Here is a 57,466-nt window from a genome sequence, read left to right as displayed (position 1 = left end):
CGCCGCGCTGCGCACGTTGTCCCAGATCGTCTTGCCGTTCACCGTCAGCGCTTCGCGGTGCAGCAGGCCTTGCTCGCCGAGTTGCTTGAGCACGGCCGGCAAACCGCCCGCGTAGTAAAAGTCTTCCATCAGGTATTCGCCCGACGGTTGCAGATTCACCAGGCACGGCACGTCCGAGCCCAGCTCCCAATCCTCCAGCGACAACTCGACGCCAATGCGCTTGGCCAGCGCGATCAGATGCACCACCGCGTTGGTCGAGCCGCCGATCGCCGCATTGGTGCGGATCGCGTTTTCGAACGCCTGGCGCGTGAGAATCTTGTCCATCGTCAGATCCTCGCGAACCATATCGACGATGCGCCGGCCCGCCAGATGCGCGAGCACCTGCCGGCGCGCATCGACCGCGGGAATCGCCGCGTTGTGCGGCAAGCCCATGCCGAGCGACTCGACCATCGAGGCCATCGTCGACGCCGTGCCCATCGTCATGCAGTGGCCGCGCGAGCGGTTCATGCACGACTCGGCTTCGGTGAATTCTTCCTGCGTCATCGTACCGGCGCGCACTTCCTCGGACATCTGCCAGACGCCCGTTCCGGAGCCGATGTTCTTGCCGCGGAACCGTCCGTTGAGCATCGGGCCGCCCGATACGGCGAGCGCCGGCAGATTGCACGACGCCGCACCCATCAACAGAGCCGGCGTGGTCTTGTCGCAGCCGACCAGCAGAATCACGCCGTCCATCGGATTGCCGCGAATCGACTCCTCGACATCCATTGAAGCGAGATTGCGAAACAGCATCGCGGTAGGCCGCAAATTGGTTTCGCCAAGCGACATCACCGGAAACTCGAGCGGCAAACCGCCGGCTTCGTGCACGCCTTTTTTCACGTACTCGGCGAGCTCGCGAAAATGCGCGTTGCACGGCGTCAGTTCGGACCACGTATTGCAGATGCCGATCACCGGGCGTCCGTCGAATTCGTCGTGTGGGATCCCCTGATTTTTCATCCACGAACGATGCAAAAAGCCGTCGCGGTCCTTGAGGCCAAACCACGCCTGGCTGCGCAGCGGCTTTTTAGTCTGGTTGGAATCAGCCATGAAATCTCCTGTTGGCAAGCATGTAGGGCGGGGCGCGCGTCAGTGCACGCGCTTGCTACGGCGGTACTGATCGAACAGCACCGCGAGCAGCAGAATCCCGCCGCGAATCAGGTATTGATAGAAGGTCGGCACATTCATCAGGCTCATGGCGTCCTGCACGGAGCCCATGATCAGCACGCCGACCAGCACACCGGAAATCGTCGCGACGCCGCCCGTTAGCGAAACGCCACCGAGCACGCACGCGGAGATCACGCCAAGTTCGAGACCGACCGACGTTTTCGGGTCGCCGAGACTCATGCGCGATGCCAGCATCACGCCTGCAAAACCCGTTACGAGGCCCTGCAATACGAATACTGTGATCTTGATTCGGGTGACCGGCAAGCCCGCGAGCAGGGCCGCCTCGCTATTGCCGCCGACGGCCAGCACGTTCTTGCCGAACACGGTTTTCTTCAGCAGAAAACCGAACAGCACGAAGCCGACGATGTTGCTCCAGATCGGATAAGAAATGCCGAGGAACGCGCCGCCGCCGAGGTCGAAGAAGCGCTCCTCCGAGATCATCACCGCGTCGCCGTTCGACGTGATGTAGGCGAGGCCGCGCACGACCTCCATCATCGCGAGCGTGACGATCAGCGAGTTGATCCTGTAGCGCGCGACCAGCACGCCGTTGACCAATCCGACCGCGCCCCCCGCGAGCACACCGGCGGCGATACCGAGCGTCACGCTATGGGTCGCGGTGATCAAGGTGGACGCCACCACGCCGGCAAACGCAACGATCGACGCCACCGACAGATCCACTTCGCCGAGCGCGAGCACGAACATCATCGTCACGGAGATCGAACCGATCAGCGTGACGGAAAGCAGCAGCCCCTGGATGTTTCGCGAGCTTAAAAAGTCCGGCACGGTGAACGACAACACCGCGAACAGGATGACGAACACCATCACGATGCCGGACTTGTTGAGCAGGTCCCAGGTGCGTGCGGCGCGCGCGCTCAAGGCCGACGAAGCGACGGCTGGAGTAGGGGAGTCGGTTGAGGGTGTGTGCATAGTGTCTATTCCGTTTTCAATGGCGCAATCCGGTTCGGTTGCCTTGGGTTGCCATCCGTTGCCCGATACGTGTGGCGTTCCTAACGAGGCAGCGCAAGCTTGATCAGCGCATCAGGCGTGGCCTGCGCTTTCGGCAGGTTGCCGACGATGCAGCCTTCCTTCATCACGATCACGCGATCCGCCACGCCGATCACCTCGGCCAGATCGCTCGACACAACGATGACCGTGCGGCCGGCTTCAGCGAGTCCGTACAAAAGTCCATAGATTTCGCTGCGCGCGCCGACGTCGATGCCGCGCGTGGGTTCATCCATCAGGAATACGTCGATCTCTTCGGCGAGCCAACGCGACAGAATCACCTTCTGCTGATTGCCGCCGGACAGGGTGCCGATCGGTGTTTCGCCGTTACGCGTTTTGATCGAGAGCTTGCCGATGAACTCTTTCGCGGTCTGCGCTTCCTTGCGGCCGTTGAGCACGTTGAAGCGGCTGAAATGGCGGCGGCAACTGATGTTGAGGTTGTCCGATACCGAGGCAATCGAAACGATGCCTTCCTGCTTGCGATCTTCCGGACACAGCGCGACACCCGCACGCACCGCATCGCGCGGCGTGGCGAAGCGCACGCGCCGGCCTTTGAGCGCAATCTCGCCGGCCTCCGGTTTCACGGCCCCGTAGATAAGCTTCATCAACTCGGAACGTCCCGCTCCGACCAGCCCGAAGAAGCCGAGGATTTCGCCTTTGCGTGCGCTAAACGAAGCCGGTTCGCGCAGGCCACGCCCCATCAATTCCCTGACCTCGAGTTGCACACCGCCGAGTTCGCGTGAGCGATAGCCGTATACGTCGGCGATCGAGCGGCCCACCATGCAACTGATCAGGCGATCGCGATCGAGCCCTTCGCCGGCTTCGAACGTATCGATGCGGCGGCCATCGCGAAACACCGTCACGCGATCGCACAGTTCGTAGACTTCGTCCATCCGATGCGTGACGTAGATAATCGCGCGGCCCTCAGCCTTCAATGCGCGAATAATCCGGAACAGCTGCGTGGTTTCGCGCGACGATAACGAACTCGTCGGTTCGTCGAACGCGATCACGCGCGCATCGCGCATCAGCGCTTTACCGATCTCGATCATCTGGCGCTGACCGATCGAGAGATTTTTCACCTGCTGCGCAGGGTCGATCTTTTCGCCGAGTCTTTCCAGTTCGCGCACTGCGCGTGCAAGCAGCGCTTTTTCATCAAGCACGCCGAAGCGGTTGGGCAGCGCACCGAGCATCAGGTTTTCCGCCACCGTCAACTCCGGCACCAGATGCAGTTCCTGGTAGATGATCGCAACGCCCGCCGCGATAGCCGCTTTCGTGGTGATGAACTGCTGCTCGACGCCATCGAGCGACAACGTGCCCGCCACCGGCTGATTCACGCCGGACAGCACTTTGAGCAGCGTCGATTTGCCGGCGCCGTTTTCGCCCATCAAGCCGTGTACTTCGCCGCGCCGTACGTCGAGCGACACCTGGTCGAGCGCGAGCACGCCGGGAAAGCGCACGGTGATGCCGTCGAGCCGCAGATACGGGTCAGCCGACGTAAGCGCAGGTGAGTGCGCCTCTGCGGGCAGCGCCGTTTCGCCAATATGAGAAACCGTCATCAAAAAGCCTCTAGCGGGGTGGACCAGCTATGCGGGCCGCTGTCGCGTCAGTGTTAGCGTCGACGTGAAAGAAGCCCGCTTCGCGCAAACTCGACTACCGGTTAAATACCGAGTTCTTTACGCACGTCCTGCCAGTTGCTGCGCACCATCAGCTTGCCGGTGGTTTGCGTATCGGCCGGCGGCTGCTTGCCGTCCTTGATCCATTCGACGAGGTTTTCCGTGCTCTCCCTGCCGTGCATCGTCGAGCTCACGGCGATCGTGCCGTAGAAGCCCGTCGGTTCCTTCTTCTGGAACTCGGCGAATGCTTCGCCCGCACCGTTGATGCCGACGCCGATCACATCGGCCGCCGGAATGTGCAGTTGTTCGGTCGCACGAACGCCGCCCAGCACGCTTTCCTCATTGAGCGCGAAGATCACCCACTTCTTGATGTTCGGATGCTGCGCGAGCACCGGCGACGATGCGTTGAAACCGCCTTCGTCGTCGGTGGTCTTCTGCGGCGCGTCGAAGATGTTTTCCTTCTTGAAGCCGCCGGCCAACAACGTTTCCGTCGCGCCGTCGGTGCGCAGTTTGGCGGTCGGCAGTTCGTAGTTCGTGATGCGCAGCGCGCCGACTTCTTCCGGCTTCCAGCCGCGGCGCTTCATCTCTTCGGAGATCGCCGTGCCGACCTGATTGCCGATCTTGAACGCCGACATGCCCAGGTGCGGCACGTTCGGCAGCGGCTTGCCGGTGGAGTCGACCAGTTGATCGTCGACGGTGACGAACTTCATGTTGTAGCGCTTCGCACGCGCCTGAATCGCCGGTCCGAGCCGCACGTCGGGCGCGCAGATCACGAAACCTTTGGCGCCTTGTGCGCCGAGATTGTCGATCGCAGCGAGCACCTTCTCGCCGTCCGGCGTGCCGATGTTGACCACCGAGAAGCCGTCCTTCTGACCAAGCGCGGTGGCAGCCTTCTGTTCATTGATGAACCAGGCCTGCTCCGGCATCTTCACGAGGAAGCCGACTTTGAGCGGTTGATCGGCGTGCGCGGAGAATTGTGCGGCAAAGGGTGCGGCGAGGGCCGCGGCGGCGATCGCGGATAGCGTCAAACGGCGAAGCTTGCTGGTCATACCTGTCTCCTGAGGTTGAAAAGCTGCATTGATTTCGTTTATTTGCAGCGAGGGTGCACGGCGGCGTCAGCCGGAACGTGGATAAGGGTTCGGGTGAAGCGCGCAATGCGTGGCCGTGGCCGCCGTGCGGCAAGTCGTGCATCGAGAGATGGATTGACCCGTGGTCCGAGTTGCTCTCATGGCCATCAACTCGCAACGTAGGCCGTTTTCACGGCCGTCCAGAACGCTGCATCGGTTGCGCCGTAGGCCGACGCCTTGCGACCCCCACCAGGCGCGTGATGCTCAACGACGGTGGTCGGCAGATTGATCGTGACGAGGCCGCACTGCACGTGACGGCGGAAATGCCGCGCGCGGCTCAGCGAGCGCGTGCAGACGCCGGCGCATAACCCGTAGGCGGTGTCGTTCGCGAGATGCAGGGCGTGGTCGTAATCGTCGGCGTTCAGCACCACGGCAAGCGGGCCGAAAAGCTCTTCTCGCGCGATGCGGTGTTCCGGTTCGCCGACGAATAGCGCCGGTTCGAAAAAGTAACCCCGGGTCGTGCGTTCAGCGCGTTCGAGTTGACGGCCGCCGCATAGCAATTCCGCGCCTTCCTGCTGACCGATGCGCACGTAGTCGAGATTGCGCTCCAACTGCGCGGCGTTGGCGAGGGGACCAATATCCGTGCCGTGCTTCAGTGCGTGATCGACGCTGAGTTTTGCGAGCCTCGTCTGCAACGCGTCGACGAACGGCTCGAACACCGCGCGTTCGACGATCAGCCGCGACGCGGCTGTGCTGCGTTGGCCGGCGCAGCCGTAGGCGCCGCTGAGTGCTGCGTCGACAGCGCCGTCGAGATCGGCATCGGCGAGCACCACGAACGGATTCTTGCCGCCCATTTCCAGTTGCACGCGCGCCTGTCTCGCCGCTGCAACCTGTAGGACACGCGTGCCGGTTTCCGCCGAACCGGTGAAGCTGATCGCCGCCACCAGCGGATGCGCGGCGATCCGCGCGCCGACCTGCCGCCCGCTGCCCATCACCAGGTTGAATACCCCGGCCGGCAAGCCGGCCCGGCTCACGATCGATGCCAGCGCCGCCGCGCAAGCCGGCACGGATTCGGCCGGTTTGAAGACCACGCAATTGCCATAGGCGAGGGCGGCGCCGATCTTCGCGGCAGCGATCGCCAGCGGCGCGCTCCACGGCGCGATGATGCCGACCACGCCAAGCGGTTCACGCGTCACGTCGATTTCGACACCGGTGCGTGCCGATACCCCTGATTCAGCGGACACGCGAAGAGCTTCGGCGGCGAAGAACCTGAAAATCTGGCCGGCTCGCGTGGCTTCGGCCAGCGCTTCCGGCAGCGTCTGGCCGACTTCGCGCGCGAGCAGCCGGCCCAGTTCGTCACGGCGCGCCAGCATCTCGCCGCCGATCGCATCGAGCGCGTCCGCGCGGCGCTGTGCCGAACCCAGCGACCATTCGCGGAACGCCGCGCTGGCTGCTTCGATCGCGGTATCGGTCTGCCTCGCGTCGGCCCGCACGTACTCACCGACCGGCTCGTCCAGATCCGACGGATTGAGCGACACGCCCGTGGTCGCGCCCGTCTCCCAGCCGCCATTGATGTAATGGCGGAACGGACTGGCAACAAGCGGGATGAGCGGATCGCGATTCATCGACGGGAAGGCATTACCTAAGGAAAACTTGTGAGGACGCTCACAAAGTCCACGAATGGTATGAGCCGTCCCAATAACTTTCCAATCCCTTTTTCGGCTATCTCGATATCAATTTCGATATGGCATCATGGAGGCTTCACGACGACAAATCGTCCAACAGACGGCCTCAAGCCGCAGAAGGAGACAGGCCATGACGACTCGTAGCTACTCGAACTGGTTCGTGCGGGCGCGGCTCAAGACACGGCAGTTGCTGCTGCTCGCGGCAATGGAAGAGGAGGGCAACGTCCGGCGCGCCGCCGACGTGCTCGGCATGACCCAGCCCGCCGCGTCGCGGCTCCTGAAAGAGCTCGAGGACATGCTGGAGGTAAGTCTGTTCGACCGTACGCCGCACGGCATGCACGCCACGCTGTACGGCGAGGTGATGATCCGTCACGCGCGCATGGTGCTCTCGAATCTCAGCCACGCGCATGACGAAATCTCCGCACTACGCGCCGGCCTGGCCGGCCAGGTGCGGATCGGCGTGATCGCCGCGGCCGCCGCGACGATGGTGCCGCGCGCCATCGCGAGCGTGAAAGAACGTTATCCCCAGTTGCAGATCTGGGCGGAAGTGGAAACCTCGGACGTGATGCTGCCGAGACTTGCCGAGGGCGAACTGGACATCATGATCGGCCGGGTATTGGAGCGGCAAAACCAGCTCAAGGCGGAAATCCGCTACGAACCGCTCGCCGACGAGCCGCTATGTGTGGTGGCGCGTCCCGGCCATCCTCTCGAAAATGAAACAGGTTTGACACTGCGCGGAATCGTCAACGCGAGCTGGGTTTTGCACCCGCCGGGCAGTGTGTTGCGCCATCGCTTTGATCTGATGTTTTCGCAGATTGGACTGAATCCGCCCCAAAACGTAGTCAATACCAACAATTTTCTGGCAATTTCGAGCTTATTGCTTCAAAGCGACATGTTGGCGGTTTTGCCCGACGAAGTGGCGCGCCAGTACCAACAGTACGGTGTTCTCAAGCGTATACCGCTCGATTTACCGTGCAGAATGGATACATTCGGTATCATCACGCGCCAGTCGCACCTGCTTTCGCCGGCGGCCTCCATCGTGCTCGAAGCCTTGCGGGAAGCCGCAGGCGAGGTCTACGGCAGCAGCTTCGAACCGGCAGTGGCGCGATAAATGCTTCTCCCGTTGCAATAGTCGCAAATGCAGCCGGCTTTCGGCTCGGGAGGAACACGCGATGTACACCAAACACCGAACACGGCAACGCGCCGTCGACGATTCTTTTTCTGTTCGCTCCGGCTCCGGTGGGGCGAGCGCCTGGTTTAGCAACGGCATGGCTCTCAAATCGACGATTTACAAAGCAGAACTCCAGATCGCCAACATGGACCGGCACTACTACGCCGACCATTCGCTGACGATCGCCCGTCATCCCTCCGAAACCGACGAACGGATGATGGTGCGCGTCGCCGCATTTGCGCTGTTCGCGCAGGAACGGCTCGAATTCTGTAAAGGTTTGTCGGATGTCGACGAACCGGACCTCTGGCAAAAAGACCTGACGGGCGCGATCGAAACCTGGATCGAAGTCGGGCAGCCGGACGAACGGCGCATTGCCAAGGCAAGCGGCCGCTCGAACGAAGTGATCGTGATCGCTTATGGCGGCCGCACCTCGGACATCTGGTGGCAAGGAGTGCGCAGCAAGGTCGAACGCATGCGCAATGTGACGGTCTGGACGCTTGGCGAAGACGTTGCCGCCGCGTTGGGCTCGCTCGCCGAACGGACCATGCGTCTGCAATGTACGGTGCAGGATGGCGAAGCGTGGCTCGGCAGCGCCGACGCCGATGCGGTGAAGATCGAATGGACGGTGTTGAAGGCGCCTGCCAACGTCTGATGACGCGGGTAAGCGCTAGCTACCGCCGACCGCGCATGCCGCACTAACTTCGTCTACGGCTGCGCACGCCTGAATCGTTTGACAGCCGTCGGTCGCACCGGCCGGAACGTGGCCGCTACGCCCGTCATAGAGACGTCGCACGTGCTGCTTCGGGCGGCCCTTTGAGTTCGACCATATTGCCTTCCGGGTCGAATAGATACAGCGACTGCCCAAACCCATCCGCGCCGTAGCGCAAAGCCGCCTCGCCTGGCCGCGCGCCATGTTCGGCCAGATGCACCTTGAGCGCCTCAGCGTCGAACGGCTCGACACGCAAACACACGTGGTCCATATTCCGCCCCGCGCCCGGCACCCCATTCTCGGGATGATCGAGCTTCGCGCCAACCTTTAACAGATCGATCAGCGAACGGCCCGCACGTAATTGCGTCAGGCCCAGATCGGGCTGCTCCTTCTCGATGCTGCAACCGAGCACTTCGCAATAAAAACGCGTCATCTCCGGAACATTCGATGCCCGTATGACGATGTGATCGATCTCGCGAATATGGATTTTCATGTCGAACGCCCCTTGGCCGGTACGCAGAACGGATGAACAGCCACCAGTGTAGGAGATAGCCGAGGCAGCGAGAATGGGCGATGAGCCGTGCGCGAGGGTCAGATCAGAAAACATCAGACGAAAAAAAGCCCGCTCTATGTGGAGCGGGCTGAATCCATATCAGGAGGAGACATGGAGGAGACAGGTACTAATATACACATGGGGTTGGTGCGACGCAATAACTTTTTAAGGGAAAACCCGATATCGTGCCAAATTGTCGCAGTTTGGGGCGAAACGAGCGCCTGGCGGGCGCCCGGAGCCTACGAGGAAGCGCAATGACAGAGCAAGAACCGGAGCGTAGTGTGTTGGCATGCGGCCTACATTGGTGAGCATCGACAGCGCTTTTTCGGGACCATCATGAACCGCACCGACCGTACTTTCCATACCGAAACCGGCAGCGAAACCGCCATTCGCGACACCCACTGGACCACCGACGCCGAGCGTTGGGACGCCGTCACCCGCCGCGAGCCGCAGGCCGACGGCGCGTTCTTCTACGCCGTCAAAACGACGGGCGTGTTCTGCCGCCCGTCATGTGCATCGCGCCAGCCACGCCGCGAAAATGTCGCATTCTTCACCGACGTCGACACCGCGCGCGCCGCGGGCTATCGCGATTGCAAGCGCTGCCAGCCCGGCGGCCTGCCGCGCGAGCTGGAGATCGTCAATCGCGCGTGCGCCGCGCTGGACGCCGATCCGCAACAGCGCCTCACGCTCGCGCAATTGAGCGACGCCGTGCATGTCAGCCCATTTCACTTGCAGCGCCTGTTCAAGCGCGTGGTGGGGGTGTCGCCGCGTCAGTACCAGGCCGCGCACCGCGGCGCTGCGTTGCGCGATGCGCTGCAGAGCGGCTCGGACGTGACCCGCGCCACGCTCGACGCCGGCTTCGGCTCGCCATCGCGCATGTACGACAGCGCGTCGGCGGAATTGGGCATGGCGCCGTCCGCGTTCCGCCGCAAGGGTGCGGGGCTTACCGTGCGTTACGCCAGCGCACCGACCTCGCTCGGCTTCGTGCTGGTCGCTGCCACCGACAAAGGTATTTGCAAGATCGGGTTTGGCGACGATGCCGCGATACTCGCCGACGATTTACGCGGCGAATTCGCCAACGCCGAGCTGGTTGAAGATGCGACGCGGCTGGCGCCGTTCATCGCGCAGATCGATGCCTATCTGCGCGGCACGCGACAGGACTTCGATCTACCTCTGGATATCGCCGCCACCGCCTTCCGGCAGCGTGTGTGGGACGCACTACGCCGCATTCCCTACGGCGAGACGCGCAGCTATTCGCAGATCGCAGAAGCCGTCGGTTCACCTCGCGCCGTGCGCGCGGTGGCGAGCGCGTGTGCGACGAATCCGGTCGCGTTGGCGATTCCGTGTCATCGCGTCGTGCAAAAGGGTGGGGCGCTCGCGGGGTATCGTTGGGGGCTGCCGCGCAAGGCCGCGCTGCTCGACAACGAAGCCCGTCACGCCGGCGACGTTTCGCCGGACAAACCTGAGCGCCGCGAACCTGCGGCCGTTACCGCCACCACTAAACTGGACCACGCCGCGTGAGCACGCTTGACGACGTTGCAACACTCGAATTGCCCTTCAAACCACCCTTCGACTGGCCGCGTCTGCTGCGCTTTTTCGGTGGACGCGCGACGCCCGGCGTCGAAGCGGTCGAAGACGGCGCCTATCGCCGCGCGATCGATTGGGCCGGCGACAGCGGCACGCTGACCGTACGCCTGCATCCGCGCAAGCGCTGCCTCGTCGCGAGCATCGAAGGCCCGGCGAGCCGTCACGCCGACGCGCTCGCCACGCCGATCGCGAGAATGTTCGACCTGCACGCCGATCCCAGGAAAATCGGCCGTGAACTGGCCGCCGACCCATGGCTCGCACCGTTGATCGAGGCCGTGCCAGGTTTGCGTGTGCCGGGCGCGTGGTCGGGCTTCGAACTGGTGGTGCGCGCGATCGTCGGCCAGCAGGTGAGCGTGAAAGCGGCCACTACGATCATCGGACGATTGGTGCAGCGTGCCGGCGAGCGCATCGAAGGTCATCCGCATGAGCACACAGCGTGGCGCTTTCCGACACCCGCCGCGCTCGCCGCAGTGGATCTGGAAAAGATCGGCATGCCGGGTAAACGCGTAGCAGCCTTGCAGGGCTTCGCGCACGCCGTGGCGACGGGCGACGTGCCGCTCGACAGCAAGGCCGCCGACGCCGACAGCCTGCGCGCGGCGTTGCTCGCACTGCCTGGCATCGGTCCATGGACGGTGGAGTATGTGGCGATGCGCGCATGGCGTGATGCCGACGCGTGGCCCGCATGGGATCTGGTGCTGATGCAATCGATCTGCGCCCGCGACCCATCGCTCGTGAGACCCACGCAGCAGCGCGCGCGCACGGACGCATGGCGGCCGTGGCGCGCGTATGCGGCGATGCATCTATGGAACGAGGTGGCGGACCGGGCAGGGGCCGCGCGCGGCGGCTGACGTCGTGCGGCCATTGGCGCATGAGGGGAGTGGGTTGCGGGGCAAGCCATTTGTCCTGAAATTAGGCCGGGCGGTGTCGCCTGAAGCCCTGCCGAAGCGGCCTCAAGCAGCCGTTCTGGCGAGATGTTAAAGTGCCCGCTACCCGAAAATTCCGCCGAACGTTGTCAACCGCGCAGTGCTGCACGTGAGCAGTGAAGCGGTACATGGCGGCCGACAACGCCCGACACGCATCAATGCCAAACACGACACCTTCCCGCACGAACGACGCGCTGTTGCACCGCCTCTCGGTGCTGAGCTCAGGCCCACAGCGCGACGCGCTGATACGCGGCCTGCGCGGCATCGAAAAGGAAAGCCTGCGCGTAACGCACGACGGCCGGCTTGCCTTGACGCCGCATCCGCTCACGCTTGGTTCGGCGCTCACGCATCCGTCGCTGACCACCGACTATTCCGAGGCGTTGCTCGAACTGATTACGCCGGCCGAGCACGACGTCGCGCTCACGCTCGAGAAGCTCGATACGCTGCATCGTTTCGTCTACGCCGAACTGGGCGACGAGATCTTGTGGAACAACTCGATGCCTGGCCTGTTGCCCGATACGGACGAGGGCATTCCGATCGCGCATTACGGCACGTCGAATATCGGCAAACTGAAGTACGTGTACCGCATAGGCCTCGCGCTCCGTTACGGCCGCACGATGCAATGCATTGCGGGCATCCACTACAACTATTCGCTGAACGAAGAAGTGTGGCGGGCATGGCATGCGGACCAGCAATCCACCGCCAATGCCGTCGATTTCCAGTCCGACCGCTACCTCGCGCTGATCCGCAATTTCCGCCGCACCAACTGGCTGCTGATGTACCTGTTCGGCGCGTCGCCGGCACTGGATCGCCGCTTCCTGCGCGATCGCAAGCACACGCTCGAGACCTTCGACGCCGACACGCTGTATCGCCCATACGCGACCAGTTTGCGCATGAGCGATCTCGGCTACTCGAACACCACGGCGCAGGCCGCGCTGCACGCCGACTACGACACGCTGCCGGGCTACCTCGACGCGCTCGCGAAGGCCGTGAGCCAGCCGTACCCCGCGTACGAGGCAATCGGCACGCAACGCGACGGCGAGTGGGTGCAGATCAACACGAACGTGTTGCAAATCGAAAACGAGTTCTACTCGACGATCCGTCCGAAGCGCGTCACGTACCCGGGCGAGCGTCCGCTGCATGCGTTGGCTGCACGCGGCGTGCAGTATGTCGAAGTGCGCTGCATGGACATCGACCCATTCGAGCCGACCGGCATTTCGCTCGAGACGTCACGCTTCCTCGATGCTTACCTGCTGGTCTGCGCGCTTGACGACAGCGCGCCACTGCCGCCGGACGCCTATGCCGAGGCGAACCAGAACTTCGGCCGCGTGACGATGGAGGGCCGCAAACCGGGCCTCGAACTGACGCGCGACGGCAAGCCGATTGCGATGACGGATTGGGCGAACGAACTGTTCATCCAGATTGACGCAGCCGCCGCGAAGCTCGACGCATTGCACGGCGGCGACGCCCACGCCCGTGCCGTGGCGGTTCAACGCGCGAAACTGGCGGATGCGTCGCTGACACCGTCCGCACGCGTGTTGCAGACCATGCGCGACAAACAGCAGAGCTTTCTCGAATTTGGCCTTGAGCAAAGCGAAGCGCACGCCGCTTATTTCCGCTCGCGTCCGCTGGATGCCGCGCAGACCAAAGAATTCACCGACCTTGCTGCGCAATCGCTTGCCGAGCAGGCCAAACTTGAACGGGAAGAGGTCGGTTCATTCGACGCATTTGTCGCGGCTTACCGGGCGTTCACACTGAACCGATTCAGCGTGTAAACAACGCATCAGACGAACCCGGAAAAACGCCTTCAGAGCAAATGCCGTTCAGTGAATACTGAACGGCATTTTCATTTGCCGAACCGCAAGCGGTTTGATGGCCGCTTTTCCATTGCGCACAGGTAACGTCTACGCCAGGCGACCTTCGATACCCGGCCATACCGGCAAAATCTCCCCGCGCCTCGGCTATTCGTAAGCGCGCATGAAACACCTTGTCGGGGATGCGGTCCAACGTGTATGACACGTTCCGGAGCGGGAGGCTTTAACGCGATGAAAAAAGGTCTGTTGGCCGTACTGTGCCTGGCGGCGGCGGGGTGTTCGACACAGGGGCAGGTCGATCCGGGCGTGATGCAGATCGCGACCACGCCGTTGACGTGTTCGACGAAGGCTGAGTGTGACGTTTGGTGGCAGCGTGCGCAGACGTGGGTAGCGGGGCATTCGAAGTACAAGATCGAGTCTTCGACGGACACGTTGATCCAGACGGCGGGTCCGGACGGCGGCAAGCGTGCGCTCGCGTACCAGATAACGCGCACAGCGAATCCGGACGGCACGGCGACGATTGGTTTCGCTGCGCATTGCGACGGAGCGCTAGGTTGCAAACCGAACCCATGGGAAGCGGGCGCCGACTTCAAGGAATACGTACGAAGTGGCACGCCAACGGGCGCGCCGCAGAGCGGCGAGAAGCCATCGCAAGGTGCACCCACGGCGATGCACCCGGACGCATCGGGCCAATCGATCCCGGGCGAACCTGTAATGCAGTGAGGTAAAGAGGGGAAAGCGCTCCCAGAAAAAGCGAGTAGGCGCAAAGAACTCGCCGCATAAAACCCGGCGGGCGGTTCCAAGAACGAGGCATCGGCGCGCGCAGCGCCGCCGGAGGTATGACTGCCTTGTCACCAGGGCGGAATGTGCGAGGCGACAGATTCCAGATGCACCACTACCGCTACTGTGCGGGGGACTCGCTTATGAGCTGGCGGTGTAAAGCCGCTTTCTTTTGCCTACTTTTCTTTGCGGCATGCAAAGAAAAGTAGGTGCCGCCCCGCACAGGGGCAACGCTAATCGACCACTACCAAAGCAAGGAAAGGCCAACACCATAAGCAAACAGCCAAGGCGCCGCACAAGCACAAGAAACAGTCAATGCCCCATAGAAGGCCCAACCCCCTTACGGGGTTTAGTAACCCAAACAAGCACAGCCAACACCAAAAACGCCGCACAAGAAATGCGAAAAAAGTCATTAGTGGCCATCATATAAGCCTGCGCCGTAACAACCTGATTCAACTGAGCGGTGAGACCATCCCCAGAAAGCCCGATCCCGGCGAGCGCATTGGTATAAGCATTGGTATTAGCCGAATAAACATTAACCGAATCGGTCAGCATCGCATGATGATAGATCGTGTCATTTTCCCAGTAAGTCGTACTAACAGCCGTCCCAATCGCCCCCGACAGTGTCCGAAAAAAGTTAGACAAACCGGAAGCACTAGCAAGCCGCTCATCCGACACGCTGGACAGCGTAATAGTAGTCATCGGCACAAAGAAGCAGGCAACGCCGATACCCTGCACCAACCTCGGCCAGATCACATGATTGAATGGCACATCGAGCGTAAAAGTCGAGTTCCAGAACGACACCAGCGCAAACACGATGAACGCAAAACTCGCCACCACACGCAGATTCAACCGATGCATATTCTTGCCGATCATCGGCGACAGAAACAGCGCAAGAATGCCGACTGGCGCCGTCGCCAGACCGGCGATCCCGGCGGTATATCCCATCACCGTCTGCAGCCACAGCGGGAAAATCACCACAGACCCGAAGAACGCCATAAACCCGAACGAAATAATCACTACCCCGAGCGCGAAGTTGCGGTCCTTGAATAGCGAAAGATCGACAACGGGTTCCTTATCCGTCATCTCCCAAACCAGCAGGAACGCAATCGACACCACCGCGATAATCGCCAGCGTGACGATAAAGGTCGAGTTGAACCAGTCGCGATCCTTGCCCAGATCGAGCACCATCTGCAGACAAGACACGCCGATCACGAGCAACGCGAGACCGACCGCATCGATACGCTGTTTGGTGACCTTGGTCTCACGGCCGCGCAACAGCAGGAACGCGCACACCGCCGAGAACAAGCCGATCGGCACGTTGATATAGAAAATCCACGGCCACGTGTAGTTGTCGGTGATATAGCCGCCCATCACGGGCCCGAAAATCGGCGCGCAGATCACCGTCATCGCCCAGAGCCCAAGCGCGAGTCCGCGTTTTTCCGGTGGATACGAGCGCATCAGAATCGTCTGCGAGAGCGGGACCATCGGCCCGGAAACAAGCCCCTGCAGAAGCCGGAACGCAATCAGCGACTCGAAATTGTGCGCGAAGCCGCACAGTGCCGAGGCGATCGTAAAAAGCAGAACAGACAGCGTGAACAGCCGCACCTCGCCGACACGCCGCGCGAGCCAGCCGGTCAGCGGGACCGCGATCGCTGATGCGACGGAATAGGACGAGATGACCCAGGTGCCCTGACTGGTCGCCACGCCGAGGCTGCCGGAAATGGTCGGCACGGCGACGTTCGCGATCGACGTATCGAGCACTTCCATGAACGTGCCCAGCGCGAGGCCGACGGTAAGCAACGCCAGCGCCCCGCCTTTCAGCGGCGCGGGTTCGGCGGCGGGTAGGGCATCGGCGGAAGCCGTAGCAGCCATGTGTGATTCTCCTCAACCGGGAAAGCTTGTCGCGGCAGCTTTATCGCACCCGTCTAACGGTGTGCTTACATGCCGGATCACCCTCTGCCCAGACAGACATTTTCAAACAACGGCGCGTTCAAAAGCGCCTCCTGGTTACCGCTCGCCGTGCTTTGCCGACGGCTCTTCGGGTGAGTCTTCCAGCGCTTCCTGCGTTGATTCCAGTCCACAGCAGCCGCCCGCGCCCTCACCGATGCCGTTCGCAATGAAACGGCCGAGCAGGTCGAGCAGGGTGGCATGCTCCGCGGCGGAAAACCCGCGCAGCTGCTCGTTCAGCACGGCGGCGCCCAGACTGGGCAATTGCCGCGCGGCTTCATGGCCTTGCGGCGTCAGCTCCAGCTTGACCATCCGGCGGTCGGCGTCGCTGCGCGTGCGCACGATAAAGCCTTTCTTTTCAAGGCGATCGAGCAAACGCGTCATCGATCCGCTGTCGTATGACATGACACGCGACAACTCAAACGGCGTGTTCGCGCGCTGCGCGGACAACATCAGAATCACACCGATCTGCTGAGCGGTCAGTCCTAACGGTTTGACTGCGCGGTCGGTTCGTTCGACGAGCACGTTTCGCGCTTTCGTCAGGTAATAGCCAAGACTCGATTCGAGTCGAATCTCATCCGCTTTGTAGGGGCCGTCAGTCATCGTGTATCCGGGAACATCGCCAAGCAGAACGAATTCTAGCTGCCTAAGCAGACAAGTCAAATTGGATTTCGCACGACGCGAGCAGCACAAAAAACAACACCACTCTTGCGACCGAGCAAAGTATCTTGAAATTTAATTGCATAGTCAATATTATGATAGGCAACGAGTTACGCGCAACCTGCGCCACCCGAGACCATGTTCTGACCGATTGTCTGCACGCCGCACCGGCGCCGTGCGTAAAGGATTTCCCCCATGCTGTACCTCAAAAACACCCTCGGCGGCCTAAGCCGCTCCCTGACCGATTCCGCAATGAGCAGCTTTCAAGGGCCGCATCGCTGGTGGAAACTGGCGTTGCTCGCTGTGCTGTTTGTGCTGCCCGGTGGATCGGTAGGCGTCGCGGTGCTTGCGTGGTTCGAGCATCGGCGGGTACAGAAGGGGGTTCAGGCCGCCGCAGCAGCGAAACCAGCGGAATTGCCGGCTGTGAGCGTTGCCGTCGTCGGAGCGGTCAATGGCGTTCCGGCCATCTCAGTGAGTCCTGCTGGCGCCTGCCAGGCGAGAGGTGATGCACCGTGCCGGGCTGCGGCGGGCAAGCTGGCCCGGCAGACGACGTCGTCGGATTCGCGGGTTTAAAGCGTCGCTGTTTAATTCTCTTCTACGCGCAAGGCCGGCGCTGGTTCCACGTGCAGCGCTTCGCGTCGCCAAAGGCAACCAGGCCGGTAACAGCACGTAACCATCCCGATACCGTCAGTAACACACCTTCGCCTTCCCTCGCATTACCCTTTCAGTTTGCCGCGCTCGTGCGGCCCCATACGCTAACATTCCGGCAGAGCCATGATCTCGCCCGGCTGGCAGTGCCGCCATTGGCCGCACCGCGGCGTCCTGAAGGAATCCATTGCATGCAGTTTGATCGAATCTCGCGCGCGCGGACGCTTGCGCCCCGAGCCCTGACTATCGCGGTAGCCGCAGGCCTCGCCGCCTCGCTGGCCGGTTGTGCAGTCGGCCCCGACTACAAGCGGCCCGCGGCCGAGATCCCCGCTTCCTACAAAGAAGCCGCACCCGGCTGGAAGGTCGCCCAGCCTGCCGATCGGCAGGACCGCGGCGACTGGTGGACCATTTACGAAGACCCGCAACTCAACGCGCTCGAAGACAAGCTGAACACGTCGAATCAGACCATTGCCCAATATGCCGCCGCCTACCGGCAGGCACGTGCGCTGGTCGGCGAGGCACGCGCGGCGTATTTTCCGACCGTCGGCGCATCGGCGGGCGTGACGCGCTCCGGCTACGGTTCGTCGTCCAGCGGCGGCGCGACGACCTCGAGCCGCTCCGGCATCAACAACAGCTACAACGTACAACTCGACGCAAGCTGGGAACCGGACCTGTGGGGTTCGGTCACGCGCTCGGTGAATTCGCAAAAGGCCGGCCAGCAGGGCGCCGCCGCCAATCTGGCGAATGCGCGGCTGTCCGCGCAGGCCACACTCGCGCAGACCTATTTCTCCCTGCGCGCGCTCGACTCCACCCAGAAGCTGCTCGACGACACCGTAGCGGCCTATCAGCGCTCGCTGCAACTCACGCAGAACCAGTACGCGGCAGGCGTGGCCGCCCGCTCGGACGTCATTCAGGCGCAAACGCAGCTACAGTCGGCGCAAGCAGCCGCGATCGACAACGGCGTGGCGCGCGCACAAGACGAGCACGCGATCGCCGTTCTGGTCGGCGAGCCGGCCTCGACCTTCTCGATTCCGCCCATGCCGCTCACCGCTACGCCGCCTGCCGTGCCCGCGCAGATGCCATCCGCGCTGCTCGAGCGGCGTCCGGATATCGCGGCGGCCGAGCGCACGGCGGCGGCGGCGAACGAACAGATCGGTGTCGAGATCGCCGCGTTCTTCCCGTCGCTCACGCTGTCGGCTACCGGCGGTTTCCAGAGTTCGGCGTTCTCGCAGTTGTTGACCTTGCCGTCGCGCTTCTGGACGCTTGGTCCGCAGCTCGCCGCCACGATCTTCGACGCGGGCCTGCGCCAGGCAAAAACCGAAGCCGCCCGCGCGGTCTACGATCAGGACGTCGCCACCTATCGTCAAACGATCCTGGCGGCATTCCAGGACGTCGAAGACAACCTCGCCTCGCAGCGCATCCTCGAGCAGGAAATCGTCGTGCAGCGGCAGGCCGTGGATTCCGCGCGTCAGGCGCTCGCCATCGTCACGAACGAGTACAAGGCGGGGACGGTCGGCTATGTCAACGTGCTGACCGCGCAGACCACCGCCTTCACGGCGGAGCAGAAGCTGGAGAGCCTCGCCGGGCAGCGTATGGTGTCGTCGGTGGGGCTCGTGAAAGCGCTCGGCGGTGGCTGGGATGTGTCGCAAATGAACCGCGAAACGGGCGATGTGGCGGCACCCGCGCCGTTGCCGGCAGCGTCGGCCACGCCTGTGGCGCAAAGCGGCGCTACCACGCCGGCAGCGCGAAGCGACTAGGCGCGCGGCGCAAAGGAAATGCAAAAGAGGCAGGGCCGCGATAGGCGGCCCTGCCTCTTTTTTTGTACCCGGCGCGTCAGTGCACGAACGTCAGGGCGACGCTATCCGGCCCGTTCGGCCGTCCCAGCAGATTCAGCAGTCCGGCAAGATTGTCGCGAGCTTCCGGCGCGGAGCTGGCCGTTCCCTGAAACGATGTTGAGGCTGCCGACACAGTGCCATTGCCGGTCAGCATCAGCGGCCCCTTGAGGGTCGTCAGATCCAGCGTGGACGAGGCGCCTTGCGCCTGGAACAGCAGCCGGTAAGAGCCCAGCGGCTTGACCAGCGAGACGCGCGAACTGACGTCGTTCAGCGTCACCGTCAATTGGCCGAACGCTTCCTGATTGAAGCTGCGCCAATCTGACCAGGCGAGGCGCACGTCGCCTTGCAGATCGAGCGTATTGAACGGCGCGCCGAGCCCACTCAGCAGCGAAGCCGGCACAGCCATCGCGCCGGACGTGACGGTGGCGGTGCGCGGCGTGATGTCGACGGTGATGGGGTCGGGCATCGCCTCGCTGTGCCGCATGGTCATGCGCACGTGGCCGGTGAAGAGCGGCCAGAAGGCAGTGCGCCATTCGATCCGCCCCGGCAGCAGGGTCGCGGCGCTCATGTCGGAACCGGCAGCCAGCATGAGCGTCGCCGAACCGTGCCACAGCGAGCCGGCGGGATCGACGAGATTGACGTGGCCACGGGTTTGCTTGGCGAACTGCGGCGTGATCCAGGCGGCCGGCAACAGCGTCAGCATCACGGCCGCGCTGGCCAGCACTGCGACCGCCAGCCAAGGTAGCGCGGCGCGCAGACGCCGCATCCAGTAAGTCATGCGAGATCCTGTAACGGCGCGGTCATTTGGCGGTAGACGGCTGCAACGATGCCGTCAGATCCACCTGGCCGTCTTCCTTGAGAGCGGTCACGTGCGCTTCGGCGACCTGCACCTTGAACTGCTTGCGCGCGTCGTCGACCCAGCTCGTCCACGCCGGGAACGACACGTTCTTCATCTGGATCTGCACCGCATTGCCGACCACCTGCACCTGGGTCGCGGCCAGTCCATGATCGCCGAGCGAGGCGGTGAGCGCATCCTTCAGTGCCGCGCCGGTCGGCGCGACGCCTTGCGCCGCGGCGGAGAGCTGGCGCGCTTCATTCGCTTGCGCGGTCATCTGCGCCAACTGACGCTGCAGCGCAGGCAGCGATTCACGCAAGTGAGCGCGGCCTTCCTGCGCGGGCGCCCACAGCACCGACCATGCGATCACCACGGCGAGCACCCCGCCGCCCCACGCCAGCAGCGTTTTTTCGCGCTCGGTGCGTTGGTCCCAGAATCCAGCCCAGCTTTGGGCGAGTTCAGCTTTCATTGTCCGTTCCTGATAGTCCACTTGCCGGTGTTGCTGTCGATCGCACCGCTCAGACCGTTGCGCGACAGACGCTTGGCGAAATCGGCATCGAGTTTCACCTCGGGCTTGAAAGTCACGTCGAGCCGCCGGTCGTGATAGTCGAGCGCGGCGATGCCGTTGACCGGCACTGGCGCCAACGAACGCGCAAGGCCATCGGCGAGCGACAGAAAATCGTCCGGCGACAGCTCACCCGCCGCCACCCGCAACTGCTGCAACTGGCGCGACATCTGATCGGGCGCGTCGAGCACGACCGTCGTCTTGGGGAAGGTGTTCAGAAGCAGCTCGGTCATCTGCGTGTTGATCGCGTCGCGCTGACGCGCGAGCATCATCCACTGCACGTTCGCGCCGATAATCGCGATTAGCAGCGAGCCGACCGCCAGCAGGACCGGCAGGCGCAGGCGCCGCAGCGTCGCGCGATCGAGCCGCCACGGTTGCGAGGCAAACTCGAACTGGCACAGATCGAAACGGCACGCCAGCGCGCGGCGCGCGAGCTGCTCGAACGGCAGCGGGCTGGCCCCGTGCACATAGGCGGCAAGCCTGGCCGGACTGGTTGCTGCGAGACTCGGCTCGTTGCCGGGCACTTCCGTCAGCATATACAGCGAGACTGGCGCCGCGCCGGCGAGCGCGCTGAGCGTCGCGTTCACCGCGCTCGCCGGCACCGCCAGCCCTTCGCCTTGCACGCCGCGCGCGATAGCCAGTTCGACACGCGGTGCGCCGTTGTCCACCGCACGTTCGACCGCGCCTTCGAGCAGCAAGGCGGGCGCGGTCTGAACGACGGCGCCGAGCACGGCCGCCACCATCGGCGTGACCGACGCGACTTCTGGCGCCACGACCGGCGCGACACCCGGCAGCGATGTCGCCACGCTGGCCGTACCGGCCAGCACCGGCTCGCCGGCGTTGACCATTTCCGCGACTTCGGCGGGGGTGTCGAGCGCGACGGCTTGCGGCAGACAGCGCGTAACCGGCACTGCGCGCACGCTGCGGTGGCCCGCTGCGGCAAAGCCCTCGCAGATGAAGCGGAACCAGCCGCGGTCGATGATCGCGAGCAACTGCCGGCCGCCTGCGAGCGGTTGCGGATCGACGGCGATGTGGCAGGTTTGCGGGTCCTGGATCAGTTGATCCTCGACGATATTCGGCAATGCCTGGCGCAGCCGCGGACCGCGCAACGGCGGCAGCTTGGCGGGCATCATCAGCAGGTCGCGGGCGGCGACCATCAACACCGTCGACGAGGCGCGCGGCAGCAGCGCGAGCGCCGAGCGGCCCGCGCGCTGGGTGCGGCCCGATTTGTCGAGCAGCACGAACGGCAGGTCCGGCAGTTGCCATTCCTGCGACGGCACCGCCGGATCACGCGGCGGCAATAGAACGATCAGCGTGCTCAAAGGCCACTCTCTCTGGGAAAGGCGTTATTCATAATTGGTCTTGTACCCGCACGATACGCGTAGTGTGAGTCAAAGCATCGCGATAGACGAGGGTGGTGCGATCGACTTCCGCGCGTTCGTGCTGCACGCGGCCGTGGATCAGAAAGTAGCTCGTGTTGACGTCCATCTCATTCGGATCGATCGAGACCGACTGTACGCCGGCGCCGCGCAAGGCCAGTTGCACGTCGGCGACGTTATGGAAGAACACGGTCTGCCGGCGCGCGACGAAGGCTTGTGCGGCGGACAGGTTCATTCCCGGCACGATTGCGGCGACGACTTCGGCGGAGGCCGTATTCATGTTGACCGCCGATACGGTCGGCAGCACGGTGACGAAAGGCCGCAAACGCGCGACCATTTCCGGCGTATAGCCGGGGATATCGAGCAGCGAATCGACGCTGGTCATCTGCAGCGGCGCGACCGCGGCGTTGTCGTCGCCGTCCTCGATACCGGGCTTATCGGTGAAGCTGCCGCCTATGGCGCTGCCACCTGCGGTGAGCGGGGTCGACGTCGTGCCTGCGGGGGACGTGACCGTCTGGAAACGTGTCGCCGATTGCGCGAGGCTCGAGCGCACCTGCAAGGCGGTGGCTTTCGCCAGTTGGCTGTTCACACCGAGAGACACGAGCAGGCGCTGATAGGCGCCGACCTGTTCCATGTTCACTTGCATGACGCCGGGCGCCGGGCTCGAGACCAGATTGCGGAGGTTGAATTTCGCCTGGGCGTCTTCGATGGAACCTGACAGGTAGGTTGCCTGGCCTTGCTCGGCTCTGACTTCGCCGATTTGTCCAAGGAAATCCGACAGACGTGTTTTGGCGATGGGGACGCCCCACAGGCCGCCCAGATAGGTGATGCCTGCCGAGGTGTCGCCCTCCGAGCGGAGAATCAGGCGCGTCCAGTCGAGCGCGCCGCGGGCGACCCATTGTGCCTGGGATAGGAGACGCTGGTTTTCTATCCTGCGGATCTGGACTTGCTGGCGCCAGAGCATGCCCGATACCAATATCGCTGAGAGCGCGACTACCAGTAGGGCGCTGATGATGGCTGCGCCGCGTTGGGCTTTGGGCTGTGCGGCTGCTTTGTTGGCCTTTCCTGCTTTGTTGGCCTTTCCTTGTTTTGCTATCGGTCTATTAGCGTTCCCCCTGTGCGGGGGGGCACCTACTTTTCTTTGCCTGCTGCAAAGAAAAGTAGGCAAAAGAAAGCAGCTCAAACCGCTAGCTCTTAAGCGGGTCCCCTGGCTTGGAGGGGGTAGTGGTGCATCTGGAATCCGTGCCCCCATGTCCCCAACCGGAAGTGACAAGGCCGTCATACCTCCCGCCTCGCGCTGCGCGCTCACCGGAACGGTCCACTTCGAAAACCCCCGGCCCTGGCCGGGGTAGGCGGGAGCCGTCGGCTTCGCCTCGGCGAAATGCCCAACCCATTTTCCCGGCAATGCCGGTGTGTCGGAACTGGGGAGGGCGGCTGAAAAGGGCGTCACGCCCGAGAGCCCGATTGTTTGAGGTGTACCGTTCGGCGCGCGGAGCGCCGCCGGAGCTAATGACTGCTTTGTCACTGAGGCGGAGTGTGCGATGGGACAGATTCCAGATGCACCACTACCGATGGCTGTGCGGGGGACCCGCTTAGCATTAGCGGTTTGAGCCGCTTTCTTTTGCCTACTTTTCTTTGCGGCAGGCAAAGAAAAGTAGGTGCCCCCCCGCACAGGGGGAACGCTAATAGACCGACAACAAAACAAGGAAAGGCCAAAACGGGAAGAACGCAAACAAGCCCGCCGCAAAAGGCGAACAAACAGCACAACTACAAACCGTCGCGGAGACAACACCAAACCCCTCATCTCATTCTCCGACGAGAAAAACCCGCGTGACAGGCCGCGCCAGCGACTTAGCCCCGACACTCACTTCCAGCCCCGTCACCGACCGCGGCAGCGGCGCATTCCCTAACTGGGGCACCTTCAAATTATTATCGTTCTCCGTAATAGCGCTCTGCACATCCTTCATCTGCGTGGTCCAGCCCACCTTGGGCACATAAAGACGAGCAGAAATAGCCGCGACACCGCCCATCAAAGGCACCGCCGTCCAGCCATCACCCTCGCCGCCGCGCAGCGCACCACGCAACTCGCCCACATTCGCCAGCGGCGGCGACGCATACCGAATCACCCGCCCCTCGGACACGCGATACCTCACCACCTGCAAGCGCGGCGCCGTCCCCGGCAGCAAAATCTGCCGCACGATCTGCAGCACACTGCCGCTAATCGACACAGCGGCCTGCCCGGACTCATCGTCCGACGCGGCCTGGCGTGCGTCGATCCGCATCTGGTCGAATACCTGCGCAAAGACGCGCTCGTCCTCCATCGCATTCGTAATCGTCTGCCGGCCACGAATGATCTGGTCCAATCCGCGCCACGACAACACGGCAATCACCGCCATGATCGCAATCGCGACCAGCAGCTCGATCAGCGTGAAGCCACGCGCGCCCGATCGGCCGCGGCGCTCAGAGCGAACGGTTGTTTTCATTCGCGACCACCGTGACCATCTGGGCAAGATTGCCGGAACGCCCAGGCATCGTCACCATGACTTCCACTCGACGAAACACCGGATTCGGCGTCGCCGTCACATGCTCGGTACAAATCAACTGCAAATTGCCCTGCGAACAGTCAAAACTCGTCGAGCCGACATTCGGCCAGCCATGTGTCAAATGCAATTGCGCCAACGTATTGTCCGCGCTCCATCCCGCCAGCAGCCGTCGATGCAAATCGGCCTCGCCGTTCGCGAGACTCCCCACCGCGCGCAACGACGCGGCCAACGCAATCGCAATGATCGCCAGCGCCACCAGCACTTCGATCATCGTAAAACCGCGCTGCGCGCCGTGGACCCTCTCGCGCACGCCCATGTTCCTGCAACGACGCATCTCAGTGCACCTCATAGCGGCCGTTGCCGGTACTGACAATCGTCGCGCGTCCCGCCGCCGAGAACAGCGTGATCTGCACGGGCACGTCGATCGCTTCGGTACCGAACACGACCCGGCTCGGGTGCGAATCCGACCCGGGATAATTGATCGTGACGCCAGTCACGCCACCCTCCCAGTTACGCGGCCCAAGCAGATCGTCGCGCAGCGGACGCCAGCCGTCTTCGGTACGCACGTCGAAACGAAATCCGCCGTCGAGCGGTTGCCAGGCGATCGGCCGTGCGCGCACCTGGGCTTCGTCGCCAGCCGATTCGAATAGCAGCGCGAGACGCTGCGCCTCTTCGTTCAGATCGGTGCGCGGATTGCGCGTCATGGTCAGCGCGGTCAGCGATACCAGAATGCCCGCGATCACCAGCACCACCATCATTTCCAGCAGCGTGAAACCCGCCGCGCGCTTCGGGCCAGTGGCGCGAAAACCATCTGCGCCACGCCCGCCGCGCACGCGCGCGCCAGCGCACGCCGTGCCCGGCAGCGTCGCCGTACACGGAGTGTCCACAGGGGACTTGCAAGCGGACAGTCGCATAGTGCCGGCCACAAACGATCAACCAAAGATCAAGCAAAAATCAGAGAAACAATGAGTCGACAAGACGCGCGGTGGATCGCCAGAGAACTGGGAGCGATCCGCGCGCCTGACGCTCGACTGCGCTCAATGAATTATCAAACTACCCAACTACGAAACCACCGCGACTACTGCCACGAACCGACGTCCGCATCGTTGCCCTCGCCGCCGGGCTTGCCGTCCGCGCCATAACTGAACACATCGATCTCGCCATGCACGCCCGGATTCAGATACTGGTAGGTATTGCCCCACGGATCGTTCGGCAGACGTTCGAGGTAGCCGCCGTCCTTCCAGTTGCTCGGCACCGGGTCGGTGGTCGGCTTTTCGATCAAGGCGCGCAGGCCTTGCTCCTGAGTCGGATAGCGGCCGTTATCGAGACGATAGAGTTTCAACGCCTGCATCACCGTGCCGATGTCCTGCTTGGCGGCCACGCGGCGCGCTTCGTCCGGACGGCTCATGATTTTCGGCACGATCAACGCGGCCAGGATGCCCAGGATCGCGATCACGACCATGATTTCAATCAGCGTGAAACCGCGCTGACGACGGCTGCGCAGGTTCGCGATTCCAATTCGTCGAGTGGTCGACAGTTGCATAGCTTGCTACCTCTTTTCAGGTGAAGTTTTCGATCGGGCGGGATTCGCGTGTCAGCCAATCGGGGCTGCCATTGAACACGCCCGGCCGGTCATTTTAATGTCATGCAGTTGAAGGGTTGCGAGAAAACGCCACGCACCCTCCAGTTTCTTGCGTCCCCTCGGGGATCCCGCGTTTCGCGCGAGATTAGGAGTACTTTCCCCCAACGCAATTTTCACAATAGTCCGTACAATATGCGCATGAACGCCATTCAAATCCGCCTTCTGTCGCTCGCACTGTTCGCCGTGTTTTGCGCGACCTTGACCTACTGGGTCATTACGCTCGCCACCACGTCCGGTGCGCCGTTGCCCGCTGCCGCCGCGCACGCGCAGGTCTCGACCGACCAGGCCGCCACGCTGTTCGGCGGCCAGCTCACCCGCAGCGCCAACCAGGACGTGCATCTGTTCGGCATCCTCGCTTTGCGGGAAGGCGCCGCGGCCATCGTCAGCGTTGGCGGTGAACCGCCCCATGCGGTGTCGATCGGCAGCGCGCTCATGCAAGGCGCCAAACTCTCTGAAGTCCGCCCCCGCTCGATCATCATCGACCGCAATGGCGCGCATTCCGAAGTATTCCTGCCGGCCAATCCGGCAGGTCCTACTATCTACGTGCGCTAGTCCAGACGTTCCACCGCGCTTCAGCGGATTGCGCGGCGGCTGCCCCAAGGCGGCCGCCCCCGCATGCAATTGTCACAACGGCTGCTACATCCCTCGTTGCAGCCACGCGCAACTGAAGCACGTCTGCGTCTCTTGCCGCACCGCTTACTGCACCAGATTGTTCAACTCGATGATCGGCAGCATCACCGCCAGCACGATCACCAGCACCACCCCCCCCATCGCCAGAATCAGCAACGGCTCGAGCAGGCTCGTCAGGAACATCGTGCGCCGCTCCAGTTCACGTGCTTCGCCGTCGGCCGCGCGGTCGAGCATGGTCGTCACGTCGCCGGTCGCCTCACCCGAGCGGATCAGGTGCACCAGCACCGGCGGAAACGTCTTCGTGTTGCCGAGTGCGCGCGATAGGGACGTACCCTCGCGCACCCGCACGATCGCATCGTCGATGTTCTCGCGCATTGCATTGTTGCTGAGCGTTTCGGCGGCGGCCTGCAATGCGCGCAGAATCGGCACGCCCGCCGCGGTCAGAATGCCTAACGTGCTGGCAAACCGCACCGTGTTGTAGCCGCGCACGAGCTTGCCGAGCAGCGGCGCCGTCAACAGCCACCGGTCGAACGCAAGGCGTGGGCCCGGCTGCTTCAGCACCGAGCGCACCAGATACACCAGGACGATCACGCCAATCAGCATCGCCCACCACCAGTGCCGCACGAAGCCGGACAAGGCCATCATCATGATGGTGAGAATCGGCAGTTGCTGTTTGGTGCTGGCGAACACATTCACCACTTGCGGCACCACGTAGCTCAACAGAAACGTGACGATGCCGAAGGCGATCAGCGTGACGATCGCGGGGTAGGTGAACGCGAGTACGATCTTCTGCTTGAGCGCATTGCGTTGCTCGATGTAGTCGGCGAGACGCGACAGCACGAGACCGAGCTTGCCGGTATGCTCGCCGGCCGCCACCAGCGCGCGATAGATCTCGGGAAAGTCTTTGGGATGCTGCGTCAGCGCATTCGCGAGCGAATGGCCGCCGAGCACTTCCGCGCGAATCGACGCCATCAGCTCGCGAATGTAGTCGCGCTCCGATTGCTCGGTCAGCACCGCGAGCGCTTCGTCGAGCGGCAAGCCGGCGATCAGCAGACTGGCCAGTTGGCGCGTAAGAATCGCCTGCTCGCGCTGGGATAAACGCCGTCCCAGCGACAAGCGTTGATTGCGCTCGCCACGTGTGCGCGTCGCGGCCGGTTCAACGACGAGTGGCGTCAGTCCTTGCGAACGCAAATTGGTCCGGGCACCGCGCGCGCTGTCCGCGTCGAGTACGCCCTTTTGCGCTTTGCCCGCCGCATCGATCGCTTCGAAACGAAATGCCGGCATGCGCTTATGCTCCGCCCGTCACGCGAATCACTTCTTCGAGCGACGTCAGCCCCGATGCGAGCCAGCGGTCCGCATCCTCGCGCAGCGTACGCATGCCCTGCGCACGGCCCGCCGCCAGAATTTCCGCATCGGAGGCGTTGCGGTGAACCAGCGTGCGGATCTCGTCGTCGATCAGCAGCAGTTCGTAGACACCGCGCCGTCCCGCATAGCCCGACTGGCCGCACTTGTCGCAGCCGACCGGATGCCAGCGCACGCTGCCGTCTTCCTCGACGCGCTCTTCGCGGCACACCGGGCACAAACGCCGCACCAGCCGCTGCGCCAGCACGCCAAGCAGCGACGACGCCAGCAGATACGGCTCCACACCCATGTCGGTCAAACGGGTCACGGCGGAGGCCGCGTCGTTGGTGTGCAAGGTGGCCAGCACCAGGTGACCCGTCAGCGACGCCTGCACCGCGATCTGCGCGGTTTCCAGGTCGCGGATTTCACCGATCATGATGACGTCCGGGTCCTGCCGCAGAATCGAGCGCAGCGCCCGCGCGAAGGTCATGCCGATCCGCTCGTTGACCTGCGTCTGGCCGATGCCGGAGAGGTCGTATTCGATCGGGTCTTCGACCGTCATGATGTTGGTGGTCGCCGTTTCGAGCCGCGACATCGACGCGTACAGCGTGGTCGTCTTGCCCGAGCCGGTCGGCCCGGTCACCAGCACGATGCCGTGCGGCTTGCCGATCAGCTTGTCGAACTTGACGAGCGTGTCCGGCGCCATGCCGAGCGCTTCGAGATTCAGCCGCGAGGCGTCCTTTTCCAGCAGACGCAGCACCGCGCGTTCGCCGTGACCGGTAGGCAGGGTCGAGACCCGCACGTCGACCGGACGGCCGCCGACACGCAGCGTGATCCGGCCGTCCTGCGGCAGACGTTTCTCGGCAATGTCGAGCTGCGCCATGATCTTGATCCGCGAGATCAGCGCGCCATGCAAGGCCTTCTTCGGTCGCACGACATCGCGCAACGTCCCGTCGACCCGGAAGCGCACCACCGAAGAAGTCTCGAACGGCTCGATGTGAATATCCGAGGCCTGTTCGCGCGCGGCCTGCGTGAGCAGCGCGTTGATCATGCGGATGATCGGCGCGTCGTCTTCCGATTCGAGCAGATCCTCGACCTCGGGAATGTCCTGCATCAGACGCGACAGATCGACTTCGCCTTCCACTTCACCGACCACCTGGGCCGCACTGCCGTCCTGACGCGCGTAAGCCTGGTTGATCGCCTGAGCCAGTTCGTCAGCCGGCACACGCACCACGGACAACGCGCCGAAGTTGCGCGCGACTTCAGCAAGCGCCGCATCGCTGGTGCGTTCGCTGATCCAGACTTCGAGGCCGTCGGCGTGCTGATGCGCGACCAGAATCTGGCCGCCGCGGGCGAAGCCATAGGGCACGAGACGCGCGGCCACCGCCGACGGCGCGATGCGTTCGGCATGCTCCGCCAGAACTGCGGGCGCAGTCGCCGAAGCTCGGGCTGCTGCCGACGTTCGCGAAGCTGACGGCGGCGTGGACGGCGTGCTCACGGCTTCACTCCAGGCGATGCGGTGGACGGTCCCACGGTTACCGGATTTGTCTGTACAGCGGGGTTCGTCTGCACGGCGCCGCCGTTGGTAACAGGGTTCGTCTGCACAGCGGGGTTGGCCGGCACAGCGCCGCCGTTCATGACGGGAGCCGACTGCGGCACCATCTGCTGGCGACGCATCTGATCGAGATTGAACAGGTTCATCGCCGGCGAGCCACCCTGGCTCGGGCCGAGCGGCATCGGCGGCACCACCGGATCGTCCTTATCCTTCATCAGGTTGTTGTCCGACTTATACGCGCCCGTCACGCCCTGCACGTAGTCGTAACGGTTCGCCGTCACGGCCTGCGCGGTATCGCGATCGGTGATGATCACCGGGCGCAGAAACACCATCAGGTTGGTCTTCTGGCGAGTCTTCTGTTCCGAGCGGAACAACTGGCCGAGCCAGGGAATATCGCCCAGCAGCGGCACCTTGCTGTTGCTGACCTGATAGTTGTCCTGCATCAGGCCGCCCAGCACGATGATTTCGCCGTTATCGGCGAGCACCGTCGACTGGATCGAACGCTTGGTGAACTGCGGACCGGCCGGGTTGGTCGACACGTTGGTCGTGCCGTTCACGATCGCCGAATCTTCCGTGTAGAGCTGCAGCTTGAGAATCCCACCGTCGGTGATCTGCGGTTTGATGTGCAGCGTCAGACCCACGTCGACACGGTCATACGTGTTGAACGCCGAACCCGGGCTGGTGCCGCTCGTGAGATTCGAATACGAACCCGTCTGGATCGGCACGTTCGTACCGACCACGATCTTCGCTTCTTCGTTGTCGAGCGTGATGAGGTTAGGCGTGGACAGCACGTTCGCATCGGCGGTTTGCGACAGCGCCTGCAACAGCGCGCCAAGTCCCTGCACGCCGAAAATATTGTGCACCCAGCCGACGTTGAGCCCCTGCTGAAGACCCGAGCCACTGGCGAGCGCTGCACCGAGACCACCGGTAGCGGCGCCTGCCGCGGCGGCGGCCGTCAGATTGATAATACTGTTGCCGGTGCCGGCCGCCAGATTGGTGCCGGCAAAAACCGAACTGTTCGCGACCTGCCATTGAATGCCGAGGTTGGCGTTCGTGGTCGAGTTCAGTTCGACGATCAGCGCCTCGATATAAACCTGCGCGCGCCGCGCGTCGAGCTGGTCGATCACCGCCCGCAGATTGCGGTACACCGGCTCGGCCGCCGTGATGATCAGCGAGTTGGTTGCCGCGTCCGCCTGGATCATGCCACCCGGCTGATTGTCGTCGCTCTTGTCCTTGTCATTGCCGAGCAGGCCGCCGGAACCGCTGTTCGAACCGTATCCGCCGCCGCTGCCACCCATCGGCGACGCTCCCGAGCTGCTGTTAAGCCCGCCCGAGGGCAGCGGCGGGGTACCCGACGTGCCTGTCGAATTGCTGCCGCCCAAGCCGCCACCGCCGTTCTGGTTGAACGAATTCGCTTCGTTCGAGCCGCCTGACGAGCCGGTGTCGCCACTGCCTTTGCCGAGCATCCCGCGCAAGGTCTTCGCGAGCTTCGTCGCGTCCGCGTTGCGCAGCGGCACGACGTGGATGTTGCCGGGCATGGTCGTGGGCGTGTCGAGTTCCCTGGCCAACTGCTTCGCGGCCGCGAGCCGGGCGCCGTTCGACGCGCGAATCAGCAATGAGTTGGTGCGCGGGTCCGCGGTGATCGATACCTTCAGCGTCGCGTCGGTGCTGCCGATCGCGCCGGGGTCGAGCATCTTGGTCAGCTGCGCGGCGATATCGATCGCATTCGCGTTCTTCAGCGGCACCACCGACACCGACTGGCCGGCGGCCGTATCGACACCCGCGATGATCTGCGCGATGCGCCGCACGTTGTCGGCGTAATCGGTCACCACAATCGTGTTGTTGGCCGGGTAAGCAGCGACGGTATTGTTCGGCGAGATCAGCGGACGCAAGATCGGCAGCAGGTTGTTGGCCGACTCGTTCTTCAGCGTGAACACCTGCGTGATGACCTGATCGCCCCGCGCCACCGGCGCATTGCCGACATAGGTCGGCACGCCTTGCAGCTTGGCATCGGCCTCCGGAACCACCTTCAGTACGCCGTGATCCTGCACCAGCGCAAAACCCTGCATCCGCAAGGCGGATTGCAGGGTCTTCAGCGCCTCGTCTTCAGGCACTGCATTTTCTGACACGAGGTTCAACTGACCCTTCACGCGCGGGTCGACGATGATCGTTTTGCCGGTCGCCGCCCCGATCGCCTTGGCCACCTGGTCGATATCGGCGTTCACGAAGTTGAGTGTCACCTGTGCCTGTGCTGTCTGCGCGGTGATCAATCCAGCCACCAGCAGCGCCGTTGCGACGCGACGCAATGCCATACGATTTCTTCTCATGGAATGTGGGTTCGAAGCCGACGGCGCGAGCCGTCGACGGTCATGCAGTGCGAACATTTGAGCAGGCCGCCGCCCTGTCGGTCTGCCAGCCGGCCTCATCAGGGGTCAATCCCCGGGATGCCAGACATCCAAAGTCCGAAAAAAATGAACAGTAACAGTTTTTCATGTCGGATTTGTCACAAAACAAGCGACCCGGTGTGATTACTCTAAAGACCGCCTCCAATCGTCAAGCAATTGAAAGCAAACGTGCTTGTGTGCGCCGACCCGCAGACGCGCTTCGTTTTACGCTCGACTATGTCGGTTAGCCAGCTTGACGGGTATCTGCCTGCCGGTATGATACGAGCCGTTCGAGGTGCTGGCAGCGACTTGCCGAGGCGGGTTTTCCCCGATGCCCGGCAAACGCCCGGCCAGCGAGCCTCACCGGCTTCCAGCGGCTGAAGTATGGCCGGTGCAATGCCTTGTCAAACCCTATTCTTGCGATTTGCTTAGTCGTATTTATTGACTGATGAAACGAACCTTCGTCACTGCCGCCGCAGGACTTGCCGTGCTGATCGCAGCAGGGTCCGCGCGTGCCGATTGCTTTGACGAGGCCGCAGGATATCAGAAGGTGAACCCCCTGATTCTGCGCGCAATTGCGTGGCAGGAGTCACACAATCGACCGGATGCGTTGCATAAGAACGCCAACGGCTCCACCGACTACGGCGTCATGCAGATCAACTCGGTTCATCTGCCCACGCTCGCCCAGTATGGCATCTCGCAAGGCACGCTGATGGAGCCGTGCAAGAACGTCTACATCGCGGCGTGGCATCTGCGCCGTCAGATGAACAAGTACGGCAATACCTGGCAGGCGGTCGGCGCGTATCACTCCGAGACGCCGGCATTGCGCGACAAGTATGCGCAGCAGATCGCCGCCATCCTGCGCAAGTGGAATCTGATGCCGGCTGCGCACTGAGCCGTTCTCGCCGCGCGGCCCTTTTCCGTTTTGATGCACAATGCGGCTTCGTGCTGCCGCCGGTGTTCGGCCGTCTTCTGGCCCCGGAGTCATGCGACCCCACCCGGCACGCCCTCCAATCCTCTTGTCTTTCCGTACTGCGATGAACCAGCCGCTATTGCCCGTCACCGTCCTCTCCGGTTTTCTGGGCGCGGGCAAGACCACGCTCCTGAACCACATCCTTGCGAACCGCGCAGGGTTGCGCGTTGCCGTGATCGTCAACGATCTGGCGGCCGTCAACATCGACGCAACGCTGGTGCGCGACGCCGCCGCGCTTTCGCATGTCGAAGAACAACTCGTCGAACTGTCGAACGGCTGCATCTGCTGTACGTTGCGCGACGACTTGCTGGTTGAGATCAAGCGGCTGGCCGGCGAAAAGCGCTTCGATGCAATTCTGATCGAGTCGACCGGCGTGGCCGAGCCGATGCCGATCGCCGAAACCTTCGCCTTCGTCGACGACGACGGCGTGTCGCTATCCGACATCGCGCGGCTCGATACGATGGTGACGGTGGTCGACGCGTTCAACTTTCTGCGCGACTACGGCTCCGCCGACGCGCTCTCCGAACGGGGCATCGCCGCGACTGAAGAGGACGATCGCACGCTGGTCGAATTGCTGATCGAGCAGATTGAGTTCTGCGACGTGCTAGTGGTGAACAAGGCCGATCTGGTGAGCGCCGACGAACTCACGCGTTTGCAACGCATCCTTGCGCGCATCAATCCGCGTGCCGTGCAGGTAGTGAGCCGTTTCGGCGAGGTGCCGCTTGCCGACGTGCTGAACACCGGACGTTTCGATTTCGACGAGGCGTCGAGCGCACCGGGCTGGCTGGCGTCGCTCAATCAGGAACATGAACACGGCCATGCTCATCACGGTGAAGCGGACGAATTCGGCATCGGCAATTTCATTTACCGCGCGCGGCGGCCGTTTCATCCGGAGCGCCTGTGGGCGCTGCTGCATCAGGAGTGGCAGGGCGTCTTGCGCAGCAAGGGCTTCTTCTGGCTCGCCACGCGTAACGACATTGCGGGTTCGCTGTCGCAGGCGGGTGGCGCTTGCCGGCATGGTCCGGCGGGCATGTGGTGGGCCGCTCAGGATCGCAGCGAATGGCCGGATGGCGATGACGAGCTGGCCGCCGAAATTGCCGCCGACTGGTACGGCGATCCGGACGATCTGAGCATTGGCGACCGTCGCCAGGAACTGGTGATGATCGGCGTCGGCATCGACCCGGCAGTGTGGAAAGCGAAGTTCGATGCGTGCCTCGTCACCGAAGAGGAATACGCGGCGGGACCGCAAGCGTGGCAACAATTCGCCGATCCGTTCCCGGCATGGGATTTCGACGAAGACGACCATGACCACGATCATCATGATCACGACGGCCATGGCCACGGCGAAATCGTGCATCGCCACGATTGAGCCGGCGAGGCCGTTGCGCCTCACGCAACTGTTTAGCCGCGACGCCCGTCACGGCTAAACAGTAATTCCAGACGAAAAAAAACCCGCCATTGGCGGGCGTCAACTGCCGGGCAGTAATCTGCTTAGCGTTTGTTGACTGCGTCTTTGAACGCCTTACCAGCCGTGAACTTGACGGTCTTGGCGGCCGGGATCTTGATAGTTTCGCCGGTCTTGGGGTTACGACCCGTACGTGCTGCGCGCTTGCCCGAACCGAAGCTGCCGAAGCCGATCAACTGGACCGCATCACCCTTCGACACAGACTTCTTGATCACTTCAAGCAACGTGTCCAGCGTCTCACCGGTTTGAGCCTTGCTGGCGCCCGTCTGTCCTGCGACGGCGTCGATCAGTTCCTGTTTGTTCATTAAGGTTCCTTTCTGAGTTTAGGTTGACACGAACAGCGCGAACGCGCCGATTATACGTGCGCGGGCCGCGCCGTCGAGCAGCTGCGGCTCCGGATCCCCTCCGGACAATTAGCATGGGGTAATTGACCGCCCCACGGCCGTGCCGCCGCTCCCTTCGCGGCGCTTGCTATGATAGCGCAGCGCAAACCCAATCAGGACAAGGGTTTCGAAGATTTAAGCGGTTCTGGGGCCGAGATTCAGGGGAAACCCTTCTTTTTTCTCTTCGCGGACCTCAATCGAAGGCTGAAACCCAGCGTGGACGGGGCTTAGCGTTGGTTTTTGCCAACGTTGCCACACGTCTTTTCGCCGCCTGGCGAGCTGCCCGCGCCGGCGGTAACGTCTGATCCGCTCTGTCGAGCGTCATTTTCCACCGCGCATGACCGATCCGTTGATCCCCGCCGTCCTCGCATTCCGCGACAACGGCACGCCGTTTTCACCGCGCTACGACGACATTTATCACAGCGCCGTCGGCGGTCTCGAACAGGCTGAATACGTGTTCCTCCAGGGCAATAAGCTAGCGCAGCGGTGGCAGGGTAGGCGCCTGTTTACCGTGCTCGAAACCGGCTTCGGCATGGGCATCAATTTCCTCACGACATGGTCCGCATGGCGAGCCGATCCGGGGCGTTGCGAACGCTTGCACTTCGTTTCGACCGAGAAGCATCCGTTTACTCAGGCCGATTTGCGCAGCGTCTATGCAGCGACGATTTCGAATCCCGAAATTGCCGCGCTGGCGGACACACTCGCCACTGAATGGCCGATGCTGGTCCCCGGCACGCACCGGCTCGAATTCGAGAACGGCCGCGTCGCACTGACACTGGTGTTCGCCGACGCGGCGGAAAGCCTGCCCGCATTGAGGTTATGCGCCGATGCGTTCTATCTCGACGGCTTCGCGCCGGCCAGGAACCCGGACATCTGGACGCCTGCGATCTTCAAGGCGCTCGCTCGTCTGGCCGGCGAAGGCGCCACGTTCGCGACCTACAGCAGCGCCGGCGACATCAAGCGCGCGCTGACCCAAAACGGCTTTGTGTACCAAAAAGTCGACGGCTTCGGCTGGAAGCGCGCGATGCTGGTCGGCCATTTCGCGCCACGCTGGCGTGTGCGCCGCTATGAACCGCCCGCGCCGCTTGAAGTCGATGAGCGGCACGCAATCGTGATCGGTGCCGGACTCGCCGGCTGCGCGGCGATCGAGCGCCTGGCCTCACGCGGTTGGCGCGTCACTTCGCTGGAGCGGCACGCATCGGTCGCTCAGGACGCCTCGGGCAACCCGGCCGGCGTATTCCATCCGATGATCTCGCGGGATGACAGCGTCGCTTCGCGCGTTACGCGAGCGGGCTTTCTCTATACGCTCAGACGTTGGGCCGCGCTCGAACGGCTGGGCCATCGTCCCTTGCGCGGCGCTCCAGGCCTGCTGCAGATCGCCGCGGACGACGACGAAGCATGTTCGATGAGCGAAGCAATCACGGCGTTCGGTTACCCGTCTGAATACGTCACGCCCCTATCGCTGAACGAAGCACGGCACTTAGCAGGCATGCCGCTCGCGCACGGTGGCTGGTTGTTTCCGCACGGCGGCTGGATCGACCCGGCGTCGCTTTGCGCCGCGCAGTGCGCAGCCGCGGGCGGGTTGCTCGAGCGCCGCTTCGGCGTGGACGTGGGGCGCCTCGAACGGTCCGGTAATCAATGGACCGTCTTCGATGTAACGGGGCAGGCGCTCGCGCGCGCGCCGGTGGTCATTGTCGCAAGTGCGCACGAGGCCGCGCGCATCGCCGGTTTGCGTCACGCGCCAACCCGCAGCATCCGCGGCCAGTTGACTTTGCTGCCGGCCGGCACCGTACCTCCGCTCGGCATGCCGGTGATAGGCGAAGGCTACGCGGTGCCACTCGCCGACGGCGTCACGCTAACCGGCGCCACCTACGAACTCGACGACCCTGACACCTCGCTGCGCCCGGATGGCCATCTGGAAAACCTCGAACGGGTTGCGCAGATGCTGCCGGCTTTTGACGGCGTTATCGATCCGGCACGCGCGGCAGCGCTCGCCGGGCGCGTCGCGTTTCGCTGCGTGACGAGCGACCGGATGCCCATGATCGGCAATTTAGCCGACGAACCAGCGGCGGCACGCGACGCCCTGCGTCTGCGTGGCGCCTGGCCGCTCGATTTGCCACGTGTCGACGGCTTGTACGGCGCATTCGCTTACGGTTCGCGCGGTTTGGTGTGGGCAAGCCTGGGCGCCGAGTTGATTGCCTCCCAGATCGAAGGTGAGCCCTGGCCGCTCGAACGCGAGCTGGCAGAAGATATCGATCCGGCTCGCTTCCTCTTGCGTGCGTTGCGCCACGGCACAGCCGACTAAGCGCACACGCAAACAGCCGTGACGAAAAAGTTATCCACTGAAACTTGTGGATAACCGCCTTGTTAACCCGCGCAACTCATGTGGAACCGTTGTGGACGTAAACGGGGTAACTTTGCCGCCGCCGAAAATCGCCAAAAGTTACCCTTGTATACCCGCTGCTGCCGCACATGCTGTGCATCCTGTTATGCGAGCGACAACCCGCTGAATCGATTCGGTAAACCGGGGTTATCCACAGAAAACGAGGCACCTTGTTAACTGTTACTACGTATACATACGGTAAACCTGTAAACAGAAGAACCCGCGTGAGATCGGGCGCAATCGCCGAGCTCGAACCTCCTGCAATGGGAAGAAAACGGCGCCGGCAGTGTTCCGAAAAACAGTTCTGCAACGTTGAATCCGTAACCTGCACGAGCCTGATTCATTGCCAAAACGGTCGCATTTTCCGCGTCGTGCGAAGTTAACGTACGTTTTTACCGTTTTGACGGCATGTTCCGGTCTTTTCAATCAAGTATGAAAAAGCTATGGCACAATCGCCGTTCTTTTCCGCGTCGTGCCTCGCCCTGGGCGGCACTCGCTGCAACGGAACGGTGCCGCTCAATCAGAATCTGATTCAAAGTCGACGGCGTTCTTTCAACCGTTCCGTGCCGGTTGCTACGGCCGCACCCCGAAATGCGTCGCGCTCCACGCGACCGCGGCGCATTCAGATCATCCGATCATTGAAAACTCGCAACGCGGGTCACGCGAAGCGATCGCAACAGTGAGCGCCTCATGTGCTCAGCCGCTCACCGGTGTTGAGGCCGGTTCGTGTCGTCTGCCGTTGCTGCCAAGGAGAACCCATCACAATGAAGTCGGCGTTTTCATTTTTTCCTGCCTGGCCACTCACTCCCGACGCCATCTTTTGGGCCGGCCTTGCGTTGCTCGCCGCGGGTCTGTGCGGTGAACTCTGCTTTCGCGCATGGCGCTTACCGCGCATTTCCGGGTATGCAGTCATCGGCCTGATAGCGGGCGCTGCCGGTTTCGGCGTGATCGACGCGCAGTCCGCGACCGCGGCCCGGCCGCTGCTCGATGTCGCACTCGGTTTGCTGTTGTTCGAACTGGGCAGCCGGCTCGATCTGCGCTGGATCCGCCGCAATCCCTGGTTGATTCTGTCGAGCGTCGCCGAGGCCACGCTGACGTTCGCGCTAGTGTTGCCGGTGCTGCTGTTTCTGAAGGTGCCGCTGATGGTGGCAACGGTGCTCGCCGCGATCGCGATGGCGACTTCGCCGGCCATGGTGATCCAGCTCAAAACCGAGTTGCGCGCGGAAGGCCAGGTGACTCAGCGGTTGTTGACCCTGACCGCGTTGAACAGCATGTACGCGGTGGTGATCGAAAAGCTGGTCTCGAGCTGGTTGCATCAGGAGGTTTACGGCAACGTCTATGCCACGATTCTGCAACCGCTTTATCTGCTGGTCGGCTCGCTCGTACTGGCCTATCTGCTTGCGCGCACCTGCACGTTTTTTTATCGACGTCTGAACATGCAGGACGAGCATTCGTTTGTCGCGCTATTCGGCCTCGTACTGCTGGCGATTGCGATTGCGCACGTGTTCAAGCTTTCCACCATTCTTGCGTTGCTGGCTGCGGGCATCATCGTTAAGAATCTTGAAGCGCGTCCGCAGTTGTGGCCGGAACATTTCGGCACGGCAGGCTGGCTGCTGACCGTGATTCTGTTCGTGTTGACGCTGACTTCGTTCGAATGGAAAGACATCGCGCTCGGCGGCGTCGCTGCGCTGGGTCTGATTATTGCGCGGCTGGTTGCGAAACTGGTGGGCGTGATGGCCTTTGCCAAGCCGAGCGGTTTGAACTGGAAGCAGGGCATGGCCCTCGGTTTGTCGCTCTCGCCGATGTCGGCGCTTGCGTACCTGCTTGTCGACGATACCTACAACCTTTATCCGAATTTCGATCCACAACTGCGCGCGATCGTGATGTGTTCGATTTTCGTGCTGCAGATTCTCGGGCCGTGGCTCGTGTATCGCAGCCTGGCGCTGGTGGCCGAACGGCGCGAAGAGTAACGCAGCACTGCTACTCGATGCGCTGGATGCTTGATTTGCGCGCTTTATCCTCGCTTTATCCCGTTTATTCGTTTCAAAAAAACGGCCGGACCTGTGACACAGCCACGTGACACACCGGCCGACCTGACTCAGGGGACGCTATGTCACTCGAACCCTTCATCGATTCGAAACCGTTCACCTTCGGTGTCGAACTCGAAATGCAGATCGTGAACACGCATGACTATGATCTGACCAAAGCCGGCTCAGACCTGCTGCGCCTCATCAAGGATGAAAAAATCCCCGGCAACATCACGCCGGAAATCACCGAAAGCATGATCGAACTGTCGACCGGTATCTGCACGACGCATGAACAGGCCGTCACCGATCTGCGCAAGATTCGCGACACGCTGGTTTCCGCAGCGGATCATCTGAACGTCGGCTTGTGCGGCGGCGGCACGCATGCATTCCAGCAATGGAGTGAAAGACAGATTGTCGATACACCGCGCTTTCAATATCTTTCGGAGTTGTACGGCTACCTTGCCAAGCAATTTACGGTGTTCGGCCAGCACGTGCACATCGGCTGTCCGGATCCGAACAGCGCGCTGTACCTGCTGCATTCCATGTCGCGCTTCATTCCGCATTTCATCGCTTTGTCCGCTTCGTCGCCGTTCGTACAGGGTGTCGATACCGGTTTTCATTCGGCACGACTGAATTCCGTGTTTGCGTTTCCGTTGTCGGGGCGTGCGCCATTCGTGCTGACGTGGGACAGCTTCGAGGAATATTTCTCGAAGATGGTTCACACGGGCGTGGTCAACAGCATGAAAGATTTCTACTGGGACATCCGGCCGAAGCCGGGTTTCGGCACGATCGAAGTTCGCGTGATGGATACGCCGTTTTCCGTGGATCGCGCGGCGGCGATTGCCTGCTACATCCAGACCCTTGCACGGCATCTGCTGCTCGACAAGCCGATCACGCCGAAAGAAGACGATTACCTTGTCTACACTTTCAACCGTTTTGAAGCATGCCGCTTCGGTCTGGCCGGCAACTGCATCAATCCGCAAACGAGCGAGCGCAAGACGATTTCCGAAGATATCCTCGAAACGCTTGATCTGATTGCACCGCACGCCGAAGCATTGGGATCGGGCAACGCGCTCGCCGAGATCGGCGCGATCGCACGCGGTCAGGTCAATGACGCGGCTTGGCTGCGCGGTGTCTTCGAGCGGGAAAAGTCCTTGCACGAAGCCGTAAGGCAGCAGTGTTTGCAGTGGCGAGCCTAGCCGGAGACGCGGTCGCTTACGCTAAACCGTAAGGAAACCCGCTTCGTGCGGGTTTTTTTTCGTAAATAAATTTCCAGCTCGCGGGGTCTTAGGTTTTTCAAAAATTTACGTATACATACGTAGTAGTTAACAAGCATTGCATCTGCCTGTGGACAACTGAATAATTCCCTGAAAAGTCAAAGTGCTACGTAAACCATAACCGGGCGGATCAAAGGTGCGTCGGAGCCGGTAAACGAGGACAACTTTGGTTAGGGCAGCGGGGGCTGGTTGCTTATCAAGAATCGGCACACAAGCGATCCCCTATGTTTTCCCATGGTTATCCACAGCTTATGTTGGATAACTTAGCTGTACGATTGGCCGGTCTCGCATAGAATGTCGCTTTAGCTGCCTTTGGCTGGTAAGGCGGTAAATTTTTGAGATAGTAGAAACCGTCTCGCTCGCTTTTGGGCGAGGCTACCCCACACAGGCTACGGGCTTGTTCGGCAGCGGTTCGCCGACATTGCACGCAAGCTTTAATAAACCAAACGAAGATTATGAGCGAAGGCGTATACGGAGAACAGGCAACCGGGCGAGTGACCCACAGCCTATTGCGATTGAGCACGGCCATGCGGAGCCAGGCTTGGGAATGGGCGGAGGGCGCAGGCCTTACGCCGACCCAGGGCGAAATCCTGGTCTTGCTGATGCAACGCAAGGGCCCGATGCGTCTTGGCGAAATTGCCCGCGAAACGGCGTTGACCGCCGCAACCACCAGCGACGCCGTGAGCACGCTCGAGACCAAAGGCCTGGTCGAAAAACGCCGTGCCCTCGACGACGGCCGCGCTCTCGCGGTCCGTCTGACGGCGCGTGGCCGCACCGCCGCGAAGCGCGCTGCGCAATGGCCGGACTTTCTGGCCAAAGCGGTCGGCACGCTGCGCGACGAAGAGCAGTCGCTGTTCTATCGCACGCTGCTCAAGACCATCCATCAGCTGGAAGTGCAAGGCACGATTCCGCCGCACCGCATGTGCCTGACCTGCACGCATTTCGAGCCGAGCAAGACGCCGAAGAAGACGCCGCATCATTGCGCGCTGCTCAATCTGAATATGTCGGACACAGACGTGCGTCTCGATTGCTCGGTGTACGAAGCGGCTGACATCGCCACCCAGAAGAAGACCTGGAAGATCTTCGCCCAATAAGGCGGCGTCTTTCAGGACATTCCGCTACACTGCCAAACCGTGCTCCGGCGGCCGGCGATTGCCGTCCGCCGGCCGGTTCGCGCCGCGTAGCGGCAAGTCTTTAGTCAACCTGAAGGTGGGGCAGGCTGATGAATCGCGAAGTTCTGGCCATTCGCCATGTGCACTTCGAGGATCTGGGCAGTCTTGAGCTGGAGCTCGGCGAGCGCGGTCGGCCGGTGCGCTATCTCGACGTCGGCTTTGCCCGCATCGAGGCGCCGGACCCGGTCGCCGCATCGCTCATGGTGATCCTGGGCGGCCCGATCAGTGCAACTGACGACGTGCTCTATCCGACGCTCGTGCCGTTGCTCGCCATGATCGAGAAGCGGATCGCCGCCGGTTTGCCGACGCTCGGCATCTGCCTCGGCGCGCAACTGATCGCGCGTGCGCTCGGGGCGCGGGTCTATCCCGCCGGCCATACCGAACTCGGCTGGACACCGCTTACGCTCACCGATGCCGGCCGGGCCTCGCCAGTGCGCCATCTGGATGGCGCGCTCACGTCGATGCTGCATTGGCATGGCGACACCTTCGATCTGCCCGACAACGCCACACGTCTTGCTTCGACGCCTGCCTGCGAAAACCAGGCATTCGCCTGGGGCGGGCACGTGCTGGGTCTGCAATGCCACCCGGAGATTCGCGCTGACCGGTTCGAGCCCTGGCTGATCGGCAACGCCGGCGAGATCGCCGGCCATGGTATCGACGTACGCCGCTTGCGGGCCGAGACGGCGCAGTTCGGTCCGGTGCTGGAAATCGCCGCGCGCCGGATGTTTGGCGAGTGGCTCGATCAGGTCGAACCGAAACCCTGATCCGCGCGCGCCTGCAGACAATGAGCCGCAGTGCTATGCTCGTCCGCTCTTGGGTTTTTACAGGGCGTAATCCATGAGCGCGCTTTTTTCTCCGCTCACGCTGCGTAGCGTGACGCTTCCCAACCGCATCGTCGTTTCCCCAATGTGCCAGTACTCCGCCGAACGTGGCGAGGCTACCGCGTGGCACATGATCCATCTCGGCAGTATGGCGCTGTCGGGCGCCGGCATGCTGTGCATCGAGGCGACCGCTGTCGAGCCTGATGGACGCATCACGCCGGGCGATCTCGGACTGTGGGACGACGCCACCGAGGCGGCGCTGGTGCCGGTGCTCGCCGCGATCCGCAAGCATTCGCACATTCGCGTTGCGATGCAGTTGTCGCATGCGGGACGCAAGGCGTCGAGTCACGTGCCTTGGGAAGGCGGTCAACTGATTCCCGTTTCACAAGGCGGCTGGTTGCCGCACGCGCCGTCGGCGTTGCCGCATAAAGCGGGTGAAGAGCCGCCACTCGCGCTCGATACTCCTGGGCTGAACCGGATTCGCGAAGCGTTCGCGGCTTCCGCGCGGCGTGCCGCGCGCCTCGGCGTCGACGCGCTGGAAGTGCATGCGGCGCATGGCTATCTGCTGCATCAGTTCCTGTCGCCGATCGCCAATCAACGCAACGACGATTACGGCGGTTCGCTGGAGAACCGGATGCGCTTTCCGCTCGAAATATTCGACATCGTGCGCGCCGCGTTTCCGGCCGACAAACCGGTCGGCGTACGTGTCTCGGCAACCGACTGGGTGGAAGGCGGCTGGACGCTCGAAGAGACGATCGTGTTCGCGCAGGAGTTGAAAAAGCGTGGCTGTGACTGGATCGATGTGTCGTCCGGGGGTGTGTCGCCGTTGCAGAAGATTCCGCTCGAGCCGGGTTATCAGATTCCTTTTGCAAGGGCCGTCAAACAGGCAACCGGCCTCACAACCATCGGCGTGGGCCTGATCACCGATCCGCTGCACGCCGAACAACTCATCGAAGAAGGTGACGCCGATCTGATCGCACTGGCGCGTGCATTGCTCTACAACCCGCGTTGGCCGTGGCATGCCGCGGCTCAACTCGGTGCGACGGTCGAAGCACCGCCGCAGTACTGGCGTTCGCAACCACGCGAGCAAAAGGCGCTGTTCGGCGAGATTTCGTTCGGACAACGGTAAAGCTGCACACGCGCCTTGTGCGTTCACGTCTTTTTGACGGTTGAAGGAAGCTGTCTTGAGCGTGTAGGATGCCGGATGTGGCGCATGAGCGTCGCAGGTCGACGCGGCGCTCGCAAGGCGCCGCGTTTGCTATCCGCGTCAGAAAAAGCAGCACGTCAGACGCGGGCGTTTCTGGCGATTGCCGGATCTTCACCCCCAGTTCTTCACAAGGATTCATTCAATGAGTTCACGCAGGATCGCCGTGCGCCGTTCGGGTGTGCACGGCAAAGGCGTGTTTGCCACCGAGCCGATTGCGGCGGGTGAACGGCTGATCGAATACAAGGGTGAGCGGATCTCCTGGAAGGAAGCGTTGCGCCGTCATCCGCATAACCCGGCCGAGCCGAATCACACGTTCTACTTCGCGCTCGATAACGGCAAGGTGATCGACGGCAAGGTGAATGGCAATAGCGCGCGCTGGATCAACCATTCGTGCGCGCCGAATTGCGAAGCCGAAGAGATCGACGGTCATGTATATGTGCACGCGCTGCGCGACATCGCCGAGGGCGAGGAAGTCTTTTACGACTACGGCCTCGTCATCGACGCACGCCAGACCAAGAAGCTGAAGAAGGAATACGAATGCCGCTGCGGCGCGCGCAAGTGCCGCGGCACGATGCTGGCGCCGCCGGAGAAAGAGAAGGGCGCGTCCAGGTCGGACAAGACGGCAAAGAAGGCGAAAACGTCCGCAAAAAAGGCGAAGAAGAAATAAAGCGGGCCGCCTCGGGTGAGCACCAGGTTGGACCTTGGTGAACTCGAGGCGGCCCCTGGCAGCGGGTTGGCCTGCTGCAGAATCAGATATCGATCGGCGCCGAGTGCGCCGATTTTTTTGCCGGACGCCGTGCCTCGATATCCACGTCGTGGTGAACGCTGATCGGAATCAGCGGAATGCGCACGATGAAGCGCGCCCCGCCTTCCGGCGCATCTTCGTAATGTACGCTGCCGTGATGCAGCACCATGATGTCATGAACGATTGCGAGACCGAGACCGGCGCCGCTATCCACACCGGCTTCGCTCTGACCGTCGCCGCGGAAGAATCGTTTGAACAGATCGGCTTGCTGTGTGTACGGTACGCCCGGCCCATTGTCCTCGACGATGATCTCCGCCATACGCAGTTCGTCGACTACGGTTTGCGACACCGTTACGGTAATCCGGCCGCCATCGAAGCGTGAAGGCGGCACGTACTTGAGCGCGTTATCCAGCAGATTGGCGATCACTTCGTGCAGCAGCACCGGATTGCCGCGCACCATCAGCGGATGATCGTTGGCCGGATCGTCGAGCCGCTGGAAGCCGAGGTCGACATGGAACGTCAGCGCGCGCGGCACCCATTCCGCACCCGTATCGAATGCGAGCGCGGCCATATCCACGTTCACGAAGCGTGCGGCTTGTTCGCCCGGTTCGGCGCGCGCCAGCGAAAGCAACTGATTCGACAGCCGTACGGCACGGTCGGCGGCTGCGCGCAGCTCACGGACCGCCGCAAGCGTCTGCTGCGGGTCGCGCGCGACCGCGGCCTGCTCCGCATGCAGCTTGACGGCGGTGAGCGGCGTGCGCAACTGATGCGCGGCGTCGGCAATAAATTTGCGTTGGCCGTCGAGGGCGGTTTTCAGGCGATCGAGCAGCGCGTTGAGCGCGCCGGTAAGGGGCCGGATTTCGACTGGTACGTAGGTTTCGTCCACCGGCTCGAGCGACGTGTGGGTCTGCCGGTTCAGCGAGTCGGCGAGATCGGTGAGCGGATTGAGCTGTTGATTGACCACTCGCCACACGATCGCCCACCCGGCCAGCAGCAGCAACAGCAGCGGCATCATGATCGCGACCAGAAACTCGGCGGCGATGCGAAAACGATGATGCACCGGCTGACCGACTTCGACGACGATCGGATTACCGCTGGGCTGATCGACGCGCACCTGCGCCACGCGCACCGTCACGCCCTGGTGCTGCGTCTCGAAGACGTACGCGTAGTGCATGCGCCGCACACTGGTGCCTTGGAGCGGCAGATTGTGGTCGCCGGCGATCTCGGTTTCGCCGGTGCTGATTCGATAGACGAGATGTTCGACCGGATCGGAGAACATGGCCTGCGCGAGCGGAGGCACCGTTACCTTGGCGTTAGGGCCGGCAATCTGGATCTGTTTGGAGATCGCGGTCGCGAGATCGGCAAGCGACCTGTCCACCACATGCTGCGTGTACTGCCACGCCAGCCAGTAAGCGATCAGGCCGCTCATCAGGGCGAGCAGCGAAAGGGGAGCAGCGAGGCGCCGCAGCAGCGTGCGGCGCAGACTATTGGCGGCCGGCTGGGGCATGATCGAACGCGCAGGAAAGGGGCAACGGCGAAACACACCGCGGCGCCGTGAAAACTTGCCGGTTGCCGGCGAACTGCGCACCGAGTGCGCGGCGCTGGCCCGGCGCCGTCAGGCCGCAACACAGCGTGCGGCCCTTGTGGCGATTATGCGGCCTGGCGGATTTCCTGCAACAGGTAACCGAAGCCACGCACCGTGACGATTTCGACACGGCAGTTTTCGAGCTTTTTACGCACCCGGTGCACGTAGACTTCGATCGCGGTGTCGCCGAGATCGCCGCCGAAGTGCGTCAGATGGTCTTGCAACTGAGCCTTGCTGACCACGCGGCCATGGCGCAGCAGCAGCATTTCGAGCACGGCGAATTCACGCGGCGACAGTTCGAGCGGCTTGTCATCGTTGAAAATGCGGCGATCGACGCCCGACAGACGCACACCGCCCAGCGACACTTCCGGACGCGGCATGTCGCCGTGCGGACCGCTGCGGCGCATCACCGCGCGAATGCGTGCTTCGAGCTCGGTGGGTTCAAACGGCTTCAGCATGTAGTCGTCCGCGCCCGAATTCAGGCCTTGCACGCGGTCGTTCAACTCGTCGCGCGCGGTCAGGATGATCACCGGCGTGTGACGATTGCTCTGACGGAAGCGCGCGAGCAGCGTCATGCCGTCGATCCCGGGCAGGCCCAGATCGAGGATCACCAGCTCATGGCGATTTTGGGTGAGGGCCTGTTCGGCGAAAATGCCGTCATGGACCATGTCGACGGTGAAGCCGGCTTGTTCGAGACTGCTTTGGATGCCGCGTGCGATGGGGCGGTCATCTTCGATCAGAAGGAGTCGCATGGATTTCGCTCAAGTACAATGGTTTTAGGCGTCTGGGCAAGCGGTTCGCCGGAGCGCCTGCTGCACAGGCAGCATGCTGCGTGGCCGTGCCGGACTGGCACAAGGTGGTCACGAAACAGCTATCGAGCAGCCTGAAGTTGCACTGGCAGCCAAACAGCAGCCACCGGGCGAGCACGACGTCATGTCCGAGATAAGCATTCACGAACTGGAAGCCGCAATTAACTTCTGGCGCGCCCGCTCACCTTCGAGCGGCGACGAACTCGTTCTGTGCAAGGAGGCAAGCGCGCTCTCCAAGCCGTATGCGCTGATGATTGTACAGCGTCAGCAGACGCTATCGCCGGATCGTTTGGAAGGGATTGCCAGGCAAGCGTGGGATTCTTACGTCCGCCTTAATAATAGCCTGTAGAACTGAAGGTTTGGGCGCCGGATTGCCTGCAATGCCCTTTCATTACCGTCAAATCACTCGATGCGGGGCGCACCGAGGTACCTGAACGCTTGTATTAAGCAGTAATACTGTCGATAAATTGTGCCAATTTGATGTCCCGCTGGGTCAGGCCGTTGGCTTCATGCGTCGACAGTGTGATCTCGACCTTGTTGTACACGTTGAACCATTCAGGATGGTGATCCATCTCCTGCGCCTTGATTGCCACGCGCGTCATAAAACCGAATGCTTCGTTGAAGTCGGCGAACTTGAACTGGCGCTGGATCGCGTCGCGGCCCGCTACGGCTTGCCAGCCGTGCAGTTCCGTCATTAGCGTGGCGCGTTCTTCGGAAGTGAGTTTATTAATCATGATGCGACCTCGTTGATCTGAACCGGCACGCCAGTGGGCATGCGCATCCGCTATTTTTTCACGGATGCCGTCAGCCTGCTGTCGGATTGCTCCGATTGTGTTTTCAGATATCGCCGTCGGCTTGCCAGCCTTCCTGCGAGCCCCGCGTGAGGACGTCATCACACGTGAGCACGTCGCCTGCGGCGAAGGCCGGCTGCGCAGCGAGCCTCGCCAGCAGCGGCGCGAAATCGGTTTGCGCCACGCTGAACAATTGCGCGAAGTCGTCGATGACAAAGTAGCTTTTCTGGAACGTGTCGATGCGGTAGCGCGTACGCATCACGCGCTCTAGATTGAAGCCAAGCCGGTTCGGTGCCGCGCTTTGCTGGCTGTAGAGCGTCTCGCCTTTGCTCGATACGATGCCCGCGCCGTAGATCTTCACGCCGTTGGGACTTGCCGCGTCGCGGATCAGGCCAAACTCGACTGTGTACCAATAAAGCCGCGCGAGCAGCGGCAGCGCGCCGGCGTCGTTAGCGGCAAGCGCGGCGCGGCCGTATGCATGCATGTAGTCCGCGAACACCGGATTGATCAGCAACGGCACGTGGCCGAACAGATCGTGAAAACAGTCCGGCTCCTGCAGATAATCGAGTTGGTCGGGACGGCGCATCCACCACGTCACCGGGAAGCGGCGGTTTGCCAGATGCTCGAAGAACACCTGGTCGGGCACGAGTCCCGGTACGGCGACGATTTGCCAGCCGGTCGCGGGCGTCAGCCTGGCGTTGATTTCGTCGAACGAGGGCACGCGATCGGACGGCATGCCGATACGGTCGACGCCCGCCAGAAATTCATCGCACACGCGACCCTTGAGCAACGCCGTTTGACGCGCATAAAGCTGCTGCCATACCGCGTGGTCGACGGCGCCGTATCGTTCGGTCGGCTGATCGATGGTGAAGTCGGCGCGAGTTTCGAGGCCGGCGTCGAATTGCTCTTTGAGTTTGGCGGTGTTGGCTGTGGACATGATGCTGCACGCTCTGCGGTGACTGCGGGTTGAAACGGTAATGCAAGTGTAGAGCGGCTAGCGTGCGGAAAGGGCGCAACGATGGCGTTATGGCATTGCGATATGCAATAATCGTGCATCAAATACAGATTTAATGCGGATATAAATCATGCTGGAACTCGATCACTTCGATCTCGCGCTGCTGGATGTACTTCAGCGCTTCGGCCGGGCTACGCATCAGCAACTGGCGGAGCAGGTGCCACTGTCGCCGTCGCAGATCGGACGGCGCTTGCAGCGCCTGGAGCAGATGGGGGTGGTGGACGGCTATCGTGTCGTGCTGCGCCCAGAAAAATTGGGGCTTGGCGTGACTGCTTTTACGAGTCTGAAGCTGAAGCATCACGGCGACTCGATCATCGAGCAATTCCAGCAGCAGATCGACGTGCTGCCGGAAGTACTGGAATGTCACGCGGTGGTCGGCGACGCCGACTATCTGTTGCGCATTGTGGCACCCGACCTCAATTATCTGTCGACCTTCGTGATGAAGAGGCTGATGCGTGTGCCGGGCGTGGACAGCGTGCGCTCCAATATCGTGTTGACCACGTTCAAGCGCAATGGGCCTTTGCCGCTGGGTCATCTGTCGCCGGGGGCGGCCGCTGTTTGAGGCAGCGGCTTACAGTGTTTCGGTGCTGAGAGGCTTAAGGGCCGCGGTTTCAGGAGGCGGGTCTTCGCGGCCCTTGATTCGTCTTAGGTTTACGCGGCTTGCTTCGGTTCACTGTCCGGACTGAGCAAATCGACGTAGGCCACCGCCACCAGGTCCGATTCCGGCACGCCAAGAGTCTGGAACATTGCGTGCGCTTCGGCATGGCCGCTTTCTTCGTCGTCGTCCTGCGCCAGCACGACTTCGAGTTCGACGAAGTCGCCCAGACCGTCGACCCGGTCCAGATGGATCCGCGTACGGCCCGTCAGATACACATGGCGCTCCTTCGTGACGATGCCGCGCGTGGTCAGCGCCGTCGCCAGCAACGCGTGCATGGCTTCAGGGTTGGTCACCGGGCTGCGCGTGTAGTACGACGCCTTTGGGCCGTCGCGGTCGTCGCGCTGATAGAAGATCAGTTCAGCCGGCGTGCCGTCGTCGAATTGGCGCAGCTTCAGGCGGCCGCGCGGCACGTCGTAGAAAAAGTCCTGTTGGCGGAAGATCAGCGGAGCGTCCGGCGCAAGCTTTGCGGCTCGCTCGCGCAGTTGCTCGAAGTGCTGGGCGCGGGCTTTGATTTCAATGTTGCGTGCCATGTCAGGCTCCTGTCGAAGGATGGCGTGGTCGGCAGCTTCCGGTGTTGCCGGGGCGAAGCTGCCGGGAAGGGCAAGGTCAGACGGAACGGAAACGAAGCGGGCCGGCGCGTGAGCGCGAACCCTCAATCTAACAAAAAAGCGCGTGACGACGTTGTTTCAGCCGACCGCGATGCGGCTGTCATGAGCGCCGCTCATATCCGCGGCATATTCGGCGTGTTGTGCGGCACTTATGTGACCCTATGTCGCCCATTGCTGCTCGATCAGCTTCAACGCGGCGGCAATTGCCGGTTCGTCCCGGCGCTCGGCCAGCGTGATGAAGCTTAGCTGGGTCGGCACGGTGATGCCTTCGACGATGGTCAACGCGTGCGCGTGCGCTTCGGCGATCGCCGTGGCGTCGCGCGCGAGCGTCAGACCGACGCCCGACTTGACCAGATCGAGCATCGACGGCTCCTGATCCACCTCCGCCACCTTAACCGGTTTTACGCCGGCTTCGTCGAAGCAGCGCGACAACAATCGATTGTGCGCGGAGGCGGGCGGCGTCCAGATCCACGGCAACGCGGCAAGCGAGCGCCAGTCGCGTGCGCCTTTCACGCGATCTTTCCAGCCTGCCGGCGCGAGCACGCGGTATTGGAAGTGCGTGAGCGTGACGGCGTGAAAGGCGGCGCTGTCGCGGCCAGCGTCGTCGGAGGGCAGGCCGATGTAGTAACCGACGTCCAGTTCTCCCGCCCGAACCTGCTCCAGCACCCAGCCCGACATGCCGTGGCGCAAGGCCGTTTCAATGTGCGGCCAGGTTTCCACCAGTTGCTTGAGAAAGCCGCCGAGACGCAGAAAAGCCGGATCGAGAATCGTGCCGATCCGCAGTCGGCCGCGCACTTCATGACGCAGCGATGCCGCCGCGCGCTGCACGTCGCTCGCCGCTCCCAGCGCGCGTTCCGCGTGGGGCAGCAGGGCCTGACCATCGCGGGTCAGCGAAAGCCCGTGCGAGGTCCGCGTGAACAGCGTCACGCCGAGCGTCTCCTGCAAATGCTTGATTTGCAGGCTGACGGCAGGCTGGGTCAGGTGAAGTTGCACCGCCGCGCGCGTGAGGTTGCCCTCGCGCGCGACGGTGACGAACGCTCGTAGCAGAGTCAGATCCATATCCTGATATTAGCGCGGCTTATAGCGCAGTTGAGCATTACTCATTGGATTTGTCGCCTCGAAGCGCCGTACGCTTGCGTTGATCACGCTGCTGGCAATGGGCGGAAGACCTTCACAGGAAGAGGACAGGACAATGAGCGAGACATATCAGGACGAGGCCGTGCGCAGTGAGACAAGCGCACGCGCGCTGACCCATTTCATCAACGGCAAGATGGTTGAAGGCACGAGCGGCCGTTTCGGCGACGTCTTCAATCCTGCGCTTGGCACCGTGAGCGCGCGCGTGCCGCTGGCGAGCGTCGCCGAGGTGGATGCGGCGGTCGCGGCCGCCAGTGCCGCGTTTCCTGCATGGAGCGAAACCGCGCCGATCAAGCGGGCGCGCGTGCTGTTCAAGTTCAAGGAATTGCTTGACCGCCACCATGACGAACTGGCGGAGTTGATCACGCGTGAGCACGGCAAGGTGTTTTCCGATGCGAAGGGCGAGGTGATGCGCGGCATCGAGATCGTCGAATTTGCGTGCGGCATTCCGAATCTGTTGAAGACCGATTTCACCGACCAGATCGGCGGCGGCATCGACAATTGGAATCTGCGTCAGCCGTTGGGTGTGGTCGCCGGCATTACGCCGTTCAATTTCCCAATGATGGTGCCGTGCTGGATGTTTCCGGTGGCGATTGCATGTGGCAATACGTTTGTGCTGAAGCCTTCGGAGCGTGATCCTTCCGCTTCGAACCGACTGGCTGAATTGCTCAAAGAGGCAGGATTGCCGGATGGCGTGTTCAACGTCGTGCATGGCGACAAGGTGGCGGTGGATGCGTTGCTGGTGCATCCCGAGGTGAGTGCGTTGTCGTTTGTCGGTTCGACGCCGATTGCGGAATATATCTACACGGAAGGCACGAAGCACGGCAAGCGTGTGCAGGCTCTGGGGGGAGCGAAGAATCATCTGGTGGTGATGCCGGACGCGGATCTCGACCAGGCGGTGGACGCATTGATCGGCGCCGCGTATGGGTCAGCGGGCGAGCGCTGCATGGCGATTTCGGTGGCCGTTGCGGTGGGGCATATTGCCGATGAGTTGATCGAGCGACTGACACCGCGAGTGAAGAGCCTGAAGATTTTGAACGGGATGGAAAAGGAAGCCGAGATGGGGCCGTTAGTGACGGCGGCGCATCGCGAGAAAGTAGTGGGTTATATCGATGCCGGCGTGGCGGCGGGTGCGAAGCTGGTTGTCGATGGGCGGAGTCATCAGGTGGCCGGGCATGAGAAGGGGTTCTTTCTCGGCGGCACGTTGTTCGACGATGTCTCGACCGACATGAAGATTTATCGCGAAGAGATTTTCGGTCCTGTGCTGTGTGTTGTGCGGGTGCCGGATTTTGCTTCTGCTGTTGAGCTTACCAACGCTAACGAGTTTGCTAATGGGGTGGCGTTGTTTACCTCCGATGGCGGCGTGGCGCGGGCTTTTTCGCGGCAGATTCAGATCGGCATGGTGGGCATTAATGTGCCGATTCCTGTGCCGATGGCGTGGCATTCTTTTGGTGGGTGGAAGCGGTCTCTGTTTGGGGATCATCATGCCTACGGGGAGGAGGGGGTGCGGTTTTATACGCGGTACAAGAGCATTATGCAGAGGTGGCCGGATAGTATTGGGAAGGGGGCTGAGTTCACCATGCCGGTGGCTAAGTAGTTGGTTTTTGCCGGGTTGGCGGGGTTGTTGTTGATCTGGGTCTTTGGCCTTTCCTTGTTTTGTTAGTGGTCTATTAGCGTTCCCCCTGTGCGGGGGGGCACCTACTTTTCTTTGCCGGCCGCAAAGAAAAGTAGGCAAAAGAAAGCGGCTCACACCGTCAGCTCATAAGTGGGTCCCCCGCGCAGTAGCGGTAGTGGTGCATCTGGAATCCGTCGCCTCGCGCACTCCGCGTTAGTGACAAGGCGTTCATCAGCTCCCACTCCGCACTACGTGCGTCGCGGACGGGTCTGCCGGGGGAAACCGGAGGTGCTTTGCATAACTGATGGTGTGATGAACTGGGCGTCGGCGCGCGCAGCGTCGCCGGAGGTATGACTGCCTTGTCACTGAGGCGGAGTGTGCGAGGGCACAGATTCCAGATGCACCACTACCGTGGCTGCGCGGGGGGCCCGCTTAAGAATTAGCGGTGTGAGCCGCTTTCTTTTGCCTACTTTTCTTTGCGGCCGGCAAAGAAAAGTAGGTGCCCCCCGCACAGGGGGAACGCTAATAGACCGATAACAAAACAAGGAAAGGCCAAAGACCCAGATCAACAACAAAACCCGCCAAACCGGCAAAAAAAGCTTAGGAGACAAAACCATGAGCATCACAAAAAAAACACCCCCCCGCCTGGAAGGCGAATTCGACTACATCATAGTAGGCGCCGGCACAGCAGGTTGCGTCCTCGCCAACCGCCTATCGGAAGACCCGGAAATCCAGGTCCTGCTCCTGGAAGCCGGCGGCAAAGACGACTACCACTGGATCCACGTACCGGTAGGCTACCTCTACTGCATCGGCAATCCCCGCACGGACTGGCTCTACAAAACCCAATCGGAAGCCGGCCTGAACGGCCGCTCCCTCTCATATCCCCGCGGACGCGTGCTAGGCGGCAGTTCGTCGATCAACGGCATGATCTACATGCGCGGCCAGCGCGAAGACTACGATGAATGGGCCCGCGTCACCAATGACGCGTCATGGTCCTGGAACGCCGTCCTCCCAATCTTCAAACGTAGCGAAGACCACCACGCCGGCGCATCCGAATCGCACGGAGCAGGCGGCCCGTGGCGTGTGGAAAAGCAGCGTCTGAAATGGAAAATCCTCGAAGAGTTCTCGCGAGCGGCGCAACAAACCGGCATACCCGCCACCGACGACTTCAATCGCGGCGACAACACCGGCGTCGGCTACTTCGACGTCAATCAGAAACGCGGCATCCGCTGGAATGCCTCGAAAGCATTCCTGCGCCCGGCGCTCAAGCGTCCGAATCTCACCGTCATTACCGGCGCACACACCCAACGCGTCGTGTTCGAAGGACGCCGCTGCGTAGGCGTCGAATATCGCGGCGACAACACCGACTATCTCGCCAAAGCTCGTTGTGAAGTCATCCTCAGTTCCGGCGCAGTCAACTCGCCTCAATTGCTGGAACTCTCAGGAATAGGCAACGGCGCGCGTCTGCAGAATCTTGGCATCGAGGTCGTAAAGGATCTGCGCGGCGTCGGCGAGAATCTGCAGGATCATTTGCAATTGCGCATGGCCTATAAAGTCGACGGCGTACGCACGCTCAATACCGCCTCCGCCCATTGGTGGGGCAAGCTGATGATCGGCATGCAATACGCCTTTTTTCAAAGCGGCCCCATGTCGATGTCGCCATCGCAACTCGGCGCATTCGCCAAATCCGATCCGGACGACCGCCAGCTTACGCGCCCCGACCTCGAGTATCACGTGCAGCCGCTCTCGCTCGACCGCTTTGGTGAACCGCTGCATCGTTTCAACGCGTTCACCGCGTCGGTGTGTCAGTTGCGGCCGACCTCGCGTGGCAGTATTCATATCGAATCACCCGATGCTTCGACGCCACCGTTGATCGCACCGAACTACCTGTCCACCGACTACGACCGGCGTGTCGCCGCCAACGCGTTACGCCTCACGCGCCGCATCGCCGCGGCCCCCGCGCTCGCACCCTATCGGCCGCAGGAGATTCTGCCCGGCATCCAGTACCAGACCGAGGAAGAGCTTCAACAGGCCGCAGGCGCGGTCGGCACAACCATCTTTCATCCGGTCGGCACCTGCCGCATGGGCACCGCCGACGATCCCGGCACCGTCGTCGACAACCGCTTACGCGTGCTCGGTGTGGACGGATTGCGTGTAGTCGATGCATCGGTCATGCCTCTTATCACCTCGGGCAACACCAATTCGCCGACGCTGATGATCGCCGAACGCGCCAGCGACATGATCCGCGAAGACCGTCGCGCACGCGTGGCCGGCGGCGTCCCGGTTCAAACAAGTGCGGCGCCGTCCGTGTCCGCCGTGTGACACGCATGGGGGGCCAGCCTTGGGTTTGGCGCATGCAGTCGTCATCCACTAAGTGCAAATCCCAATGAATGCGCTGCATCATTGGCGCGACAATGGCAGCCATGCTGCGTGCCGCCCCATGGATTACCGTCCGGATTGGTGCAGCACGCCAACGAGCGGCACGGGGGTGCCGCCGTTATCAAACGTCGCGCAGCCGTTCGCGCGGAAGATCGTAGTGCTTCGCCTTACTCCGTATGGAAGGGAACATGATTCTCGGCGATACGATTCTCGAAACGCGCGGCCTCACCCGCGAGTTCAAAGGCTTCATTGCCGTGAACGGGGTGAACCTGCGCGTGCGCCGTGGTTCGATCCATGCGCTGATCGGCCCTAATGGGGCTGGCAAGACCACCTGCTTCAATCTGCTCACCAAATTTCTGGAACCGACTGCGGGTCAGATCGTCTTCAACGGGATCGACATCACCAATGAACGCCCGGCGCAAATCGCCCGGCGTGGCATCATCCGCTCGTTTCAGATCTCCGCCGTATTTCCGCATCTGACAGCATTGCAGAATGTGCGCATCGGTCTGCAACGCGTGCTCGGCACGGCATTTCACTTCTGGAAGAGCGAACGCACACTGCATCAACTCGACGATCGGGCGATGGATCTGCTCACGCAAGTGGGTTTGACCGATTTCGCCGATGTATTGACGGTCGAGCTTTCATATGGCCGCAAGCGCGCGCTCGAAATTGCCACCACACTCGCGATGGAGCCCGAGTTGATGCTGCTCGACGAACCCACGCAGGGCATGGGCCATGAAGATGTCGATCGCGTCACGGCGTTGATCAAGAAAGTCTCGAGCGGCCGCACGATCCTGATGGTCGAGCACAACATGAACGTGATCGCCGGGATCTCCGACACCATCACCGTCCTGCAACGAGGCGAAGTGCTCGCCGAAGGCAGCTATGCCGAAGTGTCGAAGAATCCGCTGGTGATGCAGGCCTATATGGGCAGCGCGGACGCTGCGCTTGCCGGAGCCCACGCATGAATACGATTGCCGAGCGCGAAAGCGTCGAGGTGAGCGGCACGGCTGGGGGTGCCCCCGCGCTGGAGATCGCGGGTTTGCAGGCATGGTACGGGGAGTCCCATATCCTGCATGGCGTCGATCTGACGGTGAACCGCGGCGAAGTTGTCACGCTGCTGGGCCGTAACGGCGCGGGGCGCACCACCACACTGCGCGCGATCATGGGGCTAACGGGCCGACGCACCGGTTCGATCCGCATCGGCGGACGCGAAACCATCAACCTGCCCACGCATCGCATCGCGCATTGCGGCATTGGCTACTGTCCGGAAGAGCGCGGCATTTTTTCGAGCCTCTCATGCGAGGAAAACCTGCTGCTGCCGCCACCCGTCGGCGACAAAGCCCACATGATGTCGCTCGAAGAAATCTATTCGATGTTCCCGAATCTGCAGGAACGCCGCACGAGCCAGGGCACACGGCTCTCGGGTGGCGAACAACAGATGCTGGCCGTCGCGCGCATTCTCCGTACCGGCGCGAGTCTGCTGCTGCTCGATGAAATCTCGGAAGGCCTCGCGCCCGTCATCGTGCAAGCGCTGGCACGCATGATCATGACGCTCAAGGCGCGCGGCTATACGGTCGTGATGGTTGAACAGAATTTCCGCTTTGCCGCTCCACTTGCCGATCGCTTTTACGTGATGGAGCACGGTGCGATCGTCGAGCACTTCGAGGCCAACGAGCTCGAAAGCAAGATGCCGGTGTTGCACGACCTACTGGGCGTATAAAAAGCGTCCGATTGCCTCTGATAACCACAAGTGAAGAAACAGGAGACAGGAATGAAAAAGAACCCACTCGCGCGGCTTGCCACACTATGTTTCGCGGTTGCCGCCGGCGCCGCGTTGACGATGACGAGCGCGCAAGCGGCCGACGATGCGGTGAAGATCGGCTTCATCACCGACCTGTCGGGTCTGTATGCGGACATCGACGGCCAGGGCGGCCTCGAAGCGATCCGCATGGCGATCGCCGACTTCGGCGGCAAGGTGAACGGCAAGCCGATTACGCTGGTCTACGCCGACCACCAGAACAAGGCGGATATTGCCTCGTCGCGCGCGCGTGAATGGTTCGATCGTGACGGCGTCGATCTGCTGATCGGCGGCACGAACTCGGCAACCGGTCTGGCCATGAACACGGTGGCCGGCGAGAAGCACAAGGTCTACATCAATGTCGGCGCCGGCGCCGACACGCTGACCAACGAGCAATGCACGCCGTACACGGTGCATTACGCGTACGACACCACGGCGCTGGCCAACGGCACGGGTTCGGCCGTGACGAAGCAGGGCGGCAAGACGTGGTACTTCCTGACGGCCGACTACGCGTTCGGCAAGGCACTGGAAAAGGCGACTTCGGACG

The 57,466-nt window shown here is 62.3% G+C and carries 51 protein-coding genes (2 of these 51 running past the window's edge); 25 read left to right on the top strand and 26 right to left on the bottom strand.

What is annotated here, in order from left to right; translation table 11 throughout:
• The 5 genes from AC57B6_RS16125 to AC57B6_RS16105 form a co-directional block, all read right to left on the bottom strand.
• A protein-coding gene (locus AC57B6_RS16125) for an IlvD/Edd family dehydratase (RefSeq protein ID WP_496421695.1) crosses the window boundary here: on the bottom strand, positions 1–1,083 show its 5' portion. The gene continues 651 nt to the left of window position 1, outside the view; 1,083 of the gene's 1,734 nt are visible here — the first part of the coding sequence; it begins with the start codon at positions 1,081–1,083; its stop codon lies off the left edge, out of view.
• Positions 1,084–1,122: 39 nt separating this feature from the next.
• Positions 1,123–2,127 (bottom strand): L-arabinose ABC transporter permease AraH, encoded by a 1,005-nt coding sequence (gene araH, locus AC57B6_RS16120; RefSeq protein ID WP_030102444.1) that lies wholly within the window; start codon positions 2,125–2,127, stop codon positions 1,123–1,125.
• Positions 2,128–2,207: 80 nt separating this feature from the next.
• Positions 2,208–3,758 carry an L-arabinose ABC transporter ATP-binding protein AraG gene (araG, locus tag AC57B6_RS16115; RefSeq protein ID WP_496421694.1) on the bottom strand — a complete coding sequence of 517 codons (1,551 nt, stop codon included), beginning with the start codon at positions 3,756–3,758 and terminating at the stop codon, positions 2,208–2,210.
• A 101-nt stretch (positions 3,759–3,859) separates the two neighbouring features.
• Positions 3,860–4,864 (bottom strand): arabinose ABC transporter substrate-binding protein, encoded by a 1,005-nt coding sequence (locus tag AC57B6_RS16110; RefSeq protein ID WP_030102442.1) that lies wholly within the window; start codon positions 4,862–4,864, stop codon positions 3,860–3,862.
• Between the two features lie 185 nt (positions 4,865–5,049).
• Entirely contained in the window at positions 5,050–6,507 is a 1,458-nt protein-coding gene (locus AC57B6_RS16105) for an aldehyde dehydrogenase family protein (protein ID WP_496421693.1), read from the bottom strand.
• Between the two features lie 190 nt (positions 6,508–6,697).
• Between AC57B6_RS16105 and AC57B6_RS16100 the strand changes: the two genes are divergently transcribed.
• Together AC57B6_RS16100 and AC57B6_RS16095 are read left to right on the top strand one after the other, a co-directional pair.
• The gene (locus AC57B6_RS16100) at positions 6,698–7,678 is read left to right on the top strand and encodes a LysR family transcriptional regulator (RefSeq protein ID WP_028197639.1); all 981 of its coding nucleotides are present in this window, start codon (positions 6,698–6,700) and stop codon (positions 7,676–7,678) included.
• A 157-nt stretch (positions 7,679–7,835) separates the two neighbouring features.
• Positions 7,836–8,390 (top strand): YaeQ family protein, encoded by a 555-nt coding sequence (locus AC57B6_RS16095; protein WP_030102440.1) that lies wholly within the window; start codon positions 7,836–7,838, stop codon positions 8,388–8,390.
• Positions 8,391–8,514: 124 nt separating this feature from the next.
• On the opposite strand, the gene AC57B6_RS16090 is transcribed toward AC57B6_RS16095, so the two are convergent.
• Positions 8,515–8,940, bottom strand: coding sequence for a VOC family protein (locus tag AC57B6_RS16090; RefSeq protein WP_046570064.1), 426 nt, complete (start codon positions 8,938–8,940; stop codon positions 8,515–8,517).
• A gap of 396 nt (positions 8,941–9,336) precedes the next feature.
• Between AC57B6_RS16090 and ada the strand changes: the two genes are divergently transcribed.
• From ada to AC57B6_RS16070, 4 genes are all read left to right on the top strand, one after another.
• Positions 9,337–10,521 carry a bifunctional DNA-binding transcriptional regulator/O6-methylguanine-DNA methyltransferase Ada gene (gene ada, locus AC57B6_RS16085; RefSeq protein WP_253958704.1) on the top strand — a complete coding sequence of 395 codons (1,185 nt, stop codon included), beginning with the start codon at positions 9,337–9,339 and terminating at the stop codon, positions 10,519–10,521.
• Positions 10,518–11,435 (top strand): DNA-3-methyladenine glycosylase family protein, encoded by a 918-nt coding sequence (locus tag AC57B6_RS16080; protein WP_028197635.1) that lies wholly within the window; start codon positions 10,518–10,520, stop codon positions 11,433–11,435. Before ada ends, AC57B6_RS16080 begins: the two co-directional genes overlap by 4 nt.
• 233 nt (positions 11,436–11,668) lie before the next feature.
• Positions 11,669–13,285, top strand: a complete 1,617-nt coding sequence (gene gshA / locus AC57B6_RS16075) for a glutamate--cysteine ligase (RefSeq protein ID WP_046567268.1) — start codon at positions 11,669–11,671, stop codon at positions 13,283–13,285.
• Between the two features lie 270 nt (positions 13,286–13,555).
• Positions 13,556–14,047: a hypothetical protein gene (locus AC57B6_RS16070; RefSeq protein WP_106356043.1), complete on the top strand. Its 492-nt coding sequence runs from the start codon at positions 13,556–13,558 to the stop codon at positions 14,045–14,047.
• 369 nt (positions 14,048–14,416) lie between these two features.
• On the opposite strand, the gene AC57B6_RS16065 is transcribed toward AC57B6_RS16070, so the two are convergent.
• Entirely contained in the window at positions 14,417–15,979 is a 1,563-nt protein-coding gene (locus AC57B6_RS16065; RefSeq protein WP_028197632.1) for a DHA2 family efflux MFS transporter permease subunit, read from the bottom strand.
• 135 nt (positions 15,980–16,114) lie between these two features.
• Complete coding sequence (locus AC57B6_RS16060; RefSeq protein WP_028197631.1) at positions 16,115–16,657, bottom strand: MarR family winged helix-turn-helix transcriptional regulator; 543 nt, start codon at positions 16,655–16,657, stop codon at positions 16,115–16,117.
• Between the two features lie 252 nt (positions 16,658–16,909).
• On the opposite strand from AC57B6_RS16060, the gene AC57B6_RS16055 reads away from it, so the two are divergent.
• Together AC57B6_RS16055 and AC57B6_RS16050 are read left to right on the top strand one after the other, a co-directional pair.
• Entirely contained in the window at positions 16,910–17,287 is a 378-nt protein-coding gene (locus AC57B6_RS16055; protein WP_046567280.1) for a hypothetical protein, read from the top strand.
• Positions 17,288–17,553: 266 nt separating this feature from the next.
• A complete protein-coding gene (locus AC57B6_RS16050) occupies positions 17,554–19,119 on the top strand; it encodes an efflux transporter outer membrane subunit (RefSeq protein ID WP_496421692.1) in 1,566 nt (521 codons plus the stop codon).
• A gap of 76 nt (positions 19,120–19,195) precedes the next feature.
• On the opposite strand, the gene AC57B6_RS16045 is transcribed toward AC57B6_RS16050, so the two are convergent.
• The 8 genes from AC57B6_RS16045 to gspG all read right to left on the bottom strand — a co-directional run bounded on the left by AC57B6_RS16045 (position 19,196) and on the right by gspG (position 26,062).
• Positions 19,196–19,975: a type II secretion system protein N gene (locus tag AC57B6_RS16045; RefSeq protein ID WP_183798955.1), complete on the bottom strand. Its 780-nt coding sequence runs from the start codon at positions 19,973–19,975 to the stop codon at positions 19,196–19,198.
• 22 nt (positions 19,976–19,997) lie between these two features.
• Positions 19,998–20,501 carry a type II secretion system protein M gene (locus AC57B6_RS16040; protein WP_183798958.1) on the bottom strand — a complete coding sequence of 168 codons (504 nt, stop codon included), beginning with the start codon at positions 20,499–20,501 and terminating at the stop codon, positions 19,998–20,000.
• Positions 20,498–21,919 carry a type II secretion system protein GspL gene (gene gspL, locus AC57B6_RS16035; protein ID WP_496421691.1) on the bottom strand — a complete coding sequence of 474 codons (1,422 nt, stop codon included), beginning with the start codon at positions 21,917–21,919 and terminating at the stop codon, positions 20,498–20,500. The genes AC57B6_RS16040 and gspL overlap by 4 nt, the downstream gene beginning before the upstream one ends.
• A gap of 28 nt (positions 21,920–21,947) precedes the next feature.
• Complete coding sequence (gspK, locus tag AC57B6_RS16030; RefSeq protein WP_046570065.1) at positions 21,948–22,991, bottom strand: type II secretion system minor pseudopilin GspK; 1,044 nt, start codon at positions 22,989–22,991, stop codon at positions 21,948–21,950.
• Positions 22,992–23,781: 790 nt separating this feature from the next.
• Entirely contained in the window at positions 23,782–24,459 is a 678-nt protein-coding gene (locus AC57B6_RS16025) for a PulJ/GspJ family protein (RefSeq protein WP_028197625.1), read from the bottom strand.
• Positions 24,437–24,853, bottom strand: coding sequence for a type II secretion system minor pseudopilin GspI (gene gspI / locus AC57B6_RS16020; RefSeq protein ID WP_028197624.1), 417 nt, complete (start codon positions 24,851–24,853; stop codon positions 24,437–24,439). Before gspI ends, AC57B6_RS16025 begins: the two co-directional genes overlap by 23 nt.
• Position 24,854: 1 nt before the next feature.
• A complete protein-coding gene (locus tag AC57B6_RS16015) occupies positions 24,855–25,433 on the bottom strand; it encodes a GspH/FimT family pseudopilin (RefSeq protein ID WP_096335769.1) in 579 nt (192 codons plus the stop codon).
• Positions 25,434–25,597: 164 nt separating this feature from the next.
• Positions 25,598–26,062 carry a type II secretion system major pseudopilin GspG gene (gene gspG, locus AC57B6_RS16010; RefSeq protein ID WP_028197622.1) on the bottom strand — a complete coding sequence of 155 codons (465 nt, stop codon included), beginning with the start codon at positions 26,060–26,062 and terminating at the stop codon, positions 25,598–25,600.
• 237 nt (positions 26,063–26,299) lie between these two features.
• Between gspG and AC57B6_RS16005 the strand changes: the two genes are divergently transcribed.
• Positions 26,300–26,713, top strand: a complete 414-nt coding sequence (locus AC57B6_RS16005) for a type II secretion system protein N (RefSeq protein WP_028197621.1) — start codon at positions 26,300–26,302, stop codon at positions 26,711–26,713.
• Positions 26,714–26,857: 144 nt separating this feature from the next.
• On the opposite strand, the gene gspF is transcribed toward AC57B6_RS16005, so the two are convergent.
• From gspF to gspD, 3 genes are read right to left on the bottom strand one after another with little or no spacing between them, the layout of a single operon-like run.
• Positions 26,858–28,075, bottom strand: coding sequence for a type II secretion system inner membrane protein GspF (gene gspF / locus AC57B6_RS16000; RefSeq protein ID WP_028197620.1), 1,218 nt, complete (start codon positions 28,073–28,075; stop codon positions 26,858–26,860).
• 4 nt (positions 28,076–28,079) lie between these two features.
• Positions 28,080–29,630 carry a type II secretion system ATPase GspE gene (gene gspE / locus AC57B6_RS15995; protein WP_338137996.1) on the bottom strand — a complete coding sequence of 517 codons (1,551 nt, stop codon included), beginning with the start codon at positions 29,628–29,630 and terminating at the stop codon, positions 28,080–28,082.
• Entirely contained in the window at positions 29,627–31,999 is a 2,373-nt protein-coding gene (gspD, locus tag AC57B6_RS15990) for a type II secretion system secretin GspD (RefSeq protein ID WP_496421690.1), read from the bottom strand. Before gspD ends, gspE begins: the two co-directional genes overlap by 4 nt.
• A 520-nt stretch (positions 32,000–32,519) precedes the next feature.
• Between gspD and AC57B6_RS15985 the strand changes: the two genes are divergently transcribed.
• Positions 32,520–32,966 carry a lytic transglycosylase domain-containing protein gene (locus AC57B6_RS15985; protein WP_046567289.1) on the top strand — a complete coding sequence of 149 codons (447 nt, stop codon included), beginning with the start codon at positions 32,520–32,522 and terminating at the stop codon, positions 32,964–32,966.
• A 142-nt stretch (positions 32,967–33,108) separates the two neighbouring features.
• Complete coding sequence (locus tag AC57B6_RS15980) at positions 33,109–34,413, top strand: GTP-binding protein (protein WP_496421689.1); 1,305 nt, start codon at positions 33,109–33,111, stop codon at positions 34,411–34,413.
• A gap of 122 nt (positions 34,414–34,535) precedes the next feature.
• Here AC57B6_RS15980 and AC57B6_RS15975 read toward each other — a convergent pair whose 3' ends face one another.
• Complete coding sequence (locus tag AC57B6_RS15975) at positions 34,536–34,814, bottom strand: HU family DNA-binding protein (RefSeq protein ID WP_006050811.1); 279 nt, start codon at positions 34,812–34,814, stop codon at positions 34,536–34,538.
• 415 nt (positions 34,815–35,229) lie between these two features.
• Here AC57B6_RS15975 and mnmC point away from each other — a divergent pair, with 415 nt between their 5' ends.
• From mnmC to AC57B6_RS15940, 7 genes are all read left to right on the top strand, one after another.
• Positions 35,230–37,197 (top strand): bifunctional tRNA (5-methylaminomethyl-2-thiouridine)(34)-methyltransferase MnmC2/FAD-dependent 5-carboxymethylaminomethyl-2-thiouridine(34) oxidoreductase MnmC1, encoded by a 1,968-nt coding sequence (gene mnmC, locus AC57B6_RS15970; protein WP_496421688.1) that lies wholly within the window; start codon positions 35,230–35,232, stop codon positions 37,195–37,197.
• Between the two features lie 842 nt (positions 37,198–38,039).
• Positions 38,040–39,245, top strand: a complete 1,206-nt coding sequence (locus AC57B6_RS15965; RefSeq protein WP_028197613.1) for a cation:proton antiporter — start codon at positions 38,040–38,042, stop codon at positions 39,243–39,245.
• A gap of 140 nt (positions 39,246–39,385) precedes the next feature.
• Positions 39,386–40,501 (top strand): YbdK family carboxylate-amine ligase, encoded by a 1,116-nt coding sequence (locus AC57B6_RS15960; protein WP_028197612.1) that lies wholly within the window; start codon positions 39,386–39,388, stop codon positions 40,499–40,501.
• 533 nt (positions 40,502–41,034) lie between these two features.
• Positions 41,035–41,673, top strand: a complete 639-nt coding sequence (locus AC57B6_RS15955; RefSeq protein WP_028197611.1) for a MarR family winged helix-turn-helix transcriptional regulator — start codon at positions 41,035–41,037, stop codon at positions 41,671–41,673.
• Positions 41,674–41,801: 128 nt separating this feature from the next.
• Positions 41,802–42,515 carry a glutamine amidotransferase gene (locus tag AC57B6_RS15950; RefSeq protein ID WP_028197610.1) on the top strand — a complete coding sequence of 238 codons (714 nt, stop codon included), beginning with the start codon at positions 41,802–41,804 and terminating at the stop codon, positions 42,513–42,515.
• A gap of 73 nt (positions 42,516–42,588) precedes the next feature.
• Positions 42,589–43,701 (top strand): NADH:flavin oxidoreductase/NADH oxidase, encoded by a 1,113-nt coding sequence (locus AC57B6_RS15945; RefSeq protein ID WP_030102429.1) that lies wholly within the window; start codon positions 42,589–42,591, stop codon positions 43,699–43,701.
• A gap of 220 nt (positions 43,702–43,921) precedes the next feature.
• A complete protein-coding gene (locus AC57B6_RS15940; protein ID WP_028197608.1) occupies positions 43,922–44,446 on the top strand; it encodes an SET domain-containing protein in 525 nt (174 codons plus the stop codon).
• A gap of 82 nt (positions 44,447–44,528) precedes the next feature.
• Here AC57B6_RS15940 and AC57B6_RS15935 read toward each other — a convergent pair whose 3' ends face one another.
• Both AC57B6_RS15935 and AC57B6_RS15930 read right to left on the bottom strand, forming a co-directional pair.
• Positions 44,529–46,031 carry a sensor histidine kinase gene (locus tag AC57B6_RS15935; protein ID WP_030102428.1) on the bottom strand — a complete coding sequence of 501 codons (1,503 nt, stop codon included), beginning with the start codon at positions 46,029–46,031 and terminating at the stop codon, positions 44,529–44,531.
• 143 nt (positions 46,032–46,174) lie between these two features.
• Entirely contained in the window at positions 46,175–46,861 is a 687-nt protein-coding gene (locus tag AC57B6_RS15930; RefSeq protein WP_028197606.1) for a response regulator transcription factor, read from the bottom strand.
• Positions 46,862–47,042: 181 nt separating this feature from the next.
• Here AC57B6_RS15930 and AC57B6_RS15925 point away from each other — a divergent pair, with 181 nt between their 5' ends.
• Positions 47,043–47,267, top strand: coding sequence for a DUF3717 domain-containing protein (locus tag AC57B6_RS15925; RefSeq protein ID WP_178369956.1), 225 nt, complete (start codon positions 47,043–47,045; stop codon positions 47,265–47,267).
• A gap of 94 nt (positions 47,268–47,361) precedes the next feature.
• Here the strand turns inward: AC57B6_RS15925 and AC57B6_RS15920 are convergent, their stop codons facing one another.
• Together AC57B6_RS15920 and phhA are read right to left on the bottom strand one after the other, a co-directional pair.
• Positions 47,362–47,706, bottom strand: a complete 345-nt coding sequence (locus tag AC57B6_RS15920) for a 4a-hydroxytetrahydrobiopterin dehydratase (protein WP_255246799.1) — start codon at positions 47,704–47,706, stop codon at positions 47,362–47,364.
• A gap of 49 nt (positions 47,707–47,755) precedes the next feature.
• Positions 47,756–48,646: a phenylalanine 4-monooxygenase gene (gene phhA, locus AC57B6_RS15915; RefSeq protein WP_030102427.1), complete on the bottom strand. Its 891-nt coding sequence runs from the start codon at positions 48,644–48,646 to the stop codon at positions 47,756–47,758.
• Positions 48,647–48,794: 148 nt separating this feature from the next.
• On the opposite strand from phhA, the gene AC57B6_RS15910 reads away from it, so the two are divergent.
• Entirely contained in the window at positions 48,795–49,286 is a 492-nt protein-coding gene (locus tag AC57B6_RS15910; protein WP_496421687.1) for an Lrp/AsnC family transcriptional regulator, read from the top strand.
• Positions 49,287–49,375: 89 nt separating this feature from the next.
• Here AC57B6_RS15910 and AC57B6_RS15905 read toward each other — a convergent pair whose 3' ends face one another.
• Positions 49,376–49,912, bottom strand: coding sequence for a class IV adenylate cyclase (locus AC57B6_RS15905; protein WP_028197601.1), 537 nt, complete (start codon positions 49,910–49,912; stop codon positions 49,376–49,378).
• Between the two features lie 237 nt (positions 49,913–50,149).
• Positions 50,150–51,049, bottom strand: a complete 900-nt coding sequence (locus AC57B6_RS15900) for a LysR family transcriptional regulator (protein ID WP_028197600.1) — start codon at positions 51,047–51,049, stop codon at positions 50,150–50,152.
• 133 nt (positions 51,050–51,182) lie between these two features.
• Between AC57B6_RS15900 and AC57B6_RS15895 the strand changes: the two genes are divergently transcribed.
• The 5 genes from AC57B6_RS15895 to AC57B6_RS15875 form a co-directional block, all read left to right on the top strand.
• Complete coding sequence (locus AC57B6_RS15895; protein ID WP_496421686.1) at positions 51,183–52,721, top strand: CoA-acylating methylmalonate-semialdehyde dehydrogenase; 1,539 nt, start codon at positions 51,183–51,185, stop codon at positions 52,719–52,721.
• Between the two features lie 633 nt (positions 52,722–53,354).
• The gene (locus AC57B6_RS15890; protein ID WP_496421685.1) at positions 53,355–55,061 is read left to right on the top strand and encodes a GMC family oxidoreductase; all 1,707 of its coding nucleotides are present in this window, start codon (positions 53,355–53,357) and stop codon (positions 55,059–55,061) included.
• A 245-nt stretch (positions 55,062–55,306) separates the two neighbouring features.
• The gene (locus tag AC57B6_RS15885) at positions 55,307–56,086 is read left to right on the top strand and encodes an ABC transporter ATP-binding protein (protein WP_028198418.1); all 780 of its coding nucleotides are present in this window, start codon (positions 55,307–55,309) and stop codon (positions 56,084–56,086) included.
• Positions 56,083–56,841: an ABC transporter ATP-binding protein gene (locus AC57B6_RS15880; protein ID WP_028198419.1), complete on the top strand. Its 759-nt coding sequence runs from the start codon at positions 56,083–56,085 to the stop codon at positions 56,839–56,841. The genes AC57B6_RS15885 and AC57B6_RS15880 overlap by 4 nt, the downstream gene beginning before the upstream one ends.
• Before the next feature lie 51 nt (positions 56,842–56,892).
• Positions 56,893–57,466, top strand: partial view of an ABC transporter substrate-binding protein gene (locus AC57B6_RS15875; RefSeq protein ID WP_030102425.1) — the 5' portion only. Its footprint extends 641 nt past the window's final position; 574 of the gene's 1,215 nt are visible here — the first part of the coding sequence; its start codon is at positions 56,893–56,895; the stop codon falls past the right edge of the window.

The organism is Paraburkholderia sp. BGA-UO-ETr-F12, assembly GCF_059567945.1.
The sequence above is the reverse complement of the archived record's forward strand: the minus strand, read 5'-3'. Positions and strand labels throughout refer to the sequence as shown.

Excerpts from the sequence above, each read along its gene's own strand:
- araH (WP_030102444.1), bottom strand. The coding sequence starts at position 2,127 with ATGCACACACCCTCAACCGACTCCCCTACTCCAGCCGTCGCTTCGTCG.
- araG (WP_496421694.1), bottom strand. The coding sequence starts at position 3,758 with ATGACGGTTTCTCATATTGGCGAAACGGCGCTGCCCGCAGAGGCGCAC.
- AC57B6_RS16110 (WP_030102442.1), bottom strand. The coding sequence starts at position 4,864 with ATGACCAGCAAGCTTCGCCGTTTGACGCTATCCGCGATCGCCGCCGCG.
- AC57B6_RS16105 (WP_496421693.1), bottom strand. The coding sequence starts at position 6,507 with ATGAATCGCGATCCGCTCATCCCGCTTGTTGCCAGTCCGTTCCGCCAT.
- AC57B6_RS16100 (WP_028197639.1), top strand. The coding sequence starts at position 6,698 with ATGACGACTCGTAGCTACTCGAACTGGTTCGTGCGGGCGCGGCTCAAG.
- AC57B6_RS16095 (WP_030102440.1), top strand. The coding sequence starts at position 7,836 with ATGGCTCTCAAATCGACGATTTACAAAGCAGAACTCCAGATCGCCAAC.
- AC57B6_RS16090 (WP_046570064.1), bottom strand. The coding sequence starts at position 8,940 with ATGAAAATCCATATTCGCGAGATCGATCACATCGTCATACGGGCATCG.
- ada (WP_253958704.1), top strand. The coding sequence starts at position 9,337 with ATGAACCGCACCGACCGTACTTTCCATACCGAAACCGGCAGCGAAACC.
- gshA (WP_046567268.1), top strand. The coding sequence starts at position 11,669 with ATGCCAAACACGACACCTTCCCGCACGAACGACGCGCTGTTGCACCGC.
- AC57B6_RS16070 (WP_106356043.1), top strand. The coding sequence starts at position 13,556 with ATGAAAAAAGGTCTGTTGGCCGTACTGTGCCTGGCGGCGGCGGGGTGT.
- AC57B6_RS16065 (WP_028197632.1), bottom strand. The coding sequence starts at position 15,979 with ATGGCTGCTACGGCTTCCGCCGATGCCCTACCCGCCGCCGAACCCGCG.
- AC57B6_RS16060 (WP_028197631.1), bottom strand. The coding sequence starts at position 16,657 with ATGACTGACGGCCCCTACAAAGCGGATGAGATTCGACTCGAATCGAGT.
- AC57B6_RS16055 (WP_046567280.1), top strand. The coding sequence starts at position 16,910 with ATGCTGTACCTCAAAAACACCCTCGGCGGCCTAAGCCGCTCCCTGACC.
- AC57B6_RS16050 (WP_496421692.1), top strand. The coding sequence starts at position 17,554 with ATGCAGTTTGATCGAATCTCGCGCGCGCGGACGCTTGCGCCCCGAGCC.
- AC57B6_RS16045 (WP_183798955.1), bottom strand. The coding sequence starts at position 19,975 with ATGACTTACTGGATGCGGCGTCTGCGCGCCGCGCTACCTTGGCTGGCG.
- AC57B6_RS16040 (WP_183798958.1), bottom strand. The coding sequence starts at position 20,501 with ATGAAAGCTGAACTCGCCCAAAGCTGGGCTGGATTCTGGGACCAACGC.
- AC57B6_RS16025 (WP_028197625.1), bottom strand. The coding sequence starts at position 24,459 with ATGAAAACAACCGTTCGCTCTGAGCGCCGCGGCCGATCGGGCGCGCGT.
- gspI (WP_028197624.1), bottom strand. The coding sequence starts at position 24,853 with ATGCGTCGTTGCAGGAACATGGGCGTGCGCGAGAGGGTCCACGGCGCG.
- AC57B6_RS16015 (WP_096335769.1), bottom strand. The coding sequence starts at position 25,433 with ATGCGACTGTCCGCTTGCAAGTCCCCTGTGGACACTCCGTGTACGGCG.
- gspG (WP_028197622.1), bottom strand. The coding sequence starts at position 26,062 with ATGCAACTGTCGACCACTCGACGAATTGGAATCGCGAACCTGCGCAGC.
- AC57B6_RS16005 (WP_028197621.1), top strand. The coding sequence starts at position 26,300 with ATGAACGCCATTCAAATCCGCCTTCTGTCGCTCGCACTGTTCGCCGTG.
- gspF (WP_028197620.1), bottom strand. The coding sequence starts at position 28,075 with ATGCCGGCATTTCGTTTCGAAGCGATCGATGCGGCGGGCAAAGCGCAA.
- gspD (WP_496421690.1), bottom strand. The coding sequence starts at position 31,999 with ATGGCATTGCGTCGCGTCGCAACGGCGCTGCTGGTGGCTGGATTGATC.
- AC57B6_RS15985 (WP_046567289.1), top strand. The coding sequence starts at position 32,520 with ATGAAACGAACCTTCGTCACTGCCGCCGCAGGACTTGCCGTGCTGATC.
- AC57B6_RS15980 (WP_496421689.1), top strand. The coding sequence starts at position 33,109 with ATGAACCAGCCGCTATTGCCCGTCACCGTCCTCTCCGGTTTTCTGGGC.
- AC57B6_RS15975 (WP_006050811.1), bottom strand. The coding sequence starts at position 34,814 with ATGAACAAACAGGAACTGATCGACGCCGTCGCAGGACAGACGGGCGCC.
- mnmC (WP_496421688.1), top strand. The coding sequence starts at position 35,230 with ATGACCGATCCGTTGATCCCCGCCGTCCTCGCATTCCGCGACAACGGC.
- AC57B6_RS15965 (WP_028197613.1), top strand. The coding sequence starts at position 38,040 with ATGAAGTCGGCGTTTTCATTTTTTCCTGCCTGGCCACTCACTCCCGAC.
- AC57B6_RS15960 (WP_028197612.1), top strand. The coding sequence starts at position 39,386 with ATGTCACTCGAACCCTTCATCGATTCGAAACCGTTCACCTTCGGTGTC.
- AC57B6_RS15955 (WP_028197611.1), top strand. The coding sequence starts at position 41,035 with ATGAGCGAAGGCGTATACGGAGAACAGGCAACCGGGCGAGTGACCCAC.
- AC57B6_RS15950 (WP_028197610.1), top strand. The coding sequence starts at position 41,802 with ATGAATCGCGAAGTTCTGGCCATTCGCCATGTGCACTTCGAGGATCTG.
- AC57B6_RS15945 (WP_030102429.1), top strand. The coding sequence starts at position 42,589 with ATGAGCGCGCTTTTTTCTCCGCTCACGCTGCGTAGCGTGACGCTTCCC.
- AC57B6_RS15940 (WP_028197608.1), top strand. The coding sequence starts at position 43,922 with ATGAGTTCACGCAGGATCGCCGTGCGCCGTTCGGGTGTGCACGGCAAA.
- AC57B6_RS15935 (WP_030102428.1), bottom strand. The coding sequence starts at position 46,031 with ATGCCCCAGCCGGCCGCCAATAGTCTGCGCCGCACGCTGCTGCGGCGC.
- AC57B6_RS15930 (WP_028197606.1), bottom strand. The coding sequence starts at position 46,861 with ATGCGACTCCTTCTGATCGAAGATGACCGCCCCATCGCACGCGGCATC.
- AC57B6_RS15925 (WP_178369956.1), top strand. The coding sequence starts at position 47,043 with ATGTCCGAGATAAGCATTCACGAACTGGAAGCCGCAATTAACTTCTGG.
- phhA (WP_030102427.1), bottom strand. The coding sequence starts at position 48,646 with ATGTCCACAGCCAACACCGCCAAACTCAAAGAGCAATTCGACGCCGGC.
- AC57B6_RS15910 (WP_496421687.1), top strand. The coding sequence starts at position 48,795 with ATGCTGGAACTCGATCACTTCGATCTCGCGCTGCTGGATGTACTTCAG.
- AC57B6_RS15905 (WP_028197601.1), bottom strand. The coding sequence starts at position 49,912 with ATGGCACGCAACATTGAAATCAAAGCCCGCGCCCAGCACTTCGAGCAA.
- AC57B6_RS15900 (WP_028197600.1), bottom strand. The coding sequence starts at position 51,049 with ATGGATCTGACTCTGCTACGAGCGTTCGTCACCGTCGCGCGCGAGGGC.
- AC57B6_RS15895 (WP_496421686.1), top strand. The coding sequence starts at position 51,183 with ATGAGCGAGACATATCAGGACGAGGCCGTGCGCAGTGAGACAAGCGCA.
- AC57B6_RS15890 (WP_496421685.1), top strand. The coding sequence starts at position 53,355 with ATGAGCATCACAAAAAAAACACCCCCCCGCCTGGAAGGCGAATTCGAC.
- AC57B6_RS15885 (WP_028198418.1), top strand. The coding sequence starts at position 55,307 with ATGATTCTCGGCGATACGATTCTCGAAACGCGCGGCCTCACCCGCGAG.
- AC57B6_RS15880 (WP_028198419.1), top strand. The coding sequence starts at position 56,083 with ATGAATACGATTGCCGAGCGCGAAAGCGTCGAGGTGAGCGGCACGGCT.